We start from the raw sequence: 57,671 nt of genomic DNA on the forward strand, positions 1-57,671 counted from the left end.
CATGCGCTGCAGCGAGGCTTCCATGTCGTCCATGCGTGCCCGGGCGCTGGCGGCTTCGTCGTCCGCAAAGTCGCGCATCTCGGGGTCGAGCGCCATCTCCTGGGCCGCGGCGACATCGCTCTGGGCCTGGCGGTAGTGACGATACTGCTCGACGACGGGCGCCAACTCGGCATGTTCGCGCGTGAGCTTGCGATAGTTGTCCAGATCGCGCGTGACGTCGCCCTGGCTCAATAGGCCGTCAAGCTCGACCAGACGTTGCGTCAACTGGTCGAGCTTGGCTTGCATGCTCGCTTTCATCTATTTGTCGGCGTTTCCCGAGGTGCGGAACAGTTCGGGAATGAGGTGAAGGATTTGCTCGCGCGAATCGCCGCGCGCCGTGTTCAGCGCGTGCGTCGGGCCGTGCAGGAATTTCTTGGTGAGGGACTGGGACAGCGCTTCGAGCACGGCGGCGGGGTCGTCGCCGCGCGCGAGCATGCGCTGGGCACGCTCGAGTTCGGCGAGGCGCATGGCCTCGGCCGTGCCGTGGATGTCGCGGATGACCGGCACGACGCTGCGGGCGTCGAGCCATTGCATGAAATGCTGAACGCGCGTCTCGATGATGGCCTCGGCCTGCGCGACCGCTGCCTGACGCAGCGCATTGCCTTCGCGCACGACCGCGCCGAGATCGTCGACGGTGTATAGGAAGATATCGGTCAGACGGCCGACTTCCGGCTCGATGTCGCGCGGCACCGCCAGATCGACCATGAACATCGGCTTGTGCTTGCGGGCCTTGATGGCGCGCTCGACAGCGCCCAGACCGATCAGCGGCAACGTGCTCGCCGTGCACGACACCACGATGTCGAATTCATGCAGGCGCTGAGGCAGCTCGGACAGGCGGATGGCCGAGCCGCCCAGCCGCTCGGCGAGCTTCTCGCCGCGCTCGGCGGTCCGGTTGGCGATGTACAGGGCTTTCGGGTTCTGCGCGGCGAAGTGCGTGGCGCACAGGTCGATCATCTCGCCCGCGCCAATGAACAGCACCTTCTGCGTGCTGATGCTTTCGAAAATGCGCTGGGCGAGTCGCACCGCGGCGGCCGCCATCGAGACCGAATGCGCGCCGATCTCGGTCTGACCACGCACTTCCTTCGCCACCGCGAACGTGCGCTGGAAAAGCTGGTTGAGATAGGTGCCCAGTGCGCCCGCCTCGGCGGCGGTGCGCACGGCGTCCTTCAACTGGCCGAGGATCTGCGTCTCGCCCAGCACCATCGAGTCCAGCCCGCTCGCCACGCGAAACGCGTGACGCACGGCGTCGGATTGCGGCAGGGCGTACAGATGCGGCGCCAGATCGCTGGCCGGAATATTGTGAAATTCGGACAGCCAGTGCACCGCGCGCTCGCGGGCCGCGGCGTCATCGGTGACGCAGTAGATTTCCGTGCGGTTGCACGTCGACAGGATGGCGGCCTCGGGGGCGCTCGACCTGCCCGTCCACAGCCCCTTGAGCCCCGCCAGTGCCGGCTCGATCCGCTCGAACGGAAACGCCACCCGTTCGCGCAGCGAGACGGGCGCCGTGTGGTGGTTCAGGCCGAGAGCGAGCAGTTGCATGATATGGGGGATCTAATAACCGCTGATTATAGCGCGTCGACGTGATGCCCGTTTCGGAGGCGCCACGCGCCCCGCGCGCTGGGACAGCGATGTGCCATGATCGCGCAGCCGCCCGATTTTGACAAATACGTGTCGCTTATACCCGGCATATCGTTGGTTTTCGGTCCCGGGCCCCCCGGGAGGCCTATTGCCGGCGTGCCTTGCCTCCGCGTGCGACCGGCGGTGGCGGGCGGATGTCGCGACACGCTTGCCGAATCGTCCGATTTCGGGGCTATACTGCGTTCGGGTTCCCATCCTTGGAGAGACGTCATGGGCATCATCGGCACTATCGTTGTCGGTCTGGTCGTCGGTCTCATTGCACGCGCCCTGCATCCCGGAAGGGACAGCATGGGCATCATCGTCACCATCATCCTCGGCATCGGCGGCGCGCTGCTCGCCAAATATGTCGGACAGTTCCTCCATCTCTACACCGAAGGCCAGTCGGCCGGTTGGATCGCATCGGTCATCGGGGCCATCGTGCTGCTGGTGATTTACGGCGCCATCAAGCGCAGCCGCGCCGCCTGACATGGCACCCCGGAGCCGCTCATGAACATTCTCGTGCTCTTGCTTGTGGGGTTGGTGGCCGGTTGGCTCGCCGGCCTCGTCGTGGGCGGCGGCTACGGCATTATTGGCGACATGGTCGTCGGCGTGATCGGCGCGTTCGTCGGCGGCTGGCTGCTGCGACACTTGGGCATTGCCGTCGGATATGGCACGCTCGGGCGCATCATCACGGCGACTATCGGCGCCATCGTGCTGCTTGCTCTGCTGCGTCTGGTGCGACGATAGGCCGCACTTGGCGGGTGTCGTACGCATTTTCCCGTGTTCAGCTATCCTTGACGCCATCGCCTGGCCCAAGTCGTCTTGACGACGCGTGCGGCATTGCCGCCACGTTTGATCCCGCCTTCCGCCATCCGGCGTGACCGCCGCGCCCGACAGGGGGGCGGCGGTCACGCCTCGCAAGTCGCTTCGCCCGATCCCCCACATCAAAAGAACACATGTCTGCGACACGCCCTTCCATGCGGCCATTCATCGTGGCATCCGTCATGGCGGCGACCTCCATGGTTGCCATCGAGGCCACGATTATTTCGACGGCCATGCCGCAAATCGTCGCCCAGCTTGGGGGGCTGTCCCTATATAGCTGGGTTTTCTCCGCCTTTTTGCTGGCGCAGACGGCCATGACCGTGGTGTTCGGCAAACTGGCCGATCTCTACGGCCGCAAGCCGGTCATGCTCGTGGGTATCGCCGTGTTTCTGGTGGCCTCGCTTGGCGGCGGACTCGCCTGGTCGATGCCGGCGATGATCGTCTTCCGCCTGTTGCAGGGCGTGGGGGCGGCGTGCATCCAGCCGGTCAGCCTGACCATCATCGCCGACTACTACCCGACCAGCGAGCGCGGCAAGGTGCAGGGTTACCTGGCGAGCGTGTGGGCCATCTCGGCCGTGCTCGGTCCGATGCTTGGCGGCATCATCATTCGTGACCTGTCGTGGTCGTGGATTTTCTGGATCAACATCCCTATCGGCCTGTTGGCCGCGGCGGGCTTCGTCGCTTATCTGCACGAGGCTGCGCCGCGCCAGCGGCCGAGCATCGACGCGCTGGGGGCCGTGTTCTTTGCGATTGCCGTGGCGGCACTGATGATCGCGCTCACCGATGCGAACGCCTTCTCCGACACGCACGTCTGGGGTGGGGGGCTGGTGTGCGCCGTCGCGGCGCTGCTGTTCGTCTGGCAGGAGCGGCGTGCTCCGGACCCGATGATTTCGTTCGCGCTGTGGAAGCGCCGGCCGATTGCGGCGGCGAATGCGGCGACGCTGCTCTCGGGCATGGTGCTTATGGGGTTGACGACCTTCCTGCCGATGTACGCGCAGGGGGTATTGCGTCAGACGCCGGTCGTGGCGGGCATGGCGCTCACGATGATCATGGTCGGCTGGCCGATCGGTTCGACGTTCGCCGCGAAAACCTTCACGCGCTACGGCTTGCGCCGCATTCTCGTGGGCGGCAGCCTGCTGATGCCGGTGGGCGGGATTGTCTTTGCGCTGCTCGGGCCGAACAGTTCGCCGCTGCTTGCCGGGTTCGGTTCGTTCCTGATGGGATTTTCGATGGGCACGGGCAGCGTAAGCGCGCTCGTGCTGATTCAGGAGCTAGTCGATCCGTCGCAGCGCGGCAGCGCCACGGCGTCGAACATCTTCTCGCGGAATCTGGGCAGCACGCTCGGCGCGACGCTTTTCGGCGCCGTGCTCAACTTCGGGTTGACGCAATCGAGCGGGCTGGCGCCCGTCACCTCCGATCAGTTGCGGCACGTGCTGGAAGACCGGGGCGTGTCGACGCTGGCGGACCAGGCGATTCGCGCGGTGCTGCAACATTCGCTGCACCTCACGTTCCTGTCGATCCTGGTGATCTCGATCGGTGTCGTGGTGTTGCTGCTGTTGGTGCCGACCAACGCCGTCGACCGTTCGCGCGATACGCCGCGGGACAAGCCAGAGTTCGTGCCTGGCAGTCATTGATCGACGTGGCGGTGCCGCCTCAACGCGCGACAACACGTCGTGCACGCGAGGCAGACGACTGGCCGGCCTTGAGTCGTGCGCCGAACGGCTTGCGCGCCGTCGGCATGCGGGGGCTCGATGGGTGCAACGGCGCGCGTGACGGCAGTTGGCTCACCTTCGCGCTCGACGGGTAGCGGCGTCGCACCAGATACAGCGGCCGTCCTTTCGCTTCGTAGTAAATCCGGCCGACGTATTCTCCGATCACCCCGATGCCGACGAGTTGGATGCCGCCGAGGAACAGCGTGCCGACGAGCAGCGAGGCGTAGCCGGGCACGTCGATGCCGTGAATGAGCGTGCGCAGCACGATAAAGCCGCCGTAAGCGAGCGAGACGAGCGCGAGCGAGACGCCGATATACGTCCAGCAGCGCAGCGGCACGGTGCTGAAGCTGGTAATGCCTTCAAGCGCGAAATTCCACAGGCGCCAGCCGGAGAACTTCGACTCACCCGCGCGACGCGGCTCGCGCACGTACTCCACGATTTCCGTCTGAAAGCCGACCCAGGCGAACAGCCCCTTCATGAATCGGCGGCGTTCGGGCAACTGCTTGAGCGCGGACACGACGCGTCGATCGATCAGGCGGAAATCGCCAACGTTCTCGGGCAGCTTCACTTCCGAGAGGCGATTGTGAATGCGATAGTAGAGTCCCGCCGCAACTCGTTTGGTGACGCGGTCGCTCGCGCGATTCGTGCGCTTGGCGAGCACGACTTCCGCGCCGTTGCGCCAGCGCTCGATCATTACGGGAATGAGTGCCGGCGGATCCTGAAGGTCGGCGTCGATAGGGATGACGGCATCGCCATGCGCTTCCTCAATGCCCGCGCTCAGTGCCGCTTCCTTGCCGAAGTTGCGGGTGAAGTCGATCACGCGGATGCGCGCGTCGGCGCGGCGAAGGGCAAGCAGGGTGCCAAGCGTGTCGTCGGTGCTGCCGTCGTTCACGCAGACGATTTCGAAACGCACGTCCGCGACGGCATCGAGCACCGGGGCCAAGGCGCGGTAGAACGTGTCGAGCACCGGGGCTTCGTTGTGACAGGGCACGACGAGCGACACAAGCGGCGTTCGCTGCGCGACGGACGACTGACGACTCTCGGTGGCGCGGGGCATGGCGATTACCTCGTGGGTGCGGGCGCGGTGGCCGACGCGCGGCGATCGGCGCAGGCAGGGTCGACGGCGTGCGGGGGCACAGCGACATGGGACACGGCGGGTACGTCGGACATTTCCGGCACGTGAGCGAGTCGGCGACGGCGGCGCCACAGCATGGCGAGCGTGGCGAGCGTGATGAGCGGCATGAACTGAAACCCGAGGGGCAGCACGCCGATCAGACCGAACGCGGGGGTGAGCCACAGCACGACGAGCCATTCGCGCTCCCCGCGCAGCCAGCCGCGCGCGATGCCGTCGCGCACATACCAGGCGATGACGAGCGAGAGCATCGCGAGATCGTAGTCGTAGAGATAGGGGCTGACCAGCGTGGTGGCGCACACGAGCGTGGCGGCGCGCAGTGCGAAGGCCGCCGGACGGCGCCAGACGTCGATCATTGCCGCCACGGCGCCAAACGCCACGCCAGCATGGACGATGGCGGCCAGCGTGACGGGTGCGCCCAGCATGCGTGCCATCACGAAAAACGTCGGCATGCGGGCAAGTCGCGCCTCGCCGTCGACGAGGCTTTGGCGTGCCAACGCCGTCGCGTGCAGGAACGTCGGATAGACGTCGAGACCGAAGACCACGCCGGCGAGCAGGGTGCTTCCGATGCCCACAGCGATGCATGCGGCCAGCGCGCGCCACTCGCGAGCACAGAGAAACGCGAGCGGAAAGAGCAGGGCGACGTGCGGCTTGACGAAGAGCAATCCGGCGAGCGCGCCCGCCCATGCGGGACGCTTGCGCAGCAAGAGCAGTGAGAAGCCTGCGAGGGCGGTGGTGTAGAGCGCGATCTGTCCGGCGGCGATCACGAGCAGCACGCCGGGAAAGCTCATGGTGGGCAGACGGGCGTCGCGCCAGGGGGCCGTGCGTCGCAGTGCGGCGTAGTACAGGCCGAAGCCGATGCAGGCATACGCGGCGTACGCGTAAGAGAAGGGCAGCAGCGCGACCGGCGCGAGCAGAATCATCATCACGGGCGGGTAAAGCCAGGGCATGATGCCGCCCAGCTTTGCCGTCCATGGCTGGGCGGCCATCTGTGCACTCGTCATCAGATCGACGTTGTAGGCGTCGAGCGGATGCCCGTGGAGCACGAAGTAGGACGCTCCCCAGAATGGCAGGAAGTCGAGGCCGATGGGGCCGAGCTTCGGGGGCACGACGAAAAAATGCTGATAGGACCAGATGGCGAACACAGCGAGGGTGACGAACAGGCCCGCACCGCTATAGAGGCGGATGCGGGCGCGGTCGTCGGACCAATGCCGGCGCTCGGACGACGCCACTTCATCGACGGCCGACGGCTTCGATGCCATGCATGAACCTCCCGGTGGGCGCATGAAAACGGCGATGCTCGATTACGGAGACTGCTTTGTCGGGCGTGCGGTGCGGCCGCCTGCGCCAAGCAGGCGATGTGCATGATTGCGACTATCGACGCATTGCACGCGACGGAAAACACGACGCCATATTAGACGAGACGGTCTCCGAACGGATCAAAATTCCAGCGTGTCGCGACGACGGCGCTACAGCACGTCGTCCGATGCTGGATTCTCACGGGGGCGACGTCGGGGCAAGCGGTTTGCCAAGCGGTGTCGGGCGGGGGAGGTGGCTCGGTGAATCCTCCGCATTTCATCCCTCAGAAACAAAACACCCCGGCGCGATGGCCGGGGTGCTCGTTGTCTTGGTCGACGATCGCGTCAGACGTTGAACAAGAAGTTCATGACATCGCCGTCGTGAACAACGTACTCCTTGCCTTCGGCGCGCATCTTGCCGGCTTCCTTCGCGCCTTGCTCGCCCTTGTACTGGATGAAATCGTCGAAGGCGATGGTTTGCGCGCGGATGAAGCCGCGTTCGAAGTCGGTGTGGATCACGCCAGCGGCCTGCGGGGCCGTATCGCCCACATGGATCGTCCAGGCGCGCACTTCCTTCACCCCCGCGGTGAAGTATGTCTGCAGACCCAGCAGCTTGAAGCCCGCGCGGATCACGCGATCCAGGCCCGGCTCGTCCATGCCCATGTCGGCCAGGAATTCCGCCTTGTCGGCGTCTTCCATATCCCCAATCTCTGCCTCGATGGCCGCACACACCGCCACCACCGGCGCATTCTCGCTCTCCGCGTACTTGCGCACCGCGTCCAAATGCGGATTGTTCTCGAAGCCGTCGTCTTTCACGTTGGCGACATACATCGTCGGCTTGGCCGTAATCAGGCAGAACGGCTTGATCAGCGCCAGCTCGTCGTCCGACAGCTTGATCGAGCGCACCGGACGCGCTTCGTTGAGCACCGGCACCACCTTTTCCAGCACCGCCACGAGCTTGGCGGCTTCCTTGTCGTTGCCCGACTTGGCCGCCTTCGAGTAGCGTTGCAGCGCCTTTTCCGTCGTGGCCAGATCCGCCAGCGCCAGTTCCGTGTTGATGACTTCGATGTCCGAAATCGGATTCACCTTGCCGGCCACGTGGATGACGTTTTCGTCCTCGAAGCAGCGCACAACGTGCGTGATGGCGTCCGTCTCACGGATGTTGGCCAAGAACTGGTTGCCCAGCCCTTCACCCTTGGACGCGCCCGCCACCAGGCCGGCAATGTCAACGAACTCGACCGTCGCCGGCATGATCCGCTCGGGCTTGACGATCTCGGCCAGCTTGCCCAGACGCGGGTCGGGCACCTCCACCACGCCGACGTTCGGCTCGATGGTGCAAAACGGATAGTTCTCGGCAGCGATGCCCGCTTTGGTCAGCGCGTTGAAAAGGGTCGACTTGCCGACGTTGGGCAAGCCGACGATGCCGCATTTGAGGCTCATGCTAAATCCTGTCTAATCCGATAAATGCGCCGACAAATGCCCCGGGGGTGCGCCGGGTGGCGCCGTGGAATGCGCCGGTGATTGCGTCGCGGAAAGTCCGCTATTGTACCCGTTCTGCCGCTAACGGCGCCTCGGGTGCCTAGGGTAACGAGGGTGCCGGCGTCGCGACGACCCCCGCCCATGCCGTACTCAACTCAGCGACTTCGCCGAGAACGTATCGCACTTGCGCATGTCGCCGTACTGCAACCCCTGGCGCAGCCAATACACGCGTTGCGCGCTCGTCCCGTGCGTGAACGACTCCGGCACCACGCGGCCTTGCGCCTGCTGCTGCAGCCGGTCGTCGCCGATCGCCGACGCGGTCTTCAACCCCTGCTCGACGTCGCCCGGCTCCAGCAACTGCTGATTCGCCTTCTCGGCATTGTTCGCCCAGACGCCGGCAAAGCAGTCGGCCTGCAGCTCCAGGCGCACCGACAACGCATTGGCCTGCGCTTCGCTCATGCGGCGCCGCGCCTCGTCGAACTTCTCGGAAATGCCCAGCAGATTCTGGATGTGATGGCCCACTTCGTGCGCGATCACATACGCCTGCGCGAAATCGCCTCCCGCGCCGAAGCGCTGACGCAATTCGTCATAGAAGGCGAGATCGATGTAGACCTTGCTGTCGCCCGGGCAGTAAAACGGCCCCATCGCTGTTTGACCGGTGCCGCATGCCGTGGGCGTTGCGCCAGAGAACAACACCAGTTTCGGTGGCACGTATTGACGGTTCACTTGCTGCGGGAACACCGTTCCCCAGGTGCGCTCGATGTTACCGAGCACCTTGCGGGTGAAGACGGTCTTCGGATCGTGAGCCGGCGTGGTGTTCGGCGCGGACTGGGGCTGTGACGATGTCTGCCCCTGAAGCATCTGCGAGCCCTGGATGATGACGCGCGGGTCGATGCCGAAGAAATACGAGGCGGCCAGCGCCACCACGATCGTGCCGATGCCGAGCGTGGTGCGTCCCCCGAAACCGCCGCCCCGTCGATCTTCGACGTTGTCGCTTTCGGATTCGTTGTCGAGGCGCATTGGAGGACTCCCTGTCTGATAATCGGTATGCGCGCAAGTATAGCGCCGGGCTGTGGCACGCGACGCTGTGCCACAGCCGCCCCCGGGGCGACCGGGCGTCGCTTGCGCGGCAGGCGTGCGACAATACGCCATCTCGTTTTCTGAACCAGCCGGCTCGCGCGATTCAGGCGCTGGCGCTGCATTCGCCGCATGTCTCTAACGCAAACCTCCAGCCAAACGCACGATGTCGTCGTCGTCGGTGGCGGTCTGGTCGGCAAGGCCGCCGCCCTGCTGCTCTCGCAGGCGCGCCTGTCCGTCGCACTGCTCGCCCAGCCGGCCGTAGCCGCCCCCGCCCCGGGCGACCTGTGGGACGCCCGCATCTATTCGCTCTCGTCCAGCTCGCAAGCCCTCTTCGAGCGCATGCGCGTATGGCAGGCCGTCGATCCCGCGCGCATCAATCCGGTCTACGACATGGAAGTCTTTGGCGACGAGCGCGGCAGCCTGCATTTCTCGGCGTACCAGGCCGCCGTGCCGCAACTCGCCTGGATCGCCGAATCGTCGAATCTCGAGCGCGCGCTCGACGCCGCCCTGCGCTTCTCCCCGCAAGTGCATTGGCTCGACGCCCGGGCCGAGGCGCTCGAAGTCGACGCCGCCGCGGCCTCGGTGCGTCTGTCGGACGGCAAGGCCCTGCGCGCGTCGCTCGTGGTGGGGGCCGACGGCGCCCACTCGTGGGTGCGCAGTACCGCCGGGCTGGACGGTTCGGTGCGTCCCTACGAACAACTCGGCGTGGTGTGTAATTTCCGCGCGGAGCGCGCGCACCGCGACACCGCATTTCAATGGTTCCACGACGGCGAGATCATCGCGCTGCTGCCGCTGCCCGACCAGCACGTCTCGCTGGTCTGGTCCGCCGCTCATGATCATGCGCAGGCGTTGCTCGCGCTTGATCCCAAAGCGCTGGCCGAACGCGTCGGCACCTTCTCGAACGTTGAACTCGGCCACCTCACGCCGGTCTCATCGCGCGCCCAGGGTTTCCCGCTCGTGCTGGCGCAGGCCAAACGCCTGATCGCGCCGCGCGTGGCGCTGGTGGGCGACGCGGCGCACGTCGTGCACCCGCTCGCGGGCCAGGGCATGAACCTCGGTTTGCGCGACGTGGCGGCGCTCGGCGACGCGCTCGCCGAGCGCGAATCGTTCCGCGATTGCGGCGATGCGGCGGTATTGCGTCGCTACGAGCGCGCTCGCAAGGAAGACATCGGCAGCATGGCGCTCACCACGGACGGCCTGCACAAGCTGTTCGCCACGCACAGCCCGCTGGTCAGGTTTGTGCGCAACGCAGGGCTCGACTGCGTGAACGTGCTGCCTTTCGTCAAGAAATTCCTGATCGGCCGCGCGCTGGGCTGACCCCTCGGGGCGCCTATGCCGGGCCATGTCACCTAATTCCGGTCGATACCGGGCGTGTCCGGACGCGCCTCTCGCTCGACACACTTCTGGAGATACTCGATGTTGAAACGTTATCGCGCTGCGGCGCTCGCAGCGCTCGGTCTGGCGACAATTTGCGCCGCGACTGTCACGACGTTCGCCGCTGCGCAGAGCAAGTCCGACGCGGCCCTCGACCGCGTGAAGGCCGCCGTGCAAAAGACGCTCGGTGCCGAGGCCCCCGTCAAGTCGGTGGCACGTACGCCCATCCCCGGACTCTTTGAGGTGGCCGTTGGCGGCGACATCCTCTATGCCGACGAGAAGGCGAAATACGTGATTGTCGGCGGTAACCTCGTCGATACGAAAACGCGTCAGAACCTGACGGAAGCGCGTCAGTCGGAACTGAACAAGATCGACTTCGCCAAGCTGCCGCTCGATCGCGCCATCAAGTACGTGAAGGGCAACGGCAGCCGCAAGGTCGCCGTGTTCTCGGATCCGAACTGCCCGTACTGCAAGCGCTTCGAGGAAACGCTCAAGACGTCGAAGCTCGACAACATCACCGTCTACACCTTCCTGTACCCGGTGCTCGGCCCCGACTCGGACGCCAAGTCGAAGGCGATCTGGTGCGCCCCCAATCCACTCACCGCGTGGCATGACTGGATGCTCGACAAGAAGGCGCCGCCGACCCCCTCGGCCAAGTGCGACGACACCGCGGTGGTGCAGAACGTGGCGCTGGGGCATCAGTTCAACGTGACCGGAACGCCGACGATCATACTGTCCGACGGCCGCCGTCTGCCGGGCGCCGTGCCCGCGGAAGCCCTGGAAAAGGCGCTCGCCACGGTCAAGTAACCGTCCATTCGCCAGTCTGGCCAACGCCCGACCGTTCCGACAACAAGAAGCCGCCACCTCATGAAAGCCACGTCTGCCCAGCCTGCCATCCGGTATGCGATCGTTCCGAAGTCGCCTGCCGCGCATCTGTTCGAAGTGACCGTCACGGTCTCGAATCCCGCCCCCGAAGGGCAGCGTTTCTCGCTGCCCGCGTGGATTCCGGGCAGCTATATGGTGCGCGAGTTTGCCCGCAACATCGTGACGATCGGGGCGACGTGCCGCGGCCGCAAGGTGGCGCTCGACAAGCTGGACAAGCACACGTGGCAAGCGGCGCCGTGCAAGGGCACGCTGATCGTGACCTACGAGGTTTACGCATGGGATCTGTCGGTGCGCGCCGCGCATCTCGACGACACGCATGGCTTCTTCAACGGCACCAGCGTGTTCCTGCGCGTCGAAGGCCAGGAACAGGCGCCGTGCGAAGTCGACGTGCTGCGCGCGCGTGGCGCGGCGTTCAAGGCGTGGCGCGTCGCGACCGCACTCGCGCCGGCCGAAGGCACGGCGGCGCTCGACTTCGGGCGCTATCTGGCCGCCGACTACGACGAGTTGATCGACTCGCCGGTCGAAATGGGGACCTTCGTGCATGGCACGTTCAAGGCTTGCGGCGTGACGCACGAAGTCGCCATTACCGGACCGGTGCCGAACCTCGATCTCGATCGGTTGCTGCGCGACATGAAGAGGATCTGCGAAGCGCAGATCCGTTTGTTCGAGCCGGGCGCGAGTTCGCGCTCGCGCGTGCCGATGTCCCGCTACGTCTTCCTGCTCATGACGGTCGGCGAGGGGTATGGCGGTCTGGAGCACCGTGCATCCACGGCGCTGCTCGCGAGCCGCAACGATCTGCCGGTGCAGGGACAGGCGCGCATGAGCGAAGCCTATCGGGGCTTTCTCGGCCTGGTGAGCCACGAATACTTCCACACGTGGAACGTCAAGCGCATCAAACCGGCCGTGTTCGCCCCGTACGTGCTCGATCGGGAAGTCTATACGCGGCTGCTTTGGCTGTTCGAAGGCTTTACGTCCTATTACGACGATCTGATGCTCGTGCGCAGCGGCGTGATTCCGCCTGCCGATTACTACGAACTCGTCGCCAAGGCGGTGGCGGGTGTGCTGCGTGGCAGCGGCCGTCTCAAGCAGACCGTGGCCGAGAGTTCGTTCGATGCCTGGACGAAGTACTACCGCCAGGACGAGAACGCACCGAACGCCATCGTCAGCTATTACACGAAGGGGTCGCTGGTCGCGCTCGCGCTCGATCTGACGATTCGTTCGAAGACGCGCGGACAGAAGTCGCTCGACGACATCATGCGTGCGCTGTGGCAACGCTTTGGCCGCGACTTCTATCGCGGCGCGCCCGTGGGTATCGACGAAGACGCCGTGCAGCCGTTCTTCGAGGACGTCTCGGGACTCGACCTGTCGGAATTCTTCGCCACCGCCATTCACGGCACGCGCGATCTGCCAATCAAGACGCTGCTCGAACGCGTCGGACTCACGCTGGAACCGGTCAAGCCCGAGGACGGCCGTCCTGCATTGGGGGTGAAGACGGCAAAGCGCGGCGACGACCTTACGCTTTCGCAGGTGCTCGACGGGGGCGCGGCGCAAGCGGCCGGATTGTCGGCGGGCGATGTGCTGGTCGCCATCGACGGTCTGCGCGTCACGCAGGCCAATCTCGACAAGCTGCTCGACCGATATCGCCCGGGCGACCGGGTGACGGTCCACGCGTTCCGCCGCGACGCCCTGCGCGAGACCGCGCTCACGCTCGACGCGCCGGAGATTTCGAAATACCGCATCGCCGAGACGCGCGATCGCGCCGCGGCACAGCGTCGTGACAAGTGGCTGTCGGCCTGAGCGGCCGAGCGCTTTATCCTAGCGCCGGGCCCGGCACGCGCGGGTCCCGGTTTTCCTCCGGGCACGACTTGGCAACCGCGAGCATGTGCTCGATGAAGACCTGTGTCTTGCGCGGGAGGAAGCGTCGCGACGGCGTGACCAGATGCACCGGACTGGACGGTAACGACCACTCGGGCAGCACCTTGATGAGACGGCCGGTGCGCAACGCATCCTCGGCCAGGATATCCGTCAGGGCGGCGATGCCGCTGCCCGCCACCGTCATTTCCTTGACCATCCCCATGCTGTTGACCTGAATCGCCCCGTGCATGGTGATGTCGGCGCGCTGACGTCCCTTGTGCAGCGTGTCCGAGTTGAACAGACGCCGCGCGCCTTGCAGGATCACGAAGCGATGGCCCGCCAGCTCGTCGGGCGTGGCGGGCAACCCCGTCGCACTCAGATACAGCGGGCTGGCATACAGACTGCGTGTGAGCGCGAGGAGGGGGCGCGCCACCAGGGTGGAGTCGGAGAGTTGTCCGGCGCGGATGGCGACGTCGATGCGCTCGGCGATCAGATCGACCTGTCGCGAACTCAGATCCACATCGACCGTAATCTCGGGATAGGCCGCGCAGAACGTGGCAAGCGGCACCGCCAGCCACTGCGCCGCAAAGTCGCCGGGCGCCGTGATGCGAAGCCGTCCGCGCGGCTTGCTCGAGAGCTGCGAGGCGAAATCTCGCGTCTCTTCCACTTCCTCGAGAATCGGCAGGCAACGCTCGTAATAGGCCTCGCCGACTTCGGTCAGCTCCAGCCGCCGTGTGGTCTTGTGCAGCAACTTCGTGCCAAGGCGCATCTCCAGTCGCGACAGACGCCGACTCACCGTTGCCTTGGGCAGATCGAGCCGCTCGCCGGCCCGGGTGATGCTGCCCGAACGCACGACCTCGGCGAAGATCAGCATGTCATTCAGATCGTCAATCATCGCGCGCTCCTCGGTGATGCGGCCATCCAGCAAGGGGAAAGGGATGGCGCGCATTGTTCCAAAATAGGAACAAACAATTCGATTTTACCGGCTTGTTTCATTTTTGTGGGTAACTAGAATTCATACCAAGCCGACGCGCCATTCACGGCCATCCCGAGACGGGGCCCAGCGCGAACGGATTTTCGAACCCCCAGGCTCAGGAGCCAGAGACATGACCACGATTCTCCAAATCAATTCCGCCGCCCGCTCGCAAGGTGCCAACTCGACCACGCTCGCCAACGAATCCGTGGCGCAACTGGTTGCGAAGCACGCGGGTGCCAAGGTTGTCGTGCGCGACCTGCTGGCCGATGGCGTACCGCATCTGGACGAAGCCGTCATCGGCGCGTTTTTCACGCCGGAAGACCAACGCTCGGCCGAACAAAACGCCATCATCGCCCGCAGCGACGAACTGATTGCCGAGATTCAGGCGGCCGACTACGTGGTGTTCGGCGTGCCGCTGTACAACTTCCAAGTGCCGTCGCAACTGAAGGCGTACTTCGACTGGATCGCCCGTGCCCGCGTGACTTTCCGCTATCGTGAAGACGGCACCGTGGAAGGGCTCATCCAGGGCAAGAAGGTGATCGTGGCATTCGCCCGCGGCGGCAACTACAAGGACACGCCGGCCGACAGCCAGACGCCGTACCTCAAGACGATTCTCGGCTTCCTCGGCATGACGGACGTGACGTTCATCTTCGCGGAAGGTCTGGCTCGCGGTCCGGAATCGGCCGCTGCCGGGTTCGCGAATGCTCGCGAAGCCATCGCCGCGCTCTAAGCCCCCGGGGCGACGCTGCTGATTGCGTTGCCACGGCTGTTCTCCCGCACGCGCAGGTACCTCCATGACCCATCCGGCGCCTTTGCATCCGCGTCAGACGAAGCGACCGGCGGCTCATGCCGACGCGAGCGCCATCCCGCGCGTGCTTCCCGTCACCCGACCCGCCCGCTGTGCCGCGGCGGCGGGGGCGGGTGTTTTCGATCAGGTCGCCGAGACGGATCCGTTTTTGTCGATCGATCTCTTCACCCGTCATGGCGCGTGCATACCGCCACATCCGCATGCCGGATGCGCGGTGGCGACCTACCTGTTCCCCGAGTCGACGACATCGCTGCGCTGCCGCCATGCCCATCAGGGCGACGACAGGCTGCGTGCCGGCGACCTGCTATGGCTCGAAGCCAACTGCGGCACCGTGCATGAGGACGCTCCCGAGAACGCCCATGGCACGGCGCGCGGCCTGCGGATGATCGTGAGCCGTGCCGGCCGCCATGCGCACGGCGCACCCGTGCAGACCGTAGTCCGCGCCGATGCCATGTCGCATTGGCGTGAAGGCACCGTCGATCTGAGTTTGATCTGCGGGCAGTGGGGCGAGCGTCACGTCACCCATGCCGCCGGTATGGAAGGTGAGCGCACGACGCTGCTACAGCTCGACTGGCGCGAAGACGAATTGCGCACCTTGACGATCCCTTGCGACGGCCGTCGCTGGGTCGCCTTGATTGCGCAGGGCGAGGCGGCGCTGGCCCATCACACGTTACGGGCGGAAGGCGGCGGCGCGCAGGCGGTGTTGCTGCCACCCGGTGCGTGGCAACTGGCCGGGCGCACCGGGGCGCGGCTCATGCTCGCCGGTGGCGACCCGCTCGCTGAACCCGTCGTCTATCGCGGCAACTTCGCAGCGCGCGACGAGAGCGATCTCGTCGCGCTCACGCGCCGCTATCAACAAGGCGCGATGGGCACACTAACGCCCATCACCGAACCGTCGAGCGACTGAGTCTCCCCGCATGGTCCTTACGCCGGCAGGCGCCAGTCGATGGGCGTTTTGCCGTGCTGTTCGAGGAAGGTATTGGCGGCGCTGAAGTGGCCGCAGCCCAGGAAGCCGCGATGCGCCGAAAGCGGCGAGGGGTGGGGGGCTTCAAGCAGTAGATGATCGTGGCCGGCAAGCAGCGGCGCCTTGGCCTGTGCATGGCTGCCCCACAGCAGGAACACCAGCGGCCCTTGCCGGGCGGCCAGCCCCTTGAGCAACGTGTCGGTGCAGGCTTGCCATCCCCCCTTCTTGAACGGCTTCGCGTGACTCGCCGCGTTGCCCGCTTCCACGGTCAGCGTCGTGTTGAGCAACAGCACACCCTGCTTCGCCCAGGCATCGAGATTGCCGTGCGGCGGCGCAACGATCCCCAGATCGCGCTCGATTTCCTTGTAGATATTTCTCAGCGACGGCGGCACGCGCACACCGCGCTGCACGGAAAACGCCAGACCGTGCGCCTGCGCGATGCCTTGATCGTCACCGTGATAGGGGTCCTGCCCGAGGATCACGACCTTCACGTCCGAAGGCGAGGTCATGCGCAGCGCGTGAAAGATGTCCGCTGGGTAGACCGTCTTGCCGGCGGCGACTTCGGCGTCGACGTAACGGCACAGTGGCGCGTACGCCTCGCTTTCGACGAACGGCGCGACCAGTGTCTGCCAGTCGTGGGGCAACGCGGCGAACTGATCCTCGATGCGCCCCTTGAGCGGGCCGGCGGCGTCAGCGCTCGCGGCAACCGACTGGGCGATTGCTGTGACCGGCGTCGATGCAGACCTCACCGGCGCGCCCGCTTTCGGCGGACGACCGCGTCGACGCGGTGACGGCGCGGCGGAAACGGTGGGAGCAGCGACACCAGCGACACCAGCGACATCGGCGGGTGGCTGCGGCGAAGCCGCCGTGTCGTTCGTTCCTGCCACTGGCGCCGGGTCGTCGAACAGCGAGCGTTGCCGTTCATTGGCAGGCGATGGGGATGCCGCGCGTGAGCGTGAGGTCATGCGATGAGCCGGTTGAGTGGTCTTGGGAGAGTGACACGTGCATCGTGCGCGTGTCCGTGCGCGACGCTCAGCGACTGAGCACCTTTTGCCGCAGACGATACCCGCGCTGCGCCTTGCTCACGTTGTCGCTCTGCAATTCGGGCAGTACGTCGCGCAATTCCTGCGCGAGCGCGTGCAGAATGCGTTCGCCTTGACCCTCGCGGTCGTCTTCCGGAGCGTCGAGCAATTCCAGTTCGACTTCCACGAGCGGCTCCGTGTGGCGTTTGCCGCCGGCCTCAACCGCGACTTCGCCCCGGTCAAAGGCGATCTCGACCGCCGTGCCGTCCCCTGCGATATAGCGCCACAGGCGTCGCACGAAATTCGTTTCGAACTGGGCGACGACATTCGCCCCCTCGGCGCGCAGCAAATCCGCCGTGCCGGGCACGTCGCAAGCGGCGATCAGCGGCGCGAGTTCGAGCGCTTCGCCCCGCACCGCCTGCTCCCACTCGTGACGCACATGCAGTCCATCGCGGGCCTCACCCACCGACTTGAGCGTTTGCAGCCATTGTCCGGGGTGGCCGTCGCGCGCTACGAAACGCAACCGCAGCGCGGCCTTCGCTTGCGCGAGCGCCAGCGCGGGCGTATCGAAATAGCGATTGACGAGATGCCGCTCCCCGCGGGCTTCTGCCCCGGGCAAACGGTCGAGATGGGAAATCAGCGCGTCGGCGCGCTCGGCTGACAGGTCGCCCGGGAGGGCCAGTTTGAGTTCGCGTTCGATGGCCATCGGGGCCGCTCCTGTGAGGGGGGGACGCCGCGCCACCGATCGCTCGCGTGGCGCGTGGCAGGGGATCAGCGGGGCATGTCGAACAGCGTGGCGAGGGCTTCACCCGGGTCGGGCGCGCGCATGAAGGCTTCGCCGACGAGGAAGGCATTGACGCCCGCTGCACGCATGCGCGTGACGTTGTCGCGCGACAGGATACCCGACTCCGTTACGACCACGCGATCGTCCGGAATGTGTTTCAACAGTCCGAGCGTGGTATCGAGCGACACTTCGAAGGTGTGGAGGTTGCGATTGTTGATGCCCAGCAACGGCGTGCTCAGTTCGAGCCCGGCGTCCAGTTCATGGCCGTTGTGCACTTCGACGAGCACCGCCATGCCCAGCGCGTGGGCTTGCGCTTCCAGATCGCGCATATGGGCGAGCTCCAGCGCCGCGGCGATGAGCAGAATGCAGTCGGCGCCCATCTCGCGCGCTTCATACACCTGGTAGGCGTCGATCATGAAGTCCTTGCGCAGCACCGGCAGATCGCACGCGGCGCGCGCGGCCTTCAGATACTCGGGCGAGCCCTGGAAGAACTGCACATCGGTGAGCACCGACAGGCAGGCCGCACCGCCTTTCTGATACGACTCGGCAATCTCCGGCGGGACGAAATGCTCGCGAATCACGCCCTTCGACGGGCTGGCTTTCTTGATCTCGGCGATTACGCCGGGCAGTCCGCCGTCGAGCTTGGTGCGCACCGCCCCCACGAAATCGCGCGTGCGCAGCGCGCTGTCGGCGACGGTGGCTTCGGCGTCGCGGCGCAGGCTCGCGAGGTCACGCACGCGCTTCGCAGCGGCGACTTCTTCAGCCTTGACGGCCAGGATCTTGTCGAGAACGGTAGACATATCGATGGATGACTCGGGGGCTACTGAATGTGACGGGCGTCATCGAAAAAGATGCCCGTCGTAATCGAAATCGGGAGGGGCCGACGGGGTACCGTTGGCGGTACCGGCGTCACGCCTTATCCCTTGAATCGCTGCGTGAAGGCGACGAACTCGTCGAGCTTCGCGCGCGCCGCGCCGCTGGCGATGGATTCGCGCGCCAGTTGGATACCTTCGCCAATCGACGCCGCACGGTTGGCGGCATACAGCGCGGTACCGGCATTGAGCGCGACAATCTCGCGTGCGGTGCCCGGCTTGTTGTCGAGTGCTTCGATCAACATCGTCTTCGATTCGTCGGCGCTGCCGACCTTCAGGCCGCGATTGCTCACCATTTGCAGGCCGAAGTCCTCGGGATGAATCTCGTACTCGGTGACCTTGCCGTCCTTCAACTCGCCCACCAGCGTGGCGGCGCCGAGCGACACTTCGTCCATGCCGTCCTTGCCGTAGACCACGAGCACGTGTTCGGCGCCCAGACGCTGCATCACGCGTACCTGGATACCGACCAGATCGGGGTGGAATACGCCCATCAACTGGTTCGGCGCACCGGCCGGATTGGTGAGCGGCCCGAGAATATTGAAGATCGTGCGTACGCCCATTTCCTTGCGCACGGCCGCCACGTTCTTCATCGCCGGATGATGGTTCGGCGCGAACATGAAGCCGATGCCGACTTCGCGCAGACACTCGGCGACCTGCTCGGGCGAGAGCATGATGTTCACGCCCAGGGCCTCGAGCACGTCAGCGCTGCCCGACTTGGAACTCACGCCGCGGTTGCCGTGCTTGGCGACCTTGGCGCCCGCGCCTGCTGCCACGAACATCGACGCGGTGGAGATATTGAACGTATGCGACACATCGCCGCCGGTGCCCACGATATCGACGAAATGCTCGCCGGGGGGGGCGTCGACATGGTTGGCGAACTCGCGCATCACTTGCGCGGCTGCGGCGATCTCACCGATGGTTTCCTTCTTCACGCGCAGGCCGGTGATGATGGCCGCGCACATGACCGGGGAAATCTCGCCCTTCATGATGAGACGCATCAGGTGCAGCATCTCGTCGTGGAAAATTTCACGGTGCTCGATGGTGCGCTGCAGGGCTTCTTGCGGGGTAATCATGGCTTGCTCTCTCGTCGGTCGGATCGGCTCGGGTGGCTCGGGTGGCACGCTCGGGGCGGCGCTCATGCAGCCTGCGCCGCGCGCGGTGCGGCTTGCAGGAAATTGCGCAGCACGTCGTGGCCGTGCTCCGACAGAATCGATTCGGGGTGGAACTGCACGCCTTCGACATCGAGCGTCTTGTGACGCACGCCCATGATCTCGCCGTCGTCCGTCCAGGCGGTGACTTCGAGGCAGTCGGGCAGCGATGCGCGCTCGATGGCCAGCGAGTGATAACGCGTGACGGTAAAGCGCTTGGGCAAATTCGCGAACACGCCTTGTTGCGTGGTCTCGATCTCGCTCACCTTGCCGTGCATGATCTGCTGGGCGCGTACGACCTTGCCGCCGAACGCTTCGCCGATCGCCTGATGACCGAGGCAGACGCCGAGAATCGGAATCTCGCCGGCGAAGCGCTTGAGCACGTCGAGCGTGATGCCCGCGTTGGCCGGACAGCTCGGACCCGGCGAGAGGCAGATGCGCTCGGGGGCGAGTTCGGCGATGGCGTCGAGCGTGATTTCGTCGTTGCGAAAGACCCGCACGTCTTCGCCCAATTCACCGAAGTATTGGACGATGTTGTAAGTAAACGAGTCGTAGTTGTCGATCATCAGCAGCATGATGGTCCCTGTTCGTCGGGTGACAAAGGATTGTCGAACGCATGAGATTTGCGAATTCCCCCTGAGCGTGCCCCCACGTTGAGTTCGCGATCCGCGGGGGAGGGCGCTATGGGGATGAGATAGACGTGGCGGGTTACCGCCACCAGCGCAGGGCGGCGGTCAGAGGCGACCAGAGGAGGGGGGAAGACTGATACGACATCATAGTGACGAGGATTGTAGCAGTATCTGCGGGGTGTCGTGGGCGGGGCGTCGCAAAAAGCAGTCGATCGACGGGTTTCTCGCGAGATCGAGCCATTTTTCGCAAGAATGTACGTGCCGCAGCGGCGGTCGTTCGACGATTCTGCGACGCCCGGGCCAGGGTTGTTCGCCTAGGGGGCCGGCGGCACCGGAGCTCGATGAAGGCGGCGTTGCAGCGTGTCGCGCAGACGCGCCGCCGTCAGTTCGCCCAAATGCGCTTCGACCAGACGGCCCTGCGTATCGTAGAACAGCGTGGTGGGCAGTGCGCGCGCGCTCGCTGCCTGCATGGCTTGCGATGCGGGATCAAGCAGCAGGTGGTTGAATTCCAGCCCTTGCGATTGCACGAATGCTTCGACCGTATGCGCGGCTTCGCCCTGATTGATCATCAGGAACGTCACGTCGGGATAGTCCGCTTGGGCCTTCTCCAGTACGGGCATTTCGCGACGGCACGGTGGGCACCAACTTGCCCACAGATTGATCACGACGGGGCGGCCACGATAGGTGTCGAGCGCCACGGGCCGGCCGTCGATTGTCGCGAGCGTCAGCGGCGGCAGCGGCGGTGCGGTGCGCTGCAGGGCGCCCAGCCCAACCTGTGCGGCGCCCCAGAGTGCCACGCCCGCGACGAAGCCGCATAGCATCGGGCGACGCGCTGACGCATCACGGCGCACACGCCACAGCGCCCAGCCCAGTGCGACGGGCAGCCCGACCCAAACCGTGAACCCGCCGTCGCCAATTGCAACAATGGACAGCGGGGCGGCGGCGTAGTCGGGCCACCAGCGCAGCACATAGGCGGCGCGCGCGGCGAGTAGGCCGATGAAGAGCGCGTCGAGCAGCAGGCTCGCCGCCGTGCGGCGTGCCGTGGCATCTGTGCCGCGCAGGAGGTAGTGCGCGACGAGCCAGGCCAGCAACGCCGCTGCGGCCACGGCGACCGTCGGTATGGAGAACGGGCCAAGGCTGCTGGTCATGCGTTCCCCGCTGCGTCGAGATGGCGCAGGAAGCTGCGCGCATCCAGCTCGCCGACCATGCGTTGTGCGCGCACCTCCTGACCGTTCGCATCGATGAGAATGAGCGTGGGCGGACCGAGCACCCCCCACCGTTTCATCAGAGCCTGATCGATCGCGTCGTTCTTCGTCACGTCCGGGCGTAGCACTTGCATCGTCGCCAGGCGAGCCGCGACCTCCGGATCGCCGAACACATTGCGCTCGATGACATGGCAGCTCACGCACCAGTCGGCGTAGAAGTCGATCAACGTCCATTGCCCCTTCGCGACCGCCTGAGCAATGCGCGCATCGACATCCTCGGCAGACTTGACGCCGATGTAGTTCAATCGCGTGCCACTCTGCGCAGCCGCGCCATGCGTGACTGACGCGTTCGCCCGTGCGAGAGGACTGAGTACCGCGTCGCTGCCAGACGCGGCGCCCACGAGCATGAGTACGGACCAGATGCCGGCCAACGACGACGCGAACAACAGCGTCCATCCTGCCGACTGGCCGCGTAGCGTCCATGCCCACGCGCCGAGCCCGACAGCGAGACCGAGGCCGAGCGCGCCCCACAGCATCAGGCTGACGCTGCCGGGAAGGAAGCGGCTCAGCATCAGAATGGCCATGCCCGTCATGACATAGGCGAACGCGATTCGCACGCGGACCATCCACGCTCCCGGACGCGGCAGAATCCGCGAGCCGAACAGCGCGATGGCCAGCAACGGCAGTCCCATGCCGACACCCAGTGCAAACAGCGCGAAGCCGCCCATCCACGCGTTGCCCGTCTGACCGATATAGAGCAAGGCGCCGGCCAGCGGGGCCGTCATGCAGGGGCCGACGAGCAGCGCCGAGAGCAGGCCGAGTGCGGCCGCACCGACGAGGCTGCCGCCGGGGCGCGGCTGCCCGGGGGCGTTGAGTCGATTCGTCACGAACGCCGGCAGACGCAGCTCGAACAGACCGAACAACGACGCAGCCAGTACCAGGAAGAGCCCCGCGAAGGCGCCGAGCAGCCAGGGTGATTGCAACGTCGCCTGCAAGTTCGCGCCGGCCAAGCCCGCCGCGACGCCCACCGACGCATACGTCAGCGCCATCGCCAACACGTACGACAGCGAGAGTGCGAGCGCGCGCAACGGCGCCGGACGATTGCCCACGATCATCGTCGAGACGATGGGGATCATCGGCAGCGTGCACGGCGTGAAGGCCAGCAGCAAGCCGAAGCCGAAGAACAGCAGCGTGCCGGTGATGGGGCCCAGCGAGGCGAGTCGTTGCGCTGCAGCCTGGTCCTGTGCGAGAGGCGCAGCGTTATCGGCGGCGCGCGTCGCTGGGATATCAGGGGGAGTCGGCATCCGGGAGGTGCCGAAGGCAACCGGACTGGCCGAGGTGGGCGGGTTCGCCGGGATGGCTGCGCCTGAGGCCATCCCGGCGGGCAAGGCGATCGTCATCGTTTGCGGGGGATAGCAGATGCCGGCGTCGGCGCAGCCCTGCCAGTGCAGCGTTACCGGACCGGGTGTCGTTGCGGGCAGATGCATGCGCAACGCATCGTCGGTATAGATCTCCGTCTCGCCGAAGAACTCATCGGTGTGTGTCGACCCTGCCGAGAGCGTCAGCGCCACGGGGCTGCCCGACGCATCCTCAGCACGCAGCGAATGACGGTAAACGTAGTAATCCTTGGCAATCTGGCCGACGACTTCGAACCGGCCGTCAACGTGGCTGACCGGGGCAAGCGTCAGCACCTGAGACGCTTCCAGGAATTTCGGCGTGATCTGCCAGGGCAAGGCATCGGCGGTGCGCGTCCAGCCGATCGCACCGAGAAAAATCACAAACATGAAAAAAGCGCGACGTAGCAAATCTGTTCTCCCGCGGAAATCCCTAAGCAGGCAAGAGTGTGGCCTACGCCGATTAACCGAGAGTTAACGAGCGCTAACGCTTGGGCCGGGTGTGGTGGATAAACCGACACCCGCGGGATCGCCGTCCAATTCATTACGCAAAGTACGTAACATGGCGCGATATTCACAAGAGGTGCGGAATCGTGCGAGTGCTGTTGGTGGAAGACGACGACTTGATTGCGAGCGGCATTGTCGCGGGGCTGAACGCGCTGGGAATCGCGGTCGAGCATGCGGCGTGTGGTGCGGCGGCGGTGGCGGCACATGCGGAGAACACGTTCGATGCGCTGGTGCTCGATCTGGGATTGCCCGATGGCGATGGCCTCGGCGTTCTGTCGGAGATTCGCGCGATGGAGCGCGACGTGCCCGTCCTGATCCTGACGGCGCGCGACGGCATCGAGCACCGCATTGCCGGCTTGAATGGCGGGGGTGACGACTACATGGTCAAGCCGTTCGACCTGCGTGAGTTGGCGGCGCGACTGCATGCGTTGATTCGCCGGGTGCAGGGGCGTGCGGCCCCGATCATCGAGGCCGGGCCGCTGCGGCTGGAGCCGGCGAGCGGACTGGCGTGGCTTGATGGCGAGCCGGTCGAACTCTCGCGCAAGGAAGTCGACTTGCTGGCGCATCTGGCGAGCTGTCGAGGCCGGTGGCTCACGCCCGACATGTTGAACGAGCGGCTGTATGGGTTGACCGACCGACTGGGCAGCAATGCGTTGAACGTACACATTCACAACGTGCGTCGAAAATTGGGGGGCGGGGTCATTCAGACGGCGCGGGGCCTGGGCTACCGATTGGGATGGGCGTTGTCATGAGTCTTCGTTTGCGTGCGGTGTTGATCGCTGGCGTGGCGCTTGTCGTGCTCTGGGCTGCGGTGGCGGGGTGGATGATGCGAGGGGTGCAAGCCAATCTTGACCGGACACTCGACGAGCGCCTTGCGATGTCGGCCCGGATGGTGTCGGGACTGTTGGCGCGGGCTGCGCTGTCGCCGCTTGCCCCGGGCGTTGGCAACGCCGACTGGGGCGACGTCATTCGTGTGGGCAGCGACGATGGGATTGCATGCGAGATCCGGTCGGTGCATGGTGCGGTGCTGGCGCGCACCGAGGGCGGGCCACAGTCGGCCGAGCGGTCATTGCCGCTGGGTTTGAGCACCATGGTGTTCGAAGGCAAGCGTTGGCGCATCTACGTGTTGCAGGACGAACGCGGGTATCAGGTGATGACGGCCGACGGGCTCGACAAGCGGGCCGCGCTCACGAGTGCGTTGCTGCGAGCCGTGGGAGTGCCGTTCATGATTGCGGTGGTGGGTGGTTTGATGGCGTTGTGGGTCGGCATTGGACGCGGGTTGTTGCCGTTGGATGCGTTGCGATTGGCGTTGCGTCGCAAGCACGTCGACGACACGGCGCCCATCGACCTGGGGCGTGCGCCGACCGAGCTGCGCCCGGTCGTCTCGGCACTTAACGGGTGGCTGGACCGGCTGACCCAGGCGATGGCGTATCAGCGGGCGTTCACCGATGCGGCGGCACACGAATTGCGCACGCCTTTGACGGCGGTGGACACGCACTTGCAGGTGGCGGAGCTCACGCAGGGCGAGCCGGCCAGGCGGGCGTTGCATCAGGCGGGGGTGGGCGTGCGTCGCTTGCGGCATACGCTGGATCAGATGATGACGCTTGCGCGTGCGGAGGCGCCTGAGCATTCGCCGCAGGCGTGCAAGTCGGTGCGCGAGGTTTTGGAGGGCGTTCTTGCCGCGGGGGAGGAGACGGATCGGGGCCCCGTTCCGCTGCGAGTTGGGTCACTGTCTGAGTGGCGGAATGGGGCCCCGGTCCGTCGTGACGTACCTCGGATCGCATTCAGCATGTCGTGCGAAGACGGGGGCACACCGATCCCTCGTTCGATGCTTGGCACGGCGGTGCGCAATCTCGTGGATAACGCGTTGCGGTATTCCCCGGCGGAGTGTCCGATCGAAGTGACGGTAGGGATGGACGACCATCGTCGGCAGTACTGCATCGTGGTAGGAGACCGGGGTCCGGGCCTGGCGCCGGAGCAGGCGATGCGATTGGGCCAGCGTTTCTGGCGCGGCGATCAGGGTCGGCAGCAGGGTGAGGGGGCGGGTTTGGGGATTTCCATCGTGCAGGCCATCGCCTCGCGCTTTGGCGCCACGCTCGAGTTTGCGTCGCGCGATGGCGGGGGGTTGCTGGCGCGGCTGTACGTGCCCGTTGGCTGATGAGCGACCCATCGCACCTATCCCACCCATCGTACGCGTTAAGCCATCGAACTGAGCGTGCGACGAAACCGTCGCAGTGAGACGGCGAAGAGCACGGCGCCGATGAGCGCGAGCGCCATGAACTGCACCCACACCACGCCGATCCCGGCCCCTCGGAACAGGATCGCCTGACTCAGCTCGACGAAATGCGTGGTGGGCGCGGCCAGCATGATGTCCTTCACCAGCGGCGGCATGCTCTCGCGCGGCGTGTTCGCGCCCGAGAGCATTTCCAGTGGCAGCAGCACCAGAATCAGCAGCATGCCGAACTGCGGCATCGACCGCGCGAGCGTCGCAAGAAAAATCCCCATCGACGTGGTGGCGAACAGGTGCAGCGTTGCTCCCAGCAGGAACAGCGCCACCGACCCGCCGATCGGCACATGCAGCGCACCGCTCACGATCAGCCAAAGCGACATCGCGGCGGCGATCAGCACCACCAATCCCATCGACCAGATCTTCGCCGCCATGATTTCGGTCGGTGTCACCGGCATGACGAGCAAATGCTCGATCGTGCCGTGCTCGCGCTCGCGAATGAGGGCGGCGCCCGTGAGGATGATCGAGAGCATCGTGATGTTGTTGACGATCTCCATGAGCGCGCCGAACCACGCGCGCTCCAGCGTCGGGTTGAAGCGCACGCGCAACGCCAGATCGATCGGCAATGCGAGGTTCGATCGGTATCGCTGGAGGAACTCGCGCACCTCTGCCGAAACGATCTGCTGCACATAGCCGCTGCCGGTGAACGCCTGACTCATGCGCGTGGCGTCGACATTGAGCTGGACTTCGGCCGCACGTCCCGCCAGCACGTCGCGCTGAAAATTCGGCGGAATGTTCAACGCGAACGTGAACGCGCCTTCGTCCATGCCGCGATCGACGGCGTCCGCCGTAATCATGCGCGGCGGGGTGAACTGCGGCGGATAGAACGCCGAGACGATGCGCTGCGAGAGCGGTGAAGCGTCTTCGTCCACAATCGCGATCGGCGCAAGATGCAATGTGTCGGGCAGTGCTGTCGCTGCGGAATAGACCGATGCCGTGAACGTATAGACGATGAGCACCAGCATCGTCACATCGCGCGCCAGACTCCATAGCTCCTTGATGCCGAGCCGATAGATGTTCGCCAGATGCCGCGGCCACGGATGCGGGTTCTGCGGCGGTGCCTCGCGACGCGAGGCCGGCGGGAGCGGCGGGCCTGCCATCACCTCTCCTGTTTGTTGAGCAGCAGGATCGTGGAGCCGAGTACCACGGGCACGGCGATCAATAACGGCCAGAACGCGTTGCCGAGGTCGGCAAATCCGAGCGCCTTGTTGAACACGCCGCGGCTGATGATCAGCATGTAGGTCGACGGATAGATCTCGCCGATGATCCGGCCCGAGCCCTCCATCGAGGGCACCGGCGTGAGCATCCCGGAAAACTGGATCGCCGGAATCATGGTGCCGATCATCGTGAAGAACAGCGCCGCGATCTGGCTGCGGGTGAAAGTGGATGCCAGCAGGCCAATGCCCGTGGCGACGACATTGAAAATGAAGACGGCGCTCACGAGCGTCAGAAAGCTTCCCTTGATCGGCACGCCGAACAGCGTCACGGCGATGAGCGCCATGAGCAGGAAGTTCAGCATGGCAAGCGCGACGTACGGAATCTGCTTGCCGATCAGGAATTCCGTGCGGGTGACCGGTGTCACGTACAGGTTCAGGATCGAGCCGAGCTCCTTCTCCCGCACCACGGACAGGGCGGTAAGCATGGCAGGCAGCATCAGCAAGAGCAGCGGAATCACCGCCGGTACCATCGCGGGAAGGCTCTTCACGTCGGGGTTGTAGCGATATCGGATCTCGATGTCGAGCGACGACGTCGGACGCGCGCCGAGGCGGTGCAATGACTGATCCGCCAGCCAGGTCTGGTGCATCCCCTGCACGTAGCCCTGCACCGTCTCGGCGCGCATCGGCATCGCCCCGTCTATCCATGCGCCGATCTCGACCGCCTTGCCGCGTAACACGTCGCGAGCGAAGCCCGGCGGAATCTCGATGGCCAGCGCCAGGTCGCCTTCGCGCAGTCGCCGGTCCATATCGGCGTCGTCCTTGATGGGCGGTTGTTCGATGAAGTAGCGCGACCCCGCGATGTTGAGCGCGTAGTTCTGGCTCAACGTGGTCTGGTCGCGGTCGAGCACGGCGTAGCGCAAATCTTCCACGTCCATGCTGATACCGTAGCCCATCACCAGCATCAACACGAGCGAGCCCACCAGCGCAAGCGTGGCGCGCACCGGGTCGCGCTGCAGCTCCAGCGTCTCGCGCCAGAGATAGCTGAGCAGGCGGCCGAGCGAGAATGCCTTGTGCCGAGGGGGCGCCGTTTCGACGATGACAGATGATTCAGGCGGGGTGGACGTGTCAGGCGACGCTGGCGCCAGCGATGCGCCGCCACCTGCTTCCACGAGATACTCGATAAAGGCCTGCTCGAGCGTGGCCGCGCCCTTGTCGTGCGTGATCTTCGCGGGCGGATCGGACACGAGCACCTTGCCCGCGTGCATCAACGAGATGCGGTCGCAGCGCTCCGCCTCGTTCATGAAGTGCGTGGAGATGAAGATCGTCACGCGATCCCGGCGCGACAGTGCCACCAGCAGACGCCAGAAGTTGTCGCGCGCGATGGGATCGACGCCCGACGTCGGCTCATCGAGAATCAACAGTTCGGGCTTGTGCACCATCGCCACGGCGAGCGACAGGCGCTGACGCATGCCGAGCGCAAGGGTGTCGGGCAGTGCGCCCAGCACGTCTGCCAGACCGAAGCGACGTGCCATCTCGGCCACGCGTGCGCCGACCTCGGCCTCGGGCACATGGAACAGCCTGGCGTGCAGCACGAGGTTCTGATGCACCGTCAGCTCGGTATAGAGCGAGAACGCCTGCGACATGTAGCCCACGCGGCGGCGTGTGCCGATGTCCTTCGGATCGACTTCGTGACCGAAGAGCCAGGCCCGGCCGTCGCTCGCTTGCAGCAGGCCGGTGAGCAACTTCATCGTGGTGGTCTTGCCGCAACCGTTCGAGCCGAGGAAGCCGAAGATCTCGCCGCGACGAATGCGGAAGTCCACGTGATCGACCGCAACGAAATCGCCGAAGCGCATCGTGAGATCCTTGGCTTCGATGGCGATCTCCGTGTGTTCGTCGATCGGCAGCGGCGGAATCGCGACGGGCTCGTAGCCGCGCGTTTTCTCCGCAGGCAGCAGGTCGATGAACGCCGCTTCCAGGGTGTCTCGCCGCGTGTGCGCAAGCAACTCGGCGGGCGTGCCGGTCGCGAGCACCCTGCCCGCGTCCATGGCGACGAGCCAGTCGAAGCGCTGTGCCTCATCCATATACGCGGTGGCGACGATCACGCTCATCGTCGGTCGCGCGCGACGAATGCGCGCGATCAATTCCCAGAACTGAGCGCGCGCGAGCGGATCCACGCCGGTCGTGGGCTCGTCGAGCACCAGCAGATCGGGATCGTGAATCAGCGCGCAACACAGCCCCAGCTTCTGCTTCATGCCCCCCGAGAGCTTGCCCGCCGGCCGGTCGAGAAACGCATGCAGGCCGGTGCTGTGCGTGAGGTCATCGATGCGGCGGCGCCGCTCCGGGGCATCGTGACCGAAGAGCCGCGCGAAGAATTGCAGGTTCTCCTCGACGGAGAGCGTCGGATAAAGATTCTTGCCGAGTCCCTGCGGCATATAGGCGATGCGCGGACACACGCGGTCGCGATGCGCCTTGCTCGCCATGTCGCCGCCGAGCGCTTCGACGGTGCCCGCTTGCACCACCCGCGCGCCCGCGATGAGCGACAGCAGGGTGGACTTGCCGACGCCGTCCGGACCGATCAGACCGACTATGCCATGGGCGGGGAGGTCCAGGCTGACGTTGTCCAACGCGACCGTCTTGCGGCCGTAACGCAGTGTCACGTCGGCGACGCGCACCACCGGCGGCAAGCGGCTGCCGGGCGGGGGCGATATCGAAGGCGAAGGTGGGGGCGGCACCGTCATGATGCGCGGCTCACTGCGGCAGCTTCGTTTGCAATTGGGGCGGCCACGGCACCTGACGGTCGGTCTTCACCCAAGCGACGCCGGGCAGGCCCGTCTTCACGAGCGTCAGATGCTGTTGCAGCAATTCGGGCGCAATCTGCGCGCGCACGCGGAACATCAGCTTCTGGCGCTCGCTCTCGGTCTCGACGGTCTTCGGCGTGAACTGCGCCGTGCTCGAGACGAAGGAGAGGGTCGCGGGAATGACGTACTGGGGCGCTGCGTCGAGCACGATGCGAACGTCGGCGCCCATGGCGAGACGGCCGGCCACCGTTTCCGGCAGGAAGAACGTCATGTATACATCCGACAGGTCGACGAGGTTGAGCACCTTGCCGCCCGCCGCCAGCACTTCGCCGGGTTGCGCTACGCGAAATTGCACGCGGCCGTCGCGCGGCGCCTTGAGTTCGCTGTCGGCAATGTCGGCTTCGATACGGTGGATGGTGGCCTGCGCGGCTTCGACTGTCGATCTCGCGCCAGTCACCTGGGCGTTGGCCGCCTCCACCGCCGATTGCGCGGCGGCGACCTGCGCGCGCGCCGCGGTGACGGCGGCGCGCGTGCTGCGAACGCGCGCACGATCGTCGTCCAACTCCTGCACCGACGACGCCCCTTCTTTCGACAGGGTCTCCGAGCGCGACAGACGCCGCGCGGCGGCGTCGAGTTCGGCCTCGCGTGCCGCCACGTTCGCCTCGGCCGTCGCCTTGTCCGACACGCGCGCGGCGGCCTGTGCCTGAATCGCCGCCACGTTGGTCACAGCCTGTCGATACTGGGCACTGGCCTCGTCGCGCTGCGCGTTGAGCGTGTCGATCTGCATCTTGGCAAGCACCTGACCCGCTTTCACGAAATCGCCTTCCCGAACGTAGATGGCTTCGACGCGCCCGCCGAGTTTGGTGGCGATGTCGACTTCGGTGGCTTCGATACGGCCGTTGCCGCTGGCAAACCCTTCTCCCGGCCCGGCATTTCGGAAGGTCGTCCATCCGTACCAACCCAGACCGATCATGGCGAGCACGATCAGGGCCGGAACCAGTGTCTTGGCGTTGGGGAGCGTCATTGGGGGCTGACCTCGGGCATTGAGTGAGCGGCCGGCGCGGTGTACGCCGGACTCGCTGGGCCGGCCGGGCCGGCAGGCGGCGGCACGGCGAGCCGCGGCGTGCGAGCGAACGGTCCGCCCGGCGCATCCGCAGGGGGCATGCGCCGGCTGCCGCCCCCGAGCGCCGTATAGAGCGACACCCGTGCGGAGAGCAGCGCGCGGCGTGTCTGCACGGTCTGTTGCTCGATGGCGAGGAGGTCGCGTTGGGCGTCTAGCACTTCGAGAAACGCGGCCGCACCGTGGTCGTAGCGCAGCTTGGCGAGCCGTGCGCGCTCGGCCTGGGCGTCCTGCGTGGCTTGCAGGATCGTGACCTGATCGGCCAACCAGCGGCGCGCACTCAGGGCGTCGGCGACATCGCGAAATGCGCCCTGGATCGTCTTCTCGTAATTCGCGACCGACTCCACGCGCCGCGCTTCGGCGAGATCGAGATTGTTGACGAGGCGTCCGCCCTGGAAGATCGGCAGACTGAGGCTGGGCGTGAACGTCCATGCGGCGCTGCCGGCCTTGAACAGGCCATCGAGCGCGCTGCTCGCCGTGCCCACCGAGCCGGTGAGCGTAATCTGCGGGAAGAACGCCGCGCGCGCCGCGCCGATGTTGGCGTGTGCCGCGCGCAACTGATATTCGGCCGCGATGATGTCGGGCCGGTCCTCCAACAACGATGACGGCAGGCCGGGGTCGAGTTCGCGCATCAGACGGGCATCGTCGAGCGTGGTGTCGAGGGCTGGCGCTGACGTGTCGATCGGCGCGCCCACGAGCACCTGCAGCGCGTGCGCCTGTGCGGACCGCTGCAGCTGAAGTTGGGCGACGAGCGCGCGGGCCTGCTGCCAGAGGGTCGTGACTTCGGTGAGATCGAGCTTCGAGGTCGCACCGACCTGTTCGCGGCGCGTGAAGATGCGCAGCGACTCGGCACGGCTGTCGACCGTCTGCTGCGCCAAGGCGATGCGCTCGTCGAATTCGCGCAGGCTCAGCCACGTTTGCGCGACCTGCGAGATCAGGCTGAGCGCCAGCGCGCGTCGAGCCGCGTCGGACGCCAGGTAGTCGTCGAGCGCGGCATCCTTCAGATTGCGGATCCGCCCCCAGAAGTCCAGCTCCCACGTCGACAGGCCGAGGCCGACCTGATATTGGCTGCTGATATAGGGGTTGCCGGTGAGACTGAGATCGCCGGGCAGACGTTGACGTGTCTGGTTGCCGCCCACGCCGAGCGACGGCAGTTGATCGGCGCGTTGAATCCCGTACACCGCTCGCGCTTGTTCGACCCGGGCGAGCGCGACGCGCAGATCGCGATTGTTGGCCAGGGCGGTTTCGATGAGCACGCGCAGCCGGGGATCGGCGAAATACTCGCGCCAGTCGAGCCCGGACGCCGGCCGCGCGGCCGCCGTGGCCGGCGACGTGGTGGCATCTTGGGGCCACACGTCGGCGACCGGCGGTGCCGGGCGTTCGTAGCGGGGCGCTAGCGAAAGACAGCCGCCAAGCAGGGTCGTGACGAGCGCGGCAATCACGGGCGTCGCGGCGGTGTTCGCGACGCCCGGACGCCTGGGTGAATTGCAGGGTTTCGCCATAGAAGTCCCAACCTCCCGACGGACACTCCACTATAGCGCGGCGACGCCGCAGGGCGTATGCGGGAGGGGGTGAAAATGGCGAACGCTTGTGCTAAATCAACAAGGGCTCCGAGTCGAGGTTCGATTCGGAGCCCTGCTTATTCCGCTATTGCACCCGGCCGATATTACCGAGGCCGCTGCGTCTCAAACGGGCACAGGCGTGACATCGGTGCGGCGGCGCGGCGCCTGGAAGGCTGCGCCGCACGGATCAGTATTCGGCGTCGAGGCCGTCCTGCACCTGCTCGGCCGCCCGCAGCACGGCGCGCGCCTTGTTTTCCGTCTCTTGCCATTCGGATTCGGGCACCGAATCGGCCACGATGCCGGCCGCGGCCTGCACATAGAGATTGCCGTCCTTGACGACACCGGTGCGGATTGCGATGGCGACATCCATTTCGCCGCCGAACGAGAGGTATCCCACGGCGCCGCCGTAAAGGCCGCGCTTGACGGGCTCGAGTTCGTCGATCAGTTCCATCGCGCGAACCTTCGGCGCGCCGGTGAGCGTGCCGGCCGGGAACGTCGCGCGCAGTACGTCGATATTCGACAGCCCCGGTTGCAGCCGGCCTTCCACCGAACTCACGATGTGCTGCACGTGCGAGTATTTCTCGATCACCATCTTGTCGGTGACTTCGACGGTGCCGGTTTGGGCGATGCGGCCGACATCATTGCGCGCCAGATCGATGAGCATGACGTGCTCGGCGATTTCCTTCGGATCTCCAAGCAATTCGGTGGCCAGTTCGGCGTCGCGCTCGGGCGTGGCGCCGCGCGGACGCGTGCCGGCAAGCGGGCGAATCGTCACGATTTCCTGCTCGCCGTCGGGCGTTTGCCGACGCTCCTGTCGCACGAGGATCTCGGGCGATGCGCCGACCACCTGGAAGTCGCCGAAGTTATAGAAGTACATGTACGGCGACGGATTGAGCGAGCGCAGGGCACGGTAAAGCGAGAGCGGGGCATCGCGATACGGCTTGATGAGACGTTGGCCCACTTGCACCTGCATCAGCTCGCCGGCGGCGATGGCGTCCTTGGCCTTGGCCACGGCTGCGAGGTAGTCCGGCTTGGCGAATTCGCGGAAAGTTTCGGTGCGCACGCTGCCGGACGTGACCGGCGCGTCGACCGGCGCCTTCAAACGAGTGCGCAGCTCGCGCAGACGCAGGCGAGCCTTCGAAAACGCTTCGGGCTGGGTCGGGTCCGCATAGATGATGAGGTAGAGCTTGCCGGTCAGATTGTCGATCACGGCGAGTTCTTCGGTGAGCAACAACTGGATGTCGGGCAGGTTCAGGTCGTCGTGCGGGGTGGTGTGCGCCAGTTTCTTCTCGATGTAGCGCACGGCGTCGTAGCCGAAGTAGCCCGCGAGACCGCCGCAAAAGCGCGGCATGCCCGGGCGCAGGGCCACCTTGAAGCGTGCCTGGAACTCGGTGATGAACGCCAGCGGGTCGCCGTCGTGCGTCTCGACGACGACGCCGTCGCGCACGACTTCGGTCTTCGGGCCGAAGCTGCGCAGCAGCGTGTGGGCCGACAGGCCGATGAACGAGTAGCGGCCGAAGCGCTCGCCGCCGACCACCGATTCGAGCAGGAAGGTGTTCGCGCCGCGCCGGTCGCCCAGCGCGAGCTTCAAATACAGCGAGAGCGGCGTGTCGAGATCGGCCAGCGCCTCGGCGATCAGCGGAATGCGGTTAAAGCCTTGGTTGGCCAGCGATTTGAATTCGAGTTCGGTCATTTTGCACTCTGCCTGCAAGTTTGCCGGCGGGCGTTCCCGCAAATTCGGCGTGGATTGGCGTTGAGAATACCTGAGTCGTGTCGGGGTGGGGGTGCTGACCCACGTCGAGCTTCGTGAACGCGCGCGCACCGGCAATGCGATGGCGCTTGCCGCGGCTCGGCGAACCCGCGCACTGTGCGAGACAGCGCGCCGAGGTATGACGTCTTGGGAACAACAACGATGCAAGAAACGGGTTGCCGAAGACGAACTTCAGCGGTCCCGGCCACCCCTTGGAAGGGTTCAGCAGGACCAGCGTCGCCAGGGCCAGGCCCCCCGGTCGATCACGCTCAGACTCCGTTTCTTGTTCAGGAACATGCGCTTGAATGCAGTGTGGAAGATGGCGAACTCAGCTCGCCAGTGCGGGCGCAGCCTTGGGCAAAATCGCCCGGGCGGCGCCCAGAATGGAGCCGACTATACCATCCGTGTCGATCGTTTGTACAGATTCGCCATGGTTGTAGCCATATGGCACGGTCAACGACCGGCAGCCGGCCGCGCGGGCCGCCTGGGCGTCGTTGCCCGAGTCCCCGACCAGCACGGCTTGCGCCGGCGACACGCCGAAGACTTCGCACGCCTTGACGAGCGGCATCGGGTCCGGCTTGCGCCTGGGCCACGAGTCGCCGCCATACACCAGGTCGAACTGATCGGTCAGGTCGTAATGCGCGAGCAACGCGACCGCGAAGCGATGCTGCTTGTTGGTGATGCAGGCCACGGGCAGACCGGCGGCGCGCAAGGCGGCCAGTCCTTCGCGCACTTCGGGATAAAGCGTCGTGTGCGCGCCGTTGATCGACGTGTAGACGGCTTCGTACTTGTCCTGTGCCCGTTCGAACAGGCCGTCGATCTCCGCGTCGGCGAAACGCTCGGCGAGGGTCTTGCGGATGAGATTGGCGGTGCCCTTGCCGACAAACGTCATCAGGCGCTCGGTCGGCACCGGTGCTACGCCCAGATCGGCCAGCATGGCGTTCAGCGCCATGCCGAAGTCGCCCGCCGTGTCGACGAGCGTGCCGTCGAGGTCGATCAACACCGCGCGAATGCCGTCCAGCTGGAGGTCTTGGGTATCGGTCATGCCACGCTCGCCAGTTGGGCGCGCATCTGGTCGATGACCGCCTTGTAGTCGGGTTTGCCGAAGATGGCGGAGCCGGCGACGAACGTGTCCGCCCCGGCGGCCGCGATCTCGGCGATGTTCTCGACCTTCACGCCGCCGTCGATTTCCAGACGAATCTCGTGACCGGTCTCGGCCGTGTAGGCGTCGATGCGGGCACGCACGGCGCGCAGTTTGTTGAGCGCTTCGGGAATGAACGATTGGCCGCCGAAGCCGGGGTTCACCGACATGATGAGCACCATATCGAGACGATCCATCACGTGGTCGAGGTAATGCAGCGGCGTACCCGGGTTGAATACGAGACCCGCTTTGCAACCGTGGTCGCGAATCAGGGAAAGCGTGCGGTCGACATGTTCCGACGCTTCCGGGTGGAACGTGATCAGGTTCGCGCCGGCCTTGGCGAAATCGGGCACGATGCGATCGACTGGGCGTACCATCAGATGCACGTCGATCGGCACGTCCACGTGCGGGCGGATCGCCTCGCAAACCATCGGGCCGATGGTCAGGTTGGGAACGTAATGGTTGTCCATCACGTCGAAGTGAATCCAGTCGGCGCCTGCCGCCACGACGTTGCGGACTTCTTCGCCCAGCCGGGCAAAGTCGGCGGACAGGATGCTGGGGGCGATACAGAATTGCGTCATGGCGGGCGGGGGAAGGGCGTCAAAAGCGACATTTTAAAGCTTTCGCATGATGCCTGCCGGCCGTGGGCCGAACCGGCGGGCGCCGATACCCTTCGAATCGGTCGCCGACTGGCGTGTTTGCCGGTTGCGACCCGCGACGACTTGCCGCAGAATGCGTTGCAAAACGCCACCAGAGAGCCCGCATGCGCTACAGGAACACCCGATGAGCCAGTATGAATTTACCGTCACAGTGCGCCCGCAATACCTCCCGGAGCAATCGGAACCGGATCGCCGGCAATTCGCCTTTGCCTACACGATCACGATTCGCAACAGTGGGGAAGTGCCGGCACAACTGATCTCGCGCCATTGGGTGATTACCGACGGCGATAACCATGTGCAGGAAGTCAACGGCCTGGGCGTGATCGGGCATCAACCGTTCCTGCAGCCCGGTGAGCAGTTCGAGTATACGAGCTGGGCGATGGTCGCCACGCCGATCGGCACCATGCGCGGCGAGTACTTTTGCGTGGCCGAGGATGGCACGCGTTTCGACGTTCCCATCGCCGAATTCGCGCTGACCATGCCGCGCACGTTGCACTGAGCCGGGCATGCGCGCATCGTTCGGACGTCAGCGGCGGTCGTCGGACCAGTCTTCGCGTTTGAGCGGATCGTCGGCCGCGCCGGCGGCCGCGTCCCGATCGCGCGAATCCACTGGGTCGACGGTATCGCTCGGCATCGGCCGGATCGCCCGCATCGGGCGAACCCTGCGTTGGGGCGACGGCTTGCGACGCATCACCACAATCGCGGCGACGATCGCGATCGCCAGCAACACCTCCGGCAAGACCAGCAAGGCCGGATATTCATCGAACAGATTACCCATGACGCTCTTCCTGACGAAGTTCGGGCGGTGGCGCGCCGGCCGGGGCCTGGCGTTCGCCGCGTTTGCCGCATTGCTCTACGGTTGTTCGAGTGTGCCTCCGACGAGCACGTCTCGTCCAGGTACGCCACCGTCGACCGTGGCCACGCCGCCCTCGGGCGCGGGCCGCATGCAGCCCGTGTCGTGGTCGCAGGTCGACGGGTGGCAGGACGACTCGCTCATCGGCGCGCGCCTCGCGCTCGCCCAGAGCTGCGTGAAGCTCGGCCGTCAAACCAACTGGCAACCTGCGTGCCGCGCGTCCGAGCGTATCGACGATCTGGATCCGGCTGCGGTTCGGCAGTTCTTCGAACAATACTTTACGCCGTTTCGCATCGCGAACGCCGACGGCACGCAGACGGGCCTGATCACGGGCTACTACGAGCCGTTGCTGCACGGCTCGCGCGTGCGTGGCGGCGTGTATCAGACACCGCTTTACAAATGGCCCACCGGGCGTCGCGCCGGATCGCTGCCCGCGCGCGCCGAACTCATGCGCAGCGGCATTCTGCGCGGCCACGAGCTGGTGTACGTTGACGATCCGGTCGAGGCCTTCTTCCTGCAGGTGCAGGGCTCGGGGCAGGTATTGCTCGACGATGGCACGATCATGCGCGTGGGCTACGCGGGCAACAACGACCAACCATACAAGTCGATCGGACGCTGGCTGATCGATCATGGCGAGATCACGCCCGCGCAGGCGACGATGCAGGGGATTCGCGCGTGGGCGCGTGCCAATCCGTCGCGCGTCGATGCCTTGCTCGATGTGAACCCGCGTTTCGTCTTTTTCCGCGAGATGCCGAATCACGGCGTGGGCGGTATCGAGGGGCCGGTGGGCGCCTTGGGCGTGCCGCTCACGGCGGAGCGATCGATCGCCGTGGATCCGGCCTCGATCCCACTTGGCAGCCCGGTGTTCCTCGCGACCACGCGCCCGCCGTTCGGTGCCCAGGCGAATACCCCGATCAACCGGTTGATGTTCGCGCAGGACACCGGCAGCGCCATCAAGGGCGGCGTGCGCGCCGATTTCTTCTGGGGGCTGGGCGACGACGCCGGCGATCTGGCCGGGCGGATGCGCCAGAGCGGCCGTATGTGGGTGTTCCTGCCCAATCAGTGAGCGTCGAGCGTCAACGAAAAAGCCCGCGAATCGATCACGGGCTTTTTTTCATCGTGACGGACCACGGCCGGCGCTTATCGCACCCGCTTATCCAAAACGCGGCGTGCCTTGCCCACCGAGCGCTCGATGCCGCCGACCGGCTTCACGCGCACCGCGCACGACACGCCGATGAGCGTCTTGATGTCGCGCTTGAGTTCGCCGCCCGCCGATTGCAGCGCCGTGTCGTCGTGGCAGCCGACGGCTGCCTCGACTTCAACGGCCATCGTGTCCATCGGGCCTTCCTTGTCCAGGATGATCTGATAGTGCGGTGAGAGCAACGGCTGGCGCAGCAGCAGTTCCTCGATCTGCGACGGGAAGACGTTCACGCCGCGAATGATCATCATGTCGTCGGAGCGGCCGGTGATCTTCTCCATGCGGCGCATCGTGCGCGCCGTGCCCGGCAGCAGGCGCGTGAGATCGCGCGTGCGGTAGCGGATGATCGGCAGCGCTTCCTTCGTGAGCGAGGTGAACACCAGTTCGCCGAACTCGCCGTCGGGCAGCACTTCTCCGGTCACCGGATCGATGATCTCGGGGTAGAAGTGATCTTCCCAGATCGTCGGGCCGTCCTTGGTCTCGGCACATTCGCTGGCGACTCCGGGGCCCATCACTTCCGACAGACCGTAGATGTCGACCGCGTCGATGCCCATGCGCTTCTCGATGGCCGAGCGCATGTCGTTCGTCCACGGCTCGGCGCCGAAGATGCCGATGCGCAGCGACGATTCCGCCGCCACCAAGCCTTGACGCTCGAGTTCGTCGGCGATCGCGAGCATGTAGCTCGGCGTGACCATGATGATGTCGGGCTTGAAATCCTGAATCAGTTGCACCTGCTTCTCGGTCTGGCCGCCGCCGAACGGGATCACGGTCAACCCGGCACGCTCGGCGCCGTAGTGCGCGCCGAGACCGCCCGTGAACAGGCCGTAGCCGTAGCTGACGTGCACCTTGTCACCGCGACGCGCGCCGGCGGCACGGATCGAGCGCGCCACCAGATCGGCCCACGTGCTGATGTCGTTGGCCGTGTAGCCCACGACCGTCGGCTTGCCGGTGGTGCCCGACGACGCATGCACGCGCGAGACCTGCTCCATCGGTACGGCGAACATGCCGAACGGATAGCTGTCGCGCAGATCCTGCTTCGTCGTGAACGGGAACTTGGCCAGATCGGCCAGCGAGGTCAGATCGTCCGGGTGGACGCCGGCCTCATCGAACTTGCGGCGATACACCGGCGAATTCTCATAGGCATGCCGCAACGTCGTCTTCAGACGGTCGAGCTGAAGGGCGCGCAGTTCGTCGAGGCTCGCTTTCTCGATCGGCTCGAGCGGCAAGGCGGTGGTCATGACTGTCTCCTTGGGACTGGCTACTTACTAATACTCACTGATACGTGTGTGACTCGCGAACCCGTGCCTGGATGCGCGTGCTGCGGGGCCGTGTCAGACGACGCTGCCCTTGATCTGCGCGGACTTGCCGCGGAACATCGCGACGGCTTCGCCGGCCGAGTTCGTCAAGCGAATGTCGTAGATCCCGTGACGCCCCGAGAGCACCTGCTCCTGTGCCTCGGCCGTGAGCGTGTCGCCCCCCGAGACCGGCTTCAGGAACTCGATGCTGCACCCGGCGGCGACCGTGTTGATGTTGTAGCTGTTGCACGCGAAGGCAAAGGTCGAGTCGGCCAGCGTGAACATCAAGCCGCCGTGGCAGATGGCGTGGCCGTTGAGAAATTCGTCGCGAATACGCATCGTCATGCGCGCATAGCCCGGGCGCACTTCCTGCAACTCCATGCCGAGCCACTGGCTCGCGCGGTCGCTGCGGTACATCGATTCGCCCGTGGCGCGGGCGAGTTCTTCCGGTGTCATCTCACTGGTTGCCTTGGGGGCGGGGGAGGTCAGGCTCATCGTGTCTCTCGTGTTGTTATGGTGTCGGTCGATCAGCGGCCTTCGAACTTCGGCGCGCGCTTCTCCAGAAACGCGTTCACGCCTTCGGCATAGTCGTACGAGGCGCCGAGTGCGCGCTGTCCGTCGCGTTCGAGATCGAGTTGCTGGTCGAGCGTGTTGGTGGCCGAGGCATACAACGCTTCCTTGATCGTGGCGAGCGCCTTCGTGGGTTGCAACGCCAATTGCGCGGCGAGTTTCTGTGCTTCGGGCAGGAGCGCGTCATCGTCGACGCAGCGCCAGATCAGGCCCCACTGCTCGGCTTGTTCGGCCGAGAGCTTGTCGCCGAGCATCGCCAGTCCCATCGCGCGCGCCATGCCGACACGTTGCGGCAGGAACCACGTGCCGCCGGTGTCGGGCAGCAGACCGATCTTCACGAACGCCTGCAGGAAGTTGACCGACGCCCCCGCAAGCACAATGTCGCAGGCAAGCGCCAGATTCGCGCCCGCGCCCGCCGCGATGCCGTTCACTGCGGCAATCACCGGCAGCGGCATCGCGCGCAGCTTGCGCACGAGCGGGTTGAAGTTTTCGTCGATCAGCGCCCCGAGATCGGTCGAGGCCCCCGGCGTGAAGTCCAGATCCGCCAGATCCTGCCCGGCGCAGAAGCCGCGGCCGGCACCGGTCAGCACAATGGCGCGCGCGCCTTGTGCCTGGGCGGTATCGAGGGCATCGCGCAACGCCGCGTGCATCTCCCGCGTGAAGCTGTTGAGCTTCTCGGGGCGGTTGAGCGTGATCGTCGCGACGTTGGCTTGCAGCGTCAGTTGAACCGTGGCGGTCATCGGTGTCTTCCTCGGGGTGTCGTGATATCGAATGAGCGGAACAGGGCTGGCGATCAGAGGCGCTCGATGGCGATCGCGATGCCCTGGCCCACGCCGATACACATCGTGCACAGCGCGTAGCGTCCGCCGGTTCGGTGCAACTGATACATCGCCGTGGTGACCAAACGCGCACCCGAGGCACCCAGCGGGTGGCCCAGCGCAATCGCCCCGCCGTTCGGGTTCACGCGGGCGTCGTCGTCGGCAACGCCGAGCTGACGCAACACCGCCAGACCCTGGCTCGCGAAGGCTTCGTTCAGTTCGATCACATCGAACTGATCCAGCGTCATGTTCAATTGGCGCAGCAGCTTGAGCGTGGCCGGGGCCGGGCCAATGCCCATGATGCGGGGGGGCACGCCGGCGGTCGCCATGCCGAGCACGCGCGCGCGGGGCGTGAGGCCGTGCAGCTTGGCGGCGCTCTCGCTCGCGAGCAACAGCGCGCATGCGCCGTCGTTCACGCCGGAGGCATTGCCCGCGGTCACGGTGCCGTCCGCACGGACCACGCCCTTGAGCTTGGCCAGCGCTTCGAGGCTCGTGGCGCGCGGATGCTCGTCACGGTCGACGACGATCGGATCGCCCTTCTTTTGCGCGATCGAGACCGGTGTGATTTCCTGCGCGAGCGTGCCGTCGGCCTGTGCGCGCGCCGCCTTCTCCTGGCTGCGCACGGCGAAGCGGTCCTGATCTTCGCGGCCGATCTTGAAGTCGTCGGCGACGTTTTCGGCCGTCTCCGGCATCGAATCCACGCCGTACTGCGCCTTCATCAGCGGGTTGATGAAACGCCAGCCGATGGTCGTGTCGAAGATGGCGGCCTGGCGCGAAAACGCACTGTCGGCCTTGCCCATTACAAATGGCGCGCGGGTCATCGATTCGACGCCGCCGGCGATCATCAGTCCGGCTTCGCCCGCCTTGATGGCGCGTGCGGCCGTGCCGATGGCGTCCATGCCCGAGCCGCACAGGCGGTTGAGCGTGGCGCCCGGCACGTCGATCGGCAACTCAGCGAGCAGCGATGCCATGCGGGCCACGTTACGGTTGTCTTCGCCGGCCTGATTGGCGCAACCGTAGATGACATCGTCGATCAGGGTCCAGTCGACGTTCGGGTTGCGCGCCATGAGCGCCTTGAGGGGAACCGCGCCGAGGTTGTCGGCGCGTACGTCCTTCAGGGCACCGCCGTAGCGGCCGATGGGGGTGCGGATCGCGTCGCAGATGAAAGCTTCGGTCATGATCGTTCGTTCCTGTCTTGACTTGGGGCGGGGCTTGCAAGGCGTGTCCGGCGGCGCGCGCAGCGCAAGGCTTCCCGTTCCCTTCTCTATATATAGATGTATCGGAGGCTCAGGCAGCGCCGGCGTCGGACTTGGCCGGCACATGGTGGCGGCTTTGCACGACACGGAAGCGATTCGCGACGAAGGCGGCGTCGGCCAGGCTCGCGTTGGCGGCCGGGTTGCCGCCCGTGCCGTGGTAATCCGAGTAGGCTGCGGATTGGTTCACGAACACGCCGCCCGTCAGGTTGAGCGACAGGGCCACGCGCCCTTCGATGGCGGCGTCGAGCGCCTGGGCCTCGCCCTCGGCGGACGTCGTATACGCCGACAGTGTGAGTGCGCCATGGTCGGCGGCGGTGCGTCCGGCCAGGGCGAACGCCTGGGCGCTGTTGTCCACGGCGATCACAAAGGCGATCGGGCCAAACCATTCGCGCGTGTAGGTGGCGTCGTCGGCCACATCGAGCGCGACGATCAGCGGCGTGCGCACACGGGCGTCGGCGAAGGCCGGGTGCTGGAGCGTCTGGCTGTCGAGCACGACGCGGCCGACCTTGCGGGCGTCGTCGATGCGAGCCAGCACGCCTTCGTTCTGAATCGCGCCGAGCAGCTCAACGGCCTTGGCCGGGTCGCTGCACGTCTTCTGCACGCTGCCCGCGATGGCGGCGACCACTTCCTCGAACGACACCTTGCCGTCGGGCGTCTGGATGCCGTCGCGCGGAATGTAGATGTTCTGGGGCGCGGTGCACATCTGGCCCGAGTACAAGGCCAGCGAGAAGCCAATGTTGCGGGCCATGCCCTTCAGGTCGTCCGTCGAATCGATCACGATCTGGTTCACGCCGGCCTTCTCGGTGTAGACCTGCGCCTGACGCGCGTGGGTCTCCAGCCAGTCGCCGTTGGCGGTGCTGCCCGTGAAGTCGATCACGCGCACTTCACCGCGCGTGGCCAGTTGCTGGACGATGGCGCCGTCGTTCGGGTTGGTGGCTGCGAGCGTCACGACATCCGGATCGAAACCGGCGTCGCGCAGGACCTCACGCGCGATCTTCACCGTGATGGCGAGCGGCAGGATCGCGCCCGGATGCGGCTTGACGATCACGGCGTTGCCGGTGGCCAGGCTGGCGAACAGGCCCGGATAACCGTTCCACGTCGGGAACGTGCAGCAGCCGAGCACCAGCGCCACGCCGCGCGGCACGACCGTATAGCGCTTTTCCATGGCGAGCGGCGGGTTCTTGCCCTGCGGCTTTTCCCAATAGGCGCCCGCCGGGATGCGGCGCAGTTCGTCCCATGCGTAGGCCACGGCTTCGAGGCCGCGGTCTTGCGCGTGCGGGCCGCCGGCCTGGAAGGCCATCATGAACGCTTGGCCCGTCGTGTGCATCACGGCATTGGCGATTTCAAAGCTGCGCGCGTTCAGGCGGTTGAGAATTTCCAGCGATACGCCGACCCAGGCGTCCGGGGTGGCGGCGCGCCAAGCCTTGTGGGCGTCGCTCACGCGGGCGAGCAGGGCGTCGATCTCGAAACCGGGATATGTCGTGCCGAGCGCGAAGCCGAACGGGGAGACCTCCTGGCCGACGCTACCCGTGCTGCCGCGCTGTTCCAACGGGAAGGCGGCATTCAGATACTGTTTGAAAGCGGCTTCGCCGTCGGCGGCGGCCGTCTCGCCATAAGCACGCGGACTCGGCATTTCCGTAAACGGGCTCCAGTAACCACGCGTGGCGATGGCCTGAAGGGCGCGCTCGAGAGTCTCTTGGTGTTTGGCGAAGAGGGGATGAGTCATGGTTGTGGATCTGTCCGTGTCGGGATGCGGCTGGCGGATTCGCTGTCTGCCGACGGGCGGCAAGACGCAGGTGACGGCACCGGGTCGTCGTCGATCACTTTCATCGACATTAATTAACCGACCGGTTGGTTTGTTAATATAGCACCAAATCTTCCGGGCGTGGCACACGATGATGCCGGGTTTTCCCCAACGGCTTTGGTGGCGTCCCGAGAGTTGAGCTTAGGCGGTGGCGATGACGGTGATGAGGCTGTGCCCCGGCTGTCGTGGCGGTGACTCGGCGCGGAGCGCGGGTCGTCTGCTTGGCGGAACGCCAGGTGCATGGCCAGGGGATCGATGGCATCATGCCTAACCACTGCAGTCGACGCCTGGCGGGTCTTGTTACCCCTGCTCGCCGTGTGCGCCGCAGCGCTGTTGCGAACCAACGGTGTGTCCATCGCCTGATGCCTGTTTCCGGTGACTGCCAGGGTATCGATCTCCTGAGTGCGCCGGCCCCCGAAACAAAAGACGAGACTTTGACTGGAGGAAGAAGAGGATGACGTACGAGAATATTCTGGTGGAAACGCGCGGCCGCGTCGGCCTGATCACGCTGAATCGTCCGAAAGCGCTCAACGCGCTGAACGATGCGCTGATGGACGAACTGGGCACCGCGCTCACGGCGTTCGATGCCGACGAAGCCATCGGCTGCATGGTGATTACCGGTAGCGAGAAGGCGTTCGCTGCGGGCGCCGACATCGGCATGATGTCGAAATACACCTTCGCGGATGTATTCAAAGGTGACTACATCACGCGCAACTGGGAAACGGTGCGCCGCATTCGCAAGCCGGTCATCGCGGCCGTGTCGGGTTTCGCGCTCGGCGGCGGCTGTGAACTGGCGATGATGTGCGATTTCATCATCGCTGCCGAGAATGCCAAGTTCGGCCAGCCGGAAATCAAGCTTGGCGTGATCCCGGGCGCCGGCGGCACGCAGCGTCTGACGCGCGCCGTATCGAAAGCCAAGGCCATGGACATGTGCCTGACCGCGCGTTTCATGGACGCCACCGAGGCCGAGCGCGCTGGGCTGGTATCGCGCGTGGTACCGCTCGAGACGCTGCTCGACGAGGCGATCGGCGCGGCCAATACCATTTGCGAATACTCATTGCCGGTCGTGATGGCGGCGAAGGAAGCCGTCAACCGCGCATTCGAGTCAACGCTCGACGAAGGCGTGCAGTTCGAGCGCCGGATGTTCCATTCGCTGTTCGCGCTTGAGGATCAGAAGGAAGGCATGGCCGCGTTTGTCGAGAAGCGCAAACCGGTTTTCAAACATCGCTGATTCTGGCGTGCTGTACCGTGACGACCTCCTGCGGGGAGGTCGTCCTATGATAGGCTGCCGGTTTTTTCAGCAAGGGACAAAACAATGTCGATCAACCGACGCACATTTGCGCTGGCCTTAGTCGTGGCCTCGGGGCTGCTGTTGGGTGCCTGCGGGAAGAAGGAGGAATCGGCGGCGGGCCGGTCGGCGGGAGCGGACGGCGCGCAGACGGTGTACGTCGTCGGCACGGATGCCGCCTACGCGCCATTCGAATTCGAAACCGATACCCGGCAGATTGCCGGCTTCGACATCGATGTGATGAAGGCGGTCGCGGACAAGGCGGGCATCTCCGTGCGTTTCGTCAATACGCCGTTCGAGGGCATCTTCAATTCGTTGGTTCAGGGCGATAGGGACATTCTGATTTCGGCGATCACGATCACCGACGAGCGTCGTAAGCAGATGGATTTCTCGGCGCCTTACTTCGAGGCGTCGCAGTTGATTGCCGTGCCGCTGAACTCGACCGTGCAGAAATTCGACGATCTGAAGTCCCTCAAGGTGGGCGTGCAGACGGCCACCACGGGCGACGAGGTGGTGCAGAAGCTCATGGGCAAGAACAATCCGTCGGTCAAACGCTTTGAAGGCACGCCGCTCGCCATGAAGGAGCTGGAGGCCGGCGGTGTCGACGCGGTGGTGGCGGACAACGGCGTCGTGGTGAACTTTGTTGCCCACAACCCGGATGCCAAGCTGCGTACGGTCTCCGATAGCAGCTTTCCCAAGGAGTATTACGGGATCGCAGTACGCAAGGGGGATGCCGAGTTGCTGGGCAAGATCAACAAGGGGATCGAGGCGATCAAGGCGGACGGGACATATGACGCCATCTTCGCGCGCTACTTCGGCAAGAAGTCCTGAGGTCTGTCATACCAAGGCATTTGCGGGCGCCGTGATCATTTAAAGAAACCCCGTCACGTATCGTGACGGGGTTTTTTCATGGGTTTTCAAATTATTTTCACAAAGGGCTTGCCAGGGTACGGGGTTTTCACTAATATTCCGTCTCTCGCAACGACGGCGACGCAGCGAAAGCGGCGAAGCGGTGGGGGCGACGGGCTGGAAAGCCCGGTGGTTGGTGGTTTTGGAGCTTGTGAGTCGCTACGGCGACGAGCGAAGAAGGCGAAAAAAACTGTTGACGACGACGAGAAGCTACGACATAATCTTGCTTCTCTGCTGCAGATGCAGCGACGCAGAAAACGAAGCGACGGCGCGGTAAGTGTGCGACGAAGCGAAGTTCGATGCGATTGATCTTTAAAAACTAGACAACCGATAAGTGTGGGCACTCGATGAATGGTGCGTCTGCTTCGGCAGATAAGCTTTAAATTTATTGAGGCTCACATAAGTAATAGGTAAGTTAAGTAATTAACTTGTCAGCATACTTTGAGAGCGACCGGTTCGAGTGATTTATCACGAAAAACCGAAAACAGTAACAGGTTTAAACTGAAGAGTTTGATCCTGGCTCAGATTGAACGCTGGCGGCATGCCTTACACATGCAAGTCGAACGGCAGCACGGGTGCTTGCACCTGGTGGCGAGTGGCGAACGGGTGAGTAATACATCGGAATGTACCTTGTAGTGGGGGATAGCTCGGCGAAAGCCGGATTAATACCGCATACGCTCTGAGGAGGAAAGCGGGGGACCTTCGGGCCTCGCGCTACAAGAGCAGCCGATGTCAGATTAGCTAGTTGGTGGGGTAAAAGCTCACCAAGGCGACGATCTGTAGCTGGTCTGAGAGGACGACCAGCCACACTGGGACTGAGACACGGCCCAGACTCCTACGGGAGGCAGCAGTGGGGAATTTTGGACAATGGGCGAAAGCCTGATCCAGCAATGCCGCGTGTGTGAAGAAGGCCTTCGGGTTGTAAAGCACTTTTGTCCGGAAAGAAATCCTCTGGGTTAATACCTCGGGGGGATGACGGTACCGGAAGAATAAGCACCGGCTAACTACGTGCCAGCAGCCGCGGTAATACGTAGGGTGCAAGCGTTAATCGGAATTACTGGGCGTAAAGCGTGCGCAGGCGGTTTTGTAAGACGGATGTGAAATCCCCGGGCTTAACCTGGGAACTGCATTCGTGACTGCAAGGCTAGAGTATGGCAGAGGGGGGTAGAATTCCACGTGTAGCAGTGAAATGCGTAGAGATGTGGAGGAATACCGATGGCGAAGGCAGCCCCCTGGGCCAATACTGACGCTCATGCACGAAAGCGTGGGGAGCAAACAGGATTAGATACCCTGGTAGTCCACGCCCTAAACGATGTCAACTAGTTGTTGGGGATTCATTTCCTTAGTAACGAAGCTAACGCGTGAAGTTGACCGCCTGGGGAGTACGGTCGCAAGATTAAAACTCAAAGGAATTGACGGGGACCCGCACAAGCGGTGGATGATGTGGATTAATTCGATGCAACGCGAAAAACCTTACCTACCCTTGACATGTACGGAATCCTGCTGAGAGGTGGGAGTGCTCGAAAGAGAACCGTAACACAGGTGCTGCATGGCTGTCGTCAGCTCGTGTCGTGAGATGTTGGGTTAAGTCCCGCAACGAGCGCAACCCTTGTCCTTAGTTGCTACGCAAGAGCACTCTAGGGAGACTGCCGGTGACAAACCGGAGGAAGGTGGGGATGACGTCAAGTCCTCATGGCCCTTATGGGTAGGGCTTCACACGTCATACAATGGTCGGTACAGAGGGCTGCCAAACCGCGAGGTGGAGCTAACCCCAGAAAACCGATCGTAGTCCGGATCGCAGTCTGCAACTCGACTGCGTGAAGCTGGAATCGCTAGTAATCGCGGATCAGCATGTCGCGGTGAATACGTTCCCGGGTCTTGTACACACCGCCCGTCACACCATGGGAGTGGGTTTTGCCAGAAGTAGGTAGCCTAACCGTAAGGAGGGCGCTTACCACGGCAGGATTCATGACTGGGGTGAAGTCGTAACAAGGTAGCCGTAGGGGAACCTGCGGCTGGATCACCTCCTTTCTAGAGCATGCACTGGAAGTTGAGTGTTCACGCTTATCGGTTGTTGACTGCGTAGATCTAAGTCGGGTCTGTAGCTCAGGTGGTTAGAGCACCGTCTTGATAAGGCGGGGGTCGAAGGTTCAAGTCCTTCCAGACCCACCAAACTCTTTCCACCGACGCCTGGTAGAAAGAAATCTGGCTGAGGCAAGGCACAAAAGGCCGCCGCATACATCGGTATGTAAGGTTTTTTGTAACGCCGCATCAGACTGATTTGGGGGGCATAGCTCAGCTGGGAGAGCACCTGCTTTGCAAGCAGGGGGTCGTCGGTTCGATCCCGTCTGCCTCCACCAATTCCTTAGATCGCACATCGATGTCAGTCAAAAGCTTTTACGTCTGTAGTAAATCCCAATAGTGATTTAGCGTGAACGTTTTTGAATGACAGCAATGTCATGCAGTATTTGTTCTTTAACAATTTGGAAGAAGTAGTAGTACAACGGAAGCGCGTTAGAGATGGCGCGTGGAAATTGTACGGGTTGTGATTGTATCAACTAGTATTTAAGTGATCGAAAGATGACTTGGAATACGGCACAACGCGAAAACTCAACCTATAGGGAATGTGCCGAAAGACACACTCGTTATAGGGTCAAGCGAATAAGTGCATGTGGTGGATGCCTTGGCGATTACAGGCGATGAAGGACGCGATAGCCTGCGAAAAGTTGTGGGGAGCTGGCAAATAAGCTTTGATCCACAAATGTCCGAATGGGGAAACCCGGCCCTTTGGGTCATCCTAGACTGAATACATAGGTCTAGTGAAGCGAACGCGGCGAACTGAAACATCTAAGTAGCTGCAGGAAAAGAAATCAACCGAGATTCCCAAAGTAGTGGCGAGCGAAATGGGACCAGCCTTCAAGATTTAGCACCGGTGTTATCAAAACGGAATGGAAAGTCCGGCCATAGTGGGTGATAGCCCCGTATGAGAAAACCCTGGTGTGGAACTAAGCTTGAGAAAAGTAGGGCGGGACACGTGAAATCCTGTCTGAAGATGGGGGGACCATCCTCCAAGGCTAAATACTCGTAATCGACCGATAGTGAACCAGTACCGTGAGGGAAAGGCGAAAAGAACCCCGGGAGGGGAGTGAAATAGATCCTGAAACCGCATGCATACAAACAGTAGGAGCCTCGCAAGGGGTGACTGCGTACCTTTTGTATAATGGGTCAGCGACTTACATTCAGTGGCAAGCTTAACCGAATAGGGAAGGCGTAGCGAAAGCGAGTCCGAATAGGGCGTTCAGTCGCTGGGTGTAGACCCGAAACCAAGTGATCTATCCATGGCCAGGTTGAAGGTGCGGTAACACGTACTGGAGGACCGAACCCACTAATGTTGAAAAATTAGGGGATGAGCTGTGGATAGGGGTGAAAGGCTAAACAAACTTGGAAATAGCTGGTTCTCTCCGAAAACTATTTAGGTAGTGCCTCGTGTATCACCTTCGGGGGTAGAGCACTGTCATGGTTGAAGGGTCCATTGCGGATTACTTCGCCATAGCAAACTCCGAATACCGAAGAGTGCAATCACGGGAGACAGACATCGGGTGCTAACGTCCGGTGTCAAGAGGGAAACAACCCAGACCGCCAGCTAAGGTCCCTAAATATTGCTAAGTGGGAAACGAAGTGGGAAGGCTAAAACAGTCAGGAGGTTGGCTTAGAAGCAGCCACCCTTTAAAGAAAGCGTAATAGCTCACTGATCGAGTCGTCCTGCGCGGAAGATGTAACGGGGCTAAGCAATATACCGAAGCTGCGGATGCGAGCTTGCTCGCATGGTAGGAGAGCGTTCTGTAAGCCTGTGAAGGTGTCTTGTGAAGGATGCTGGAGGTATCAGAAGTGCGAATGCTGACATGAGTAGCGATAAAGGGGGTGAAAGGCCCCCTCGCCGTAAGCCCAAGGTTTCCTACGCAACGTTCATCGGCGTAGGGTGAGTCGGCCCCTAAGGCGAGGCAGAGATGCGTAGCTGATGGGAAGCAGGTTAATATTCCTGCACCGTCGTATGATGCGATGGGGGGACGGATCGCGGAAGGTTGTCCGGGTGTTGGAAGTCCCGGTCCCTGCAGTGGAGAAGGCGCTTAGGCAAATCCGGGCGCGTAATTCAAGGCTGTGGGGCGAGTACCTTCGGGTACGAAGCAATTGGAAGTGGTTCCAAGAAAAGCCTCTAAGCTTCAGTCATACGAGACCGTACCGCAAACCGACACAGGTGGGCGAGATGAGTATTCTAAGGCGCTTGAGAGAACTCGGGAGAAGGAACTCGGCAAATTGGTACCGTAACTTCGGGATAAGGTACGCCCTTGTAGCTTGACTGGCCTGCGCCAGGAGGGTGAAAGGGTTGCAATAAACTGGTGGCTGCGACTGTTTAATAAAAACACAGCACTCTGCAAACACGAAAGTGGACGTATAGGGTGTGACGCCTGCCCGGTGCCGGAAGATTAAATGATGGGGTGCAAGCTCTTGATTGAAGTCCCGGTAAACGGCGGCCGTAACTATAACGGTCCTAAGGTAGCGAAATTCCTTGTCGGGTAAGTTCCGACCTGCACGAATGGCGTAACGATGGCCACACTGTCTCCTCCCGAGACTCAGCGAAGTTGAAGTGTTTGTGATGATGCAATCTACCCGCGGCTAGACGGAAAGACCCCATGAACCTTTACTGTAGCTTTGCATTGGACTTTGAACCGGTCTGTGTAGGATAGGTGGGAGGCTTTGAAGCAGGAACGCTAGTTTCTGTGGAGCCGTCCTTGAAATACCACCCTGGTTTGTTTGAGGTTCTAACCTAGGTCCGTAATCCGGATCGGGGACAGTGCATGGTAGGCAGTTTGACTGGGGCGGTCTCCTCCCAAAGTGTAACGGAGGAGTACGAAGGTACGCTAGGTACGGTCGGAAATCGTGCTGATAGTGCAATGGCAAAAGCGTGCTTAACTGCGAGACTGACAAGTCGAGCAGGTGCGAAAGCAGGTCATAGTGATCCGGTGGTTCTGTATGGAAGGGCCATCGCTCAACGGATAAAAGGTACTCTGGGGATAACAGGCTGATACCGCCCAAGAGTTCATATCGACGGCGGTGTTTGGCACCTCGATGTCGGCTCATCTCATCCTGGGGCTGTAGCCGGTCCCAAGGGTATGGCTGTTCGCCATTTAAAGAGGTACGTGAGCTGGGTTTAAAACGTCGTGAGACAGTTTGGTCCCTATCTGCCGTGGGCGTTGGAAGTTTGAAGGGGGCTGCTCCTAGTACGAGAGGACCGGAGTGGACGAACCTCTGGTGTACCGGTTGTCACGCCAGTGGCATCGCCGGGTAGCTATGTTCGGAAGAGATAACCGCTGAAAGCATCTAAGCGGGAAACTCGCCTTAAGATGAGACTTCCCTGGGAACTCGATTCCCCTTAAGGGTCGTTCAAGACCAGGACGTTGATAGGTCAGGTGTGGAAGCGCAGTAATGCGTTAAGCTAACTGATACTAATTGCCCGTGAGGCTTGATCCTATAACCAGTGTGTTTTTCCTGGTGTGAGTGTCGTGCAGTGTGCCGATACAACTCGCAACCCAACCAATGTAGTACTACGCTTCTTCCAAATTGGTTTTTCTGAGCCCCGCTCAGCAGAACATACAAGTTATGCCTGATGACCATAGCGAGTTGGAACCACCCCTTCCCATCCCGAACAGGACCGTGAAACAACTCCACGCCGATGATAGTGCGGATACCCGTGTGAAAGTAGGTAATCGTCAGGCTCCCCCTAAAAACCCCTTGCTAACTCGTGTAGCAAGGGGTTTTTGCTTTTCTGGGAAATTCCGTCTGGATCGATATCCATTTCTCGCTTAGCATTTGGCCACGGGGTTAGTGGAAGTTCGGAGAGCGAAACAGGTGGTCAATCAGGATCGAAGCAAGCGCCATGCAAGATGGCGTGCGGGAGCGGCGTGGGTTGTAACCGCCATAGTTATCTTGGGGATTGGTGGATGTACGTTGCCGGGAACCTCGTCGAAACATGCCTCGGCATTGCCTTCGTCGGTACAAAGCGATGACATTGCTCCCCTTTCCGCTGCCGTGAATCCGGAGGGTTTGCCCCCGCGCTGGGAGACGTATCTCGTCACCCGCAACAAACGGCTCACCCATTACGAACAGACGATCGATAGCCAGGGCATCGCGGTGATTCGCGCCTCGGTCGACAAATCTGCGTCCGGCATCGCACAGACGCTCGACATTCCTGTGTACCCAGGCGCCAAGCTGACGTGGCGCTGGCGAGCGGATGCCATCCCCGCGAGTGCCGATATTCGCACGAAGGCATTCGATGACGCACCCGTTCGCATCGCCCTTGCGTTCGATGGCGATCCCGCAAAACTGACCATGCAAGATCAACTGCATCGCGAATTGGCGCGTATGGTCAGCGGTCGTGACTTACCGTTTGCGACCCTGATGTACACCTGGGGTGATGATAAATTCTCGGTGGACGATGTCGTCACCAATCCTTATACCGGTCGTATTCGCTCCCTCGTTGTCGAGCGCGGTGACGAGCACCTTGGAAGATGGCAGACGTATTCTCGCGATATCGCCAGGGATTATGAGAAAGCGTTTGGCGAGCCTCCAGGGCGTCTGATCGGTATTGCAATCATGAGCGACGGCGACAATACTCGATCGAAATTTACCGCATGGTACGGTGACATTCGTCTCGAAACGGAGGGTGTTCCCACGACAACGGCCGCGAAATAACGCGATCTCATTCGCATCAAAAGCGAAAAAGCCGGCAAGTGATACTTGCCGGCTTTTCTTATTCTCGCCCGAACGCAGGGATCAGGCAGCTTACGGATTGCGTCCAAAATAGGTCTCGACCAGCTTGACCCAGTACGTGCCGCCAAGCGGGAGCAGATCGTCGTTGAAATCATAACTGGCATTGTGCAGGTTGCACGGACCCAGGCCATGGCCGGTGTCCCGGTGCGTGCCATCGCCGTTTCCGATGAACACGTACGCGCCCGGCTTCTTCAGGAGCATGAACGAGAAGTCCTCCGCCCCCATCGTCGGTTCCACCGTGTCGTTGACGTTCTCGTTGCCGACCACCTCGCGCATCACGTCGGCACACAGCGCTGCCATGCCCGGATCATTGATCGTCGGCGGGTAATTGCGAAGGAATTCAATGTCCGCCGAGCAGCCGAACCCCTTGGCCACGAATTCGGCAATCTCTCGCAGACGTGTCTCAATGAGATCCAGGACCTCGATCGAAAACGTGCGAACCGTGCCGCCCAACCATGCCACATCGGGAACCACGTTTGTGGTGTCGCCCGCATGGATCTGGGTAATGGAGAGCACTGCGGCGTCGATCGGCCGCTTGTTGCGCGTGATGATGCTCTGCAACGCCTGCGCTACCTGCACAGCCGCAATCACTGGATCGATGCCGGCATTCGGAATGCCCGCATGGGTTCCCTTGCCGCGAAGCGTGATCTTGAATTCATTGCTCGAGGCCATCATGGGACCCGGCGTCACGGCGAACGTACCGGTCGGCGCGCCCGGCCAGTTGTGCATGCCGAACATCGCCTGCATGGGGAAGCGCTCGAACAGTCCGTCCTTGATCATCTCACGCGCGCCGCCGCCGCCTTCCTCGGCTGGCTGGAAAATCAGGTAGACGGTGCCGTCGAAATGGCGATGCGTCTGGAGATATTTCGCGGCGGCAAGCAGCATGGCCGTGTGACCATCGTGACCGCAGGCGTGCATCTTGCCCTCATGCTTCGACGCGTGCTCGAACGTATTCGCCTCACGAATCGGTAGCGCATCCATATCGGCGCGCAGGCCGATCGCACGCTCGCTGCTGCCTTGCTTGATGATGCCGACGACGCCGGTTTTACCGAGTCCGCGATGAATGGGGATACCCCATTGGGTCAACGTATCCGCCACCACGTCCGAAGTACGCTTCTCTTCGAAGCACAGTTCGGGATGCGCGTGAATATCACGTCGGATGGTCTGGAGTTCGCCACGAGCGGCGTCGATTTCTGGAATGAGCTTCATGTTTGGGTTTCCTGCGGGGCGCAATGGTCCATCTTACCCCTAATGACCTGGTCTGGCACCTTGGAGCAGAAACGTCCGATCGCTGCGCCAGACACGTCTGGAAAATGTCGCAAGCGACCGTGGCGCGGGGTGAGGCGGGGGGGAACGTAATACAATGTCGTCAACGTCGCGCCGTTGGCGGTCGCGGCAATTTCGTAAAGAGAGGAGTCGTTTCATGACGACCAACACCCGCGTCGTTCGGGCCGCATGCCCGCATGACTGTCCCGATACGTGCGCCATGCACGTTACAGTGGAAAATGGCGTCGCTATCAAGGTCCAGGGCGATCCGGACCATCCGACGACCAAGGGTGTCTTGTGTACGAAAGTCTCTCGATACACTGAACGAACCTATCATCCGGATCGCTTGTTGCATCCGCTCAAGCGCGTCGGACCGAAGGGGAGCGGGCAATTCGTGCCAGTCAGTTGGGATGAGGCGCTTGACGAGATCGCCTCGCGACTGGGGGCGATTGCGGCACGCGAGCCCGAAGCGATTCTCCCCTACAGCTATGCTGGCACGATGGGATTCGTCCAAGGCGAATCGATGGCGGCAAGGTTCTTCAACAAGCTCGGCGCGTCCGACCTCGATCGCACGATCTGTGCGAGCGCCGGCGCCGCGGGGCTGCGCTACACGTACGGCGCTGGTGTCGGCATGCACGTCGAACACTTTGTCGACAGCAAGCTGATTCTCATCTGGGGCAGCAATCCGATTACGTCGAGCGTGCATTTCTGGGCCATCGCGCAGGAAGCCAAGCGTCGCGGTGCGAAGTTGATCGCCATCGATCCCTATCGTTCGCTCACGGCGGAAAAGTGCCATCAGCACATTGCCTTGCTGCCAGGCACGGACGCGGCGCTGGCATTGGGCATGATGCATGTCCTGATCGATGAAGATCGCGTTGATCACGAATACATTGCGCGACACACGGTGGGCTACGCGCAGCTCAAGGAGCGCGTACGACGCTACACGCCGGCCCGCGTCGCGGAAATTTGCGGTATCTCCGAAGACACAATCACGACGTTGGCGCGCGAGTATGCGAACGCGAAGCCCGCGGCGATTCGTCTGAACTACGGCATGCAGCGAGCCAGAGGCGGCGGGCAGGCGACCCGCGCGGTCGCCTGCCTGCCGGCGCTGATCGGCGCGTGGCGCGATCCGGCGGGCGGGCTGCTGATGTCGGCGTCGGGTTACGCACCCGTTGATTCGGTGGCGCAGGCACGGCCCGATCTGCGGCCACATCAGGAAAAGCCGGCCCGCGTGGTGAACATGAGCGCGATCGGTGATGCCCTTTGCCATCCGGGCGACGATTCGTTCGGGCCGAAGATCGAGGCGCTGGTGGTCTACAACAGCAATCCAGTGGCGGTGGCACCGGAGTCGGGCAAGGTGGCGGCGGGCTTCGCCCGGGAAGATCTCTTCACCGTGGTGTTGGAGCATTTCCAGACCGATACTGCCGATTATGCGGACTTCGTGCTGCCGGCAACGACGCAGCTCGAGCATCTGGATATCCACAAGGCTTACGGCCATACCTATCTGCTGGCGAATAATCCGGCCATTGCGCCGCTCGGCGAAGCCAAGCCCAACTCGGAAATCTTTCGTCTGTTGGCGGGGCGCATGGGATGGCAGGAGGCTTGTTTCTCCGATACCGACGATCAATTGGCCGCGCAATCCATTCGCTGGGACGATGCTCGCATGGCAGGGGGTGACTGGGAGACCCTCAAGCGTGATGGGTGGATCCGATACGATCTGCCGGACGCGCCCTTTGCGAACGGGCAGTTCTACACGCCGTCGGGCAAGTGTGAGTTTTATTCCGAGCGCATGCTGCAGGAAGGTTTCGATCCGCTACCCGACTGGGTGCCGCCGTACGAATCGGTGGCGAGCAATCCGGATCTGGCGGCACGCTATCCCCTGGCAATGATTTCACCGCCCGCCCGTCACTTCCTGAATTCGAGCTTCGTGAACGTCGATAGCCTGCGTGCCTCGGTGGGAGAGCCGACGCTCGATATTCATCCCGCGGATGCCGCGCCTCGAGGCATTGAGAATGGCGGCGATGTGCGAATCTTCAACGATCGAGGCATCTTGAGCGCAAAGGCTCGGGTGACGGAGAAGGCACGTGAAGGCGTCGTGGTGGGTCTGTCTATCTGGTGGAAGAAACTCGCTCCGGACGGCAAGAATGCCAACGAGGTCACCAGCCAGCAGCTGACCGATCTGGGACGAGCGCCAACGTTCTACGATTGCCTGGTCGAAGTCGCGCCGGCATAAGACCGGTCGTCACGCCTGCCGATGCCGAGCTGACGCCGAGGAGCCCGCGATGCGTAACCCTGCTGCGATGCTCACACCGTTCCCGGTGTTCTCCGCATGCCGGCGTTCGATGTTTCGCGCCGCCGTGGGTTTAGCCGCCGGCTGGGCGGTACTGTTCGGTCTTGCCGGATGCGGCCAGGTCGGTTACTACGCGCAGTCGATTAACGGGCACTTCACCGTGTTGCATGAAGCGCAGCCGGTGTCCGATCTGCTTGCCGACCCATCGGTTGCCCCGCATTTGCGCACACGGCTGATAGAAGCCGAGCAAATCCGAAGCTATGCGGTGTCCGCGCTCGGTGAACCGGACAACGGGAGTTATCGTAGCTATGCGGACCTCAAGCGACCGTTCGTCGTCTACAACGTCTTCGCCGCGCCCGCGTTGTCGTTGAAGCTTCGCGAATCCTGCCTGCTGGTCGTCGGATGCGTCGAGTATCGGGGCTATTACTCTCGTGAATCCGCCGAGGCTTATGCGGCCGAGTTGCACCGAGATGGCTGGGAGACGTTCGTCGCGGGGATTCCGGCGTATTCAACGCTGGGCTATTTCGACGATCCACTGCTCAACACTTTCATCTATCTTCCGCGGGCGGAAGTGGCGCGGATGATTTTCCACGAACTCGCGCATCAGATTCTATTTGTTCGAGGCGATACGGCATTCAACGAGTCTTTCGCCGTGACAGTGGAAACCGTGGGCGTACGGCGCTGGCTGACGGCGCATCCCGACGCGGCCATGGAATACGAGCGATACGACGCGCACCGACGCCAGTTCCGTCAATTGGTGGAGGGTTATCGCAAGCGCTTGGAAACCCTGTACGACGGCTCGGAAACGAACGCGCAGAAGATCGCGACCAAGGACGCGCTGTTCGCCAGCATGCGTGCTGACTACGAGCGATTGAAGGCGTCCTGGGGTGGGTACAAGGGGTTTGACCTTTGGTTTGCCTCGCACTTGAATAACGCCAAAATCGGATCGTTCGCGACGTATAACCAGTGGGTGCCGGCGTTCATGGCGATGCTGGCGGAGGTGCATGACGACCTGCCAGCCTTTTATGCCGCCGTTAAAACCTTATCGAAGCGGCCAGAGGCCGAGCGCGTTGCAGCGCTCACCGCGCTAGACAGCACCCCGGCGGCCGCCGCAGCGCGCGACTTGCTCGACAAGCCGTTGCAGGCGCGGCGATAGACTGTCTGAGGAACACCGCAGAATCTGGATCCGAGCGTCCGAGCCCGGCGTTCGACGCGCGAAGG

45 protein-coding genes, 2 tRNA genes and 3 rRNA genes (1 of these 50 running past the window's edge) are annotated in these 57,671 nt (G+C 63.6%); 22 read left to right on the forward strand and 28 right to left on the reverse strand.

Features of this window, described 5'->3' with window-relative positions:
- Together prfA and hemA are read right to left on the reverse strand one after the other, a co-directional pair.
- A protein-coding gene (prfA, locus tag PanNE5_RS09670) for a peptide chain release factor 1 (protein ID WP_017234654.1) crosses the window boundary here: on the reverse strand, nt 1–297 show its 5' portion. The gene continues 786 nt to the left of window position 1, outside the view; the window shows 297 of its 1,083 coding nt (coding positions 1–297); the start codon lies at nt 295–297; its stop codon lies beyond the left edge, outside the window.
- Nucleotides 298–1,578: a glutamyl-tRNA reductase gene (hemA, locus tag PanNE5_RS09675; RefSeq protein WP_017234655.1), complete on the reverse strand. Its 1,281-nt coding sequence runs from the start codon at nt 1,576–1,578 to the stop codon at nt 298–300.
- Between the two features lie 309 nt (nt 1,579–1,887).
- Here hemA and PanNE5_RS09680 point away from each other — a divergent pair, with 309 nt between their 5' ends.
- The 3 genes from PanNE5_RS09680 (at nt 1,888) to PanNE5_RS09690 (ending at nt 4,112) form a co-directional block, all read left to right on the forward strand.
- Nucleotides 1,888–2,142 carry a GlsB/YeaQ/YmgE family stress response membrane protein gene (locus PanNE5_RS09680; protein ID WP_017234656.1) on the forward strand — a complete coding sequence of 85 codons (255 nt, stop codon included), beginning with the start codon at nt 1,888–1,890 and terminating at the stop codon, nt 2,140–2,142.
- A gap of 21 nt (nt 2,143–2,163) precedes the next feature.
- Entirely contained in the window at nt 2,164–2,403 is a 240-nt protein-coding gene (locus PanNE5_RS09685; RefSeq protein ID WP_017234657.1) for a GlsB/YeaQ/YmgE family stress response membrane protein, read from the forward strand.
- Nucleotides 2,404–2,612: 209 nt separating this feature from the next.
- Nucleotides 2,613–4,112 (forward strand): MDR family MFS transporter, encoded by a 1,500-nt coding sequence (locus tag PanNE5_RS09690; protein ID WP_261939678.1) that lies wholly within the window; start codon nt 2,613–2,615, stop codon nt 4,110–4,112.
- Nucleotides 4,113–4,131: 19 nt separating this feature from the next.
- On the opposite strand, the gene PanNE5_RS09695 is transcribed toward PanNE5_RS09690, so the two are convergent.
- The 4 genes from PanNE5_RS09695 to PanNE5_RS09710 all read right to left on the reverse strand — a co-directional run bounded on the left by PanNE5_RS09695 (nt 4,132) and on the right by PanNE5_RS09710 (nt 9,119).
- Nucleotides 4,132–5,247: a glycosyltransferase family 2 protein gene (locus PanNE5_RS09695; RefSeq protein WP_261939679.1), complete on the reverse strand. Its 1,116-nt coding sequence runs from the start codon at nt 5,245–5,247 to the stop codon at nt 4,132–4,134.
- A gap of 5 nt (nt 5,248–5,252) precedes the next feature.
- On the reverse strand, nt 5,253–6,584 hold the full coding sequence (locus PanNE5_RS09700; protein WP_017234660.1) for a glycosyltransferase family 87 protein: 1,332 nt from the start codon (nt 6,582–6,584) through the stop codon (nt 5,253–5,255).
- A 381-nt stretch (nt 6,585–6,965) separates the two neighbouring features.
- Nucleotides 6,966–8,060: a redox-regulated ATPase YchF gene (gene ychF, locus PanNE5_RS09705; RefSeq protein ID WP_150563354.1), complete on the reverse strand. Its 1,095-nt coding sequence runs from the start codon at nt 8,058–8,060 to the stop codon at nt 6,966–6,968.
- A gap of 189 nt (nt 8,061–8,249) precedes the next feature.
- A complete protein-coding gene (locus tag PanNE5_RS09710) occupies nt 8,250–9,119 on the reverse strand; it encodes a neutral zinc metallopeptidase (protein ID WP_017234662.1) in 870 nt (289 codons plus the stop codon).
- Between the two features lie 189 nt (nt 9,120–9,308).
- Between PanNE5_RS09710 and PanNE5_RS09715 the strand changes: the two genes are divergently transcribed.
- The 3 genes from PanNE5_RS09715 (at nt 9,309) to PanNE5_RS09725 (ending at nt 13,235) form a co-directional block, all read left to right on the forward strand.
- On the forward strand, nt 9,309–10,496 hold the full coding sequence (locus PanNE5_RS09715; RefSeq protein ID WP_261939680.1) for a UbiH/UbiF family hydroxylase: 1,188 nt from the start codon (nt 9,309–9,311) through the stop codon (nt 10,494–10,496).
- Between the two features lie 99 nt (nt 10,497–10,595).
- Nucleotides 10,596–11,360, forward strand: coding sequence for a DsbC family protein (locus PanNE5_RS09720; RefSeq protein ID WP_261939681.1), 765 nt, complete (start codon nt 10,596–10,598; stop codon nt 11,358–11,360).
- 60 nt (nt 11,361–11,420) lie between these two features.
- Nucleotides 11,421–13,235, forward strand: coding sequence for a M61 family metallopeptidase (locus tag PanNE5_RS09725; protein ID WP_017234665.1), 1,815 nt, complete (start codon nt 11,421–11,423; stop codon nt 13,233–13,235).
- 13 nt (nt 13,236–13,248) lie between these two features.
- Here PanNE5_RS09725 and PanNE5_RS09730 read toward each other — a convergent pair whose 3' ends face one another.
- Nucleotides 13,249–14,187, reverse strand: coding sequence for a LysR family transcriptional regulator (locus PanNE5_RS09730; protein WP_198288709.1), 939 nt, complete (start codon nt 14,185–14,187; stop codon nt 13,249–13,251).
- A 211-nt stretch (nt 14,188–14,398) separates the two neighbouring features.
- Between PanNE5_RS09730 and PanNE5_RS09735 the strand changes: the two genes are divergently transcribed.
- Together PanNE5_RS09735 and PanNE5_RS09740 are read left to right on the forward strand one after the other, a co-directional pair.
- Nucleotides 14,399–14,998: an FMN-dependent NADH-azoreductase gene (locus PanNE5_RS09735; RefSeq protein ID WP_017234667.1), complete on the forward strand. Its 600-nt coding sequence runs from the start codon at nt 14,399–14,401 to the stop codon at nt 14,996–14,998.
- 64 nt (nt 14,999–15,062) lie between these two features.
- The gene (locus PanNE5_RS09740; RefSeq protein WP_261939682.1) at nt 15,063–15,983 is read left to right on the forward strand and encodes a pirin-like C-terminal cupin domain-containing protein; all 921 of its coding nucleotides are present in this window, start codon (nt 15,063–15,065) and stop codon (nt 15,981–15,983) included.
- A gap of 17 nt (nt 15,984–16,000) precedes the next feature.
- Here PanNE5_RS09740 and PanNE5_RS09745 read toward each other — a convergent pair whose 3' ends face one another.
- From PanNE5_RS09745 to dsbD, 7 genes are all read right to left on the reverse strand, one after another.
- A complete protein-coding gene (locus tag PanNE5_RS09745) occupies nt 16,001–17,005 on the reverse strand; it encodes a uracil-DNA glycosylase (protein ID WP_150563361.1) in 1,005 nt (334 codons plus the stop codon).
- Nucleotides 17,006–17,072: 67 nt separating this feature from the next.
- Nucleotides 17,073–17,768 carry a CYTH domain-containing protein gene (locus tag PanNE5_RS09750; protein ID WP_017234670.1) on the reverse strand — a complete coding sequence of 232 codons (696 nt, stop codon included), beginning with the start codon at nt 17,766–17,768 and terminating at the stop codon, nt 17,073–17,075.
- 65 nt (nt 17,769–17,833) lie between these two features.
- A complete protein-coding gene (gene trpC / locus PanNE5_RS09755; RefSeq protein ID WP_261939683.1) occupies nt 17,834–18,646 on the reverse strand; it encodes an indole-3-glycerol phosphate synthase TrpC in 813 nt (270 codons plus the stop codon).
- A gap of 116 nt (nt 18,647–18,762) precedes the next feature.
- Nucleotides 18,763–19,791, reverse strand: coding sequence for an anthranilate phosphoribosyltransferase (gene trpD / locus PanNE5_RS09760; RefSeq protein ID WP_017234672.1), 1,029 nt, complete (start codon nt 19,789–19,791; stop codon nt 18,763–18,765).
- Between the two features lie 62 nt (nt 19,792–19,853).
- A complete protein-coding gene (locus PanNE5_RS09765; RefSeq protein ID WP_017234673.1) occupies nt 19,854–20,441 on the reverse strand; it encodes an anthranilate synthase component II in 588 nt (195 codons plus the stop codon).
- Nucleotides 20,442–20,809: 368 nt separating this feature from the next.
- Nucleotides 20,810–21,643 carry a TlpA disulfide reductase family protein gene (locus tag PanNE5_RS09770; protein ID WP_261939684.1) on the reverse strand — a complete coding sequence of 278 codons (834 nt, stop codon included), beginning with the start codon at nt 21,641–21,643 and terminating at the stop codon, nt 20,810–20,812.
- Nucleotides 21,640–23,484: a protein-disulfide reductase DsbD gene (gene dsbD, locus PanNE5_RS09775; RefSeq protein ID WP_261939685.1), complete on the reverse strand. Its 1,845-nt coding sequence runs from the start codon at nt 23,482–23,484 to the stop codon at nt 21,640–21,642. The genes PanNE5_RS09770 and dsbD overlap by 4 nt, the downstream gene beginning before the upstream one ends.
- Before the next feature lie 203 nt (nt 23,485–23,687).
- On the opposite strand from dsbD, the gene PanNE5_RS09780 reads away from it, so the two are divergent.
- Together PanNE5_RS09780 and PanNE5_RS09785 are read left to right on the forward strand one after the other, a co-directional pair.
- On the forward strand, nt 23,688–24,353 hold the full coding sequence (locus PanNE5_RS09780; RefSeq protein WP_261939686.1) for a response regulator: 666 nt from the start codon (nt 23,688–23,690) through the stop codon (nt 24,351–24,353).
- Complete coding sequence (locus PanNE5_RS09785) at nt 24,350–25,759, forward strand: ATP-binding protein (protein ID WP_261939687.1); 1,410 nt, start codon at nt 24,350–24,352, stop codon at nt 25,757–25,759. Before PanNE5_RS09780 ends, PanNE5_RS09785 begins: the two co-directional genes overlap by 4 nt.
- 38 nt (nt 25,760–25,797) lie before the next feature.
- On the opposite strand, the gene PanNE5_RS09790 is transcribed toward PanNE5_RS09785, so the two are convergent.
- The 7 genes from PanNE5_RS09790 to rpe form a co-directional block, all read right to left on the reverse strand.
- On the reverse strand, nt 25,798–26,988 hold the full coding sequence (locus PanNE5_RS09790) for an ABC transporter permease (RefSeq protein ID WP_261939688.1): 1,191 nt from the start codon (nt 26,986–26,988) through the stop codon (nt 25,798–25,800).
- Nucleotides 26,988–29,783 (reverse strand): ribosome-associated ATPase/putative transporter RbbA, encoded by a 2,796-nt coding sequence (gene rbbA / locus PanNE5_RS09795; RefSeq protein WP_083902347.1) that lies wholly within the window; start codon nt 29,781–29,783, stop codon nt 26,988–26,990. The genes PanNE5_RS09790 and rbbA overlap by 1 nt, the downstream gene beginning before the upstream one ends.
- A gap of 10 nt (nt 29,784–29,793) precedes the next feature.
- Entirely contained in the window at nt 29,794–30,816 is a 1,023-nt protein-coding gene (locus PanNE5_RS09800) for an HlyD family secretion protein (protein ID WP_261939830.1), read from the reverse strand.
- Between the two features lie 47 nt (nt 30,817–30,863).
- A complete protein-coding gene (locus PanNE5_RS09805) occupies nt 30,864–32,465 on the reverse strand; it encodes an efflux transporter outer membrane subunit (protein ID WP_261939689.1) in 1,602 nt (533 codons plus the stop codon).
- Between the two features lie 247 nt (nt 32,466–32,712).
- A complete protein-coding gene (trpE, locus tag PanNE5_RS09810) occupies nt 32,713–34,218 on the reverse strand; it encodes an anthranilate synthase component I (protein ID WP_017233182.1) in 1,506 nt (501 codons plus the stop codon).
- Nucleotides 34,219–34,603: 385 nt separating this feature from the next.
- A complete protein-coding gene (locus PanNE5_RS09815; protein ID WP_150563384.1) occupies nt 34,604–35,320 on the reverse strand; it encodes a phosphoglycolate phosphatase in 717 nt (238 codons plus the stop codon).
- On the reverse strand, nt 35,317–35,997 hold the full coding sequence (gene rpe / locus PanNE5_RS09820; protein ID WP_017233185.1) for a ribulose-phosphate 3-epimerase: 681 nt from the start codon (nt 35,995–35,997) through the stop codon (nt 35,317–35,319). Before rpe ends, PanNE5_RS09815 begins: the two co-directional genes overlap by 4 nt.
- Before the next feature lie 202 nt (nt 35,998–36,199).
- Between rpe and apaG the strand changes: the two genes are divergently transcribed.
- Nucleotides 36,200–36,574: a Co2+/Mg2+ efflux protein ApaG gene (gene apaG, locus PanNE5_RS09825; RefSeq protein ID WP_017233186.1), complete on the forward strand. Its 375-nt coding sequence runs from the start codon at nt 36,200–36,202 to the stop codon at nt 36,572–36,574.
- A 27-nt stretch (nt 36,575–36,601) separates the two neighbouring features.
- On the opposite strand, the gene PanNE5_RS09830 is transcribed toward apaG, so the two are convergent.
- On the reverse strand, nt 36,602–36,853 hold the full coding sequence (locus tag PanNE5_RS09830; protein WP_017233187.1) for a hypothetical protein: 252 nt from the start codon (nt 36,851–36,853) through the stop codon (nt 36,602–36,604).
- Here PanNE5_RS09830 and PanNE5_RS09835 point away from each other — a divergent pair.
- Entirely contained in the window at nt 36,852–37,994 is a 1,143-nt protein-coding gene (locus PanNE5_RS09835; protein WP_017233188.1) for a murein transglycosylase A, read from the forward strand. The two genes, PanNE5_RS09830 and PanNE5_RS09835, sit on opposite strands and share 2 nt — an antisense overlap.
- Nucleotides 37,995–38,068: 74 nt before the next feature.
- Here the strand turns inward: PanNE5_RS09835 and paaK are convergent, their stop codons facing one another.
- The 5 genes from paaK to paaN form a co-directional block, all read right to left on the reverse strand.
- Nucleotides 38,069–39,364 carry a phenylacetate--CoA ligase PaaK gene (gene paaK, locus PanNE5_RS09840; protein ID WP_017233189.1) on the reverse strand — a complete coding sequence of 432 codons (1,296 nt, stop codon included), beginning with the start codon at nt 39,362–39,364 and terminating at the stop codon, nt 38,069–38,071.
- 93 nt (nt 39,365–39,457) lie between these two features.
- Entirely contained in the window at nt 39,458–39,916 is a 459-nt protein-coding gene (gene paaI, locus PanNE5_RS09845) for a hydroxyphenylacetyl-CoA thioesterase PaaI (RefSeq protein WP_174975133.1), read from the reverse strand.
- A gap of 32 nt (nt 39,917–39,948) precedes the next feature.
- On the reverse strand, nt 39,949–40,731 hold the full coding sequence (gene paaG, locus PanNE5_RS09850; RefSeq protein WP_017233191.1) for a 2-(1,2-epoxy-1,2-dihydrophenyl)acetyl-CoA isomerase PaaG: 783 nt from the start codon (nt 40,729–40,731) through the stop codon (nt 39,949–39,951).
- Between the two features lie 53 nt (nt 40,732–40,784).
- Complete coding sequence (gene pcaF, locus PanNE5_RS09855) at nt 40,785–41,987, reverse strand: 3-oxoadipyl-CoA thiolase (protein ID WP_017233192.1); 1,203 nt, start codon at nt 41,985–41,987, stop codon at nt 40,785–40,787.
- Between the two features lie 109 nt (nt 41,988–42,096).
- On the reverse strand, nt 42,097–43,791 hold the full coding sequence (gene paaN, locus PanNE5_RS09860) for a phenylacetic acid degradation protein PaaN (RefSeq protein WP_017233193.1): 1,695 nt from the start codon (nt 43,789–43,791) through the stop codon (nt 42,097–42,099).
- A gap of 532 nt (nt 43,792–44,323) precedes the next feature.
- On the opposite strand from paaN, the gene PanNE5_RS09865 reads away from it, so the two are divergent.
- The 8 genes from PanNE5_RS09865 to PanNE5_RS09900 all read left to right on the forward strand — a co-directional run bounded on the left by PanNE5_RS09865 (nt 44,324) and on the right by PanNE5_RS09900 (nt 52,816).
- Nucleotides 44,324–45,100, forward strand: coding sequence for an enoyl-CoA hydratase (locus PanNE5_RS09865; protein WP_017233195.1), 777 nt, complete (start codon nt 44,324–44,326; stop codon nt 45,098–45,100).
- An 84-nt stretch (nt 45,101–45,184) separates the two neighbouring features.
- Nucleotides 45,185–45,988 (forward strand): basic amino acid ABC transporter substrate-binding protein, encoded by an 804-nt coding sequence (locus PanNE5_RS09870; protein WP_261939690.1) that lies wholly within the window; start codon nt 45,185–45,187, stop codon nt 45,986–45,988.
- A 576-nt stretch (nt 45,989–46,564) separates the two neighbouring features.
- Nucleotides 46,565–48,097, forward strand: a 16S ribosomal RNA gene (locus PanNE5_RS09875).
- 64 nt (nt 48,098–48,161) lie between these two features.
- Nucleotides 48,162–48,238 (forward strand) — tRNA-Ile (locus PanNE5_RS09880).
- Nucleotides 48,239–48,350: 112 nt separating this feature from the next.
- Nucleotides 48,351–48,426 (forward strand) — tRNA-Ala (locus tag PanNE5_RS09885).
- A 291-nt stretch (nt 48,427–48,717) separates the two neighbouring features.
- Nucleotides 48,718–51,595, forward strand: a 23S ribosomal RNA gene (locus PanNE5_RS09890).
- A gap of 132 nt (nt 51,596–51,727) precedes the next feature.
- A 5S ribosomal RNA gene (gene rrf / locus PanNE5_RS09895) occupies nt 51,728–51,840 on the forward strand.
- Together the 16S, 23S and 5S rRNA genes with 2 tRNA genes alongside form the textbook arrangement of a ribosomal RNA operon.
- Nucleotides 51,841–51,973: 133 nt before the next feature.
- A complete protein-coding gene (locus PanNE5_RS09900) occupies nt 51,974–52,816 on the forward strand; it encodes a DUF3047 domain-containing protein (RefSeq protein WP_261939691.1) in 843 nt (280 codons plus the stop codon).
- 90 nt (nt 52,817–52,906) lie between these two features.
- Here the strand turns inward: PanNE5_RS09900 and PanNE5_RS09905 are convergent, their stop codons facing one another.
- Complete coding sequence (locus PanNE5_RS09905) at nt 52,907–54,103, reverse strand: M20 aminoacylase family protein (protein ID WP_261939692.1); 1,197 nt, start codon at nt 54,101–54,103, stop codon at nt 52,907–52,909.
- Nucleotides 54,104–54,317: 214 nt separating this feature from the next.
- Between PanNE5_RS09905 and PanNE5_RS09910 the strand changes: the two genes are divergently transcribed.
- Together PanNE5_RS09910 and PanNE5_RS09915 are read left to right on the forward strand one after the other, a co-directional pair.
- Nucleotides 54,318–56,393, forward strand: coding sequence for a molybdopterin-dependent oxidoreductase (locus PanNE5_RS09910; protein WP_261939693.1), 2,076 nt, complete (start codon nt 54,318–54,320; stop codon nt 56,391–56,393).
- A gap of 109 nt (nt 56,394–56,502) precedes the next feature.
- Nucleotides 56,503–57,606, forward strand: a complete 1,104-nt coding sequence (locus tag PanNE5_RS09915; RefSeq protein ID WP_039830502.1) for an aminopeptidase — start codon at nt 56,503–56,505, stop codon at nt 57,604–57,606.
- Nucleotides 57,607–57,671: the final 65 nt, after the last annotated feature.

The organism is Pandoraea sp. NE5 (assembly GCF_024363545.1).
Lineage (GTDB): Bacteria > Pseudomonadota > Gammaproteobacteria > Burkholderiales > Burkholderiaceae > Pandoraea > Pandoraea cepalis.

Coding starts and splice junctions, on each gene's coding strand:
- hemA (WP_017234655.1), bottom strand. CDS start 1,578: ATGCAACTGCTCGCTCTCGGCCTGAACCACCACACGGCGCCCGTCTCG.
- PanNE5_RS09680 (WP_017234656.1), top strand. CDS start 1,888: ATGGGCATCATCGGCACTATCGTTGTCGGTCTGGTCGTCGGTCTCATT.
- PanNE5_RS09685 (WP_017234657.1), top strand. CDS start 2,164: ATGAACATTCTCGTGCTCTTGCTTGTGGGGTTGGTGGCCGGTTGGCTC.
- PanNE5_RS09690 (WP_261939678.1), top strand. CDS start 2,613: ATGTCTGCGACACGCCCTTCCATGCGGCCATTCATCGTGGCATCCGTC.
- PanNE5_RS09695 (WP_261939679.1), bottom strand. CDS start 5,247: ATGCCCCGCGCCACCGAGAGTCGTCAGTCGTCCGTCGCGCAGCGAACG.
- PanNE5_RS09700 (WP_017234660.1), bottom strand. CDS start 6,584: ATGGCATCGAAGCCGTCGGCCGTCGATGAAGTGGCGTCGTCCGAGCGC.
- ychF (WP_150563354.1), bottom strand. CDS start 8,060: ATGAGCCTCAAATGCGGCATCGTCGGCTTGCCCAACGTCGGCAAGTCG.
- PanNE5_RS09710 (WP_017234662.1), bottom strand. CDS start 9,119: ATGCGCCTCGACAACGAATCCGAAAGCGACAACGTCGAAGATCGACGG.
- PanNE5_RS09715 (WP_261939680.1), top strand. CDS start 9,309: ATGTCTCTAACGCAAACCTCCAGCCAAACGCACGATGTCGTCGTCGTC.
- PanNE5_RS09720 (WP_261939681.1), top strand. CDS start 10,596: ATGTTGAAACGTTATCGCGCTGCGGCGCTCGCAGCGCTCGGTCTGGCG.
- PanNE5_RS09725 (WP_017234665.1), top strand. CDS start 11,421: ATGAAAGCCACGTCTGCCCAGCCTGCCATCCGGTATGCGATCGTTCCG.
- PanNE5_RS09730 (WP_198288709.1), bottom strand. CDS start 14,187: ATGATTGACGATCTGAATGACATGCTGATCTTCGCCGAGGTCGTGCGT.
- PanNE5_RS09735 (WP_017234667.1), top strand. CDS start 14,399: ATGACCACGATTCTCCAAATCAATTCCGCCGCCCGCTCGCAAGGTGCC.
- PanNE5_RS09740 (WP_261939682.1), top strand. CDS start 15,063: ATGACCCATCCGGCGCCTTTGCATCCGCGTCAGACGAAGCGACCGGCG.
- PanNE5_RS09745 (WP_150563361.1), bottom strand. CDS start 17,005: ATGACCTCACGCTCACGCGCGGCATCCCCATCGCCTGCCAATGAACGG.
- PanNE5_RS09750 (WP_017234670.1), bottom strand. CDS start 17,768: ATGGCCATCGAACGCGAACTCAAACTGGCCCTCCCGGGCGACCTGTCA.
- trpC (WP_261939683.1), bottom strand. CDS start 18,646: ATGTCTACCGTTCTCGACAAGATCCTGGCCGTCAAGGCTGAAGAAGTC.
- trpD (WP_017234672.1), bottom strand. CDS start 19,791: ATGATTACCCCGCAAGAAGCCCTGCAGCGCACCATCGAGCACCGTGAA.
- PanNE5_RS09765 (WP_017234673.1), bottom strand. CDS start 20,441: ATGCTGCTGATGATCGACAACTACGACTCGTTTACTTACAACATCGTC.
- PanNE5_RS09770 (WP_261939684.1), bottom strand. CDS start 21,643: ATGACCAGCAGCCTTGGCCCGTTCTCCATACCGACGGTCGCCGTGGCC.
- dsbD (WP_261939685.1), bottom strand. CDS start 23,484: ATGTTTGTGATTTTTCTCGGTGCGATCGGCTGGACGCGCACCGCCGAT.
- PanNE5_RS09785 (WP_261939687.1), top strand. CDS start 24,350: ATGAGTCTTCGTTTGCGTGCGGTGTTGATCGCTGGCGTGGCGCTTGTC.
- PanNE5_RS09790 (WP_261939688.1), bottom strand. CDS start 26,988: ATGGCAGGCCCGCCGCTCCCGCCGGCCTCGCGTCGCGAGGCACCGCCG.
- rbbA (WP_083902347.1), bottom strand. CDS start 29,783: ATGACGGTGCCGCCCCCACCTTCGCCTTCGATATCGCCCCCGCCCGGC.
- PanNE5_RS09800 (WP_261939830.1), bottom strand. CDS start 30,816: ATGATCGGTCTGGGTTGGTACGGATGGACGACCTTCCGAAATGCCGGG.
- PanNE5_RS09805 (WP_261939689.1), bottom strand. CDS start 32,465: ATGGCGAAACCCTGCAATTCACCCAGGCGTCCGGGCGTCGCGAACACC.
- trpE (WP_017233182.1), bottom strand. CDS start 34,218: ATGACCGAACTCGAATTCAAATCGCTGGCCAACCAAGGCTTTAACCGC.
- PanNE5_RS09815 (WP_150563384.1), bottom strand. CDS start 35,320: ATGACCGATACCCAAGACCTCCAGCTGGACGGCATTCGCGCGGTGTTG.
- rpe (WP_017233185.1), bottom strand. CDS start 35,997: ATGACGCAATTCTGTATCGCCCCCAGCATCCTGTCCGCCGACTTTGCC.
- apaG (WP_017233186.1), top strand. CDS start 36,200: ATGAGCCAGTATGAATTTACCGTCACAGTGCGCCCGCAATACCTCCCG.
- PanNE5_RS09835 (WP_017233188.1), top strand. CDS start 36,852: ATGACGCTCTTCCTGACGAAGTTCGGGCGGTGGCGCGCCGGCCGGGGC.
- PanNE5_RS09830 (WP_017233187.1), bottom strand. CDS start 36,853: ATGGGTAATCTGTTCGATGAATATCCGGCCTTGCTGGTCTTGCCGGAG.
- paaK (WP_017233189.1), bottom strand. CDS start 39,364: ATGACCACCGCCTTGCCGCTCGAGCCGATCGAGAAAGCGAGCCTCGAC.
- paaI (WP_174975133.1), bottom strand. CDS start 39,916: ATGAGCCTGACCTCCCCCGCCCCCAAGGCAACCAGTGAGATGACACCG.
- paaG (WP_017233191.1), bottom strand. CDS start 40,731: ATGACCGCCACGGTTCAACTGACGCTGCAAGCCAACGTCGCGACGATC.
- pcaF (WP_017233192.1), bottom strand. CDS start 41,987: ATGACCGAAGCTTTCATCTGCGACGCGATCCGCACCCCCATCGGCCGC.
- paaN (WP_017233193.1), bottom strand. CDS start 43,791: ATGACTCATCCCCTCTTCGCCAAACACCAAGAGACTCTCGAGCGCGCC.
- PanNE5_RS09865 (WP_017233195.1), top strand. CDS start 44,324: ATGACGTACGAGAATATTCTGGTGGAAACGCGCGGCCGCGTCGGCCTG.
- PanNE5_RS09870 (WP_261939690.1), top strand. CDS start 45,185: ATGTCGATCAACCGACGCACATTTGCGCTGGCCTTAGTCGTGGCCTCG.
- PanNE5_RS09905 (WP_261939692.1), bottom strand. CDS start 54,103: ATGAAGCTCATTCCAGAAATCGACGCCGCTCGTGGCGAACTCCAGACC.
- PanNE5_RS09910 (WP_261939693.1), top strand. CDS start 54,318: ATGACGACCAACACCCGCGTCGTTCGGGCCGCATGCCCGCATGACTGT.
- PanNE5_RS09915 (WP_039830502.1), top strand. CDS start 56,503: ATGTTTCGCGCCGCCGTGGGTTTAGCCGCCGGCTGGGCGGTACTGTTC.